The following is a 56,662-nucleotide window of genomic DNA, read 5'->3' on the forward strand; positions in this document are numbered from 1 at the left end:
CGCCGGGTACTGATCGGCCACGCGTGCAGGGAGGCCGACTTTATCCAGATAACGACGGGCACGGTCCTCGGCGTCCTTCTTGCTGCAACCCAGTACCCGGCGCGGGGCCATGGTGATGTTTTCCAGCACGCTCATGTGGCTCCACAGGTTGAAGTGCTGGAACACCATCGCCAGGCGCGTGCGCAGGCGCTGTAATTCGGCGTCATCGGCCACGCGCATGCCGTGGCGGTCACTGACCATGCGGATCGGCTGGCCGTCGAGGGTCATGGCGCCGTCGTTGGGTGTTTCCAGGAAGTTGATGCAGCGCAAAAAGGTGCTTTTGCCCGAGCCGCTGGCGCCGATCAAGCTGATCACGTCACCGGTCTTGGCCTTGAGCGAAACACCTTTGAGCACCTCATTGTCGCCATAGCTTTTATGCAGGCCTTCAACGGTCAATTTGTACATGGGGCGTGCATCCTCAAGGCGAAAGTAGATAGCCGCTGCGGTAGGCCTCGGTGCCGGCGACATGGGCGATGACCATCCCGGCAGTGGCCATGCGGCGCAGCGAACGGGCGTAAAGCAGGCCGGCATTGCGACAATGCACGGGCGTCACGCGGTCGGAAATGGGGTCGATGATTTCAGCGATCAGTTGTCCGGCGTCCAGGTATTCACCGGGCAAGGCGCGGAATACCAGCAGGCCGCCCATGGGCGTCGCCACCGGCTCAACGCCTGCCAGCGGTGTGGCCGGGTAGGGCAGGTCGGGCAGTGGTGCGGCTTCCCCGGCAATGGCGCCGAAGTGGATCAGGTAATCGATGATCGCCTGGCAGTCGAGGGCGGCCAGGCCGTGATTGACGTCGCCCTGGCCACGTAGTTCGACGGTCACCGAAAAGCTGCCCATGGGGATCGGGAAGCGCTCGCCGAAGCGTTGCTGCAACTGCCACCACACCAGGGTGAAACACTCATCGAAGGATTGCCCGCCGGAGTCGGTCGCCAGCAGATTGGCCTCCGAGCCGATGTAACGCGCCAATGGTTCCACCTGCGGCCAGGCCTCGGGTGTGGTGTACAGGTGCGCCACGGCTTCAAAGTCGCAATGCAGGTCCAGCACCATGTCGGCATCGCACGCCAGGCGTTGCAGCACCAGGCGCTGGGATTGCAGTTGGGTCTCAGCGCTTTGCGCAGCGAGGGCGGTAGACAGCGCGGCGCGGATCAACTCGACGTTGTGCTGGGGATCGTCCCCAAGCAGCTCCTCGATTTGATTACCCACCGCCTCACTGAGGTCGACAAACAGGCGATTGAAGTTCTGCCCGCTTTCCAGCTCGTAGCGGCCCAGCGGGATATCCATCAGCACCTGTTCCAGGCCCACCGGGTTGGCGATGGGCACCAGCACAATCTCGCTGCGCAGGCGACCGGCCGCCGCCAGTTCAGCCAGGCGTACTTTGAGGTGCCAAGCCACCAGCATGCCGGGCAGTTCATCGGCATGCAGCGACGACTGGATATAGATCTTGCCTTCGGCCTGTTCCGGGCCGAAGTGAAAACTGTGAATCTGCCGCGCCGTCCCTGGCACCGGCGCGATCAGTTCATGAACCTGATGACGCATAAAAACTCCTTAATGACTCGGCCCGAGGAAGGCCAGCCAACGACGCTCCGCCAAGCGGAACAGACCGACCAGGGCAAAGGTCACGGTCAGGTAGATCAGCGCAGCGATACCGAATGATTGAAAGGTCATGAAGGTGGCCGAGTTGGCATCCCGCGCCACTTTGAGGATGTCGGGGATCGTCGCGGTGAAGGCCACCGTGGTCGAGTGCAGCATCAGGATCACTTCATTGCTGTAGTAGGGCAGCGAACGACGCAACGCTGACGGCATGATCACATAGGCGTACAACTTCCAGCCGCTCAAGCCGTAGGCCTTGGCCGCTTCGACTTCGCCATGGGCCATGCTGCGGATCGCCCCGGCGAAAATCTCCGTGGTGTACGCGCAGGTGTTGAGGGCGAAGGCCAGGATGGTGCAGTTCATCGCGTCGCGAAAGAACGCATCCAGCAACGGTTGTTCGCGCACGGCGGCGAGGCTGTAGATGCCGGTGTAGCAGATCAGAAGCTGGATATAGAGCGGCGTGCCCCGGAACAGGTAGGTGTAGAACTGCACCGGCCAACGCACCAGGCGCTTGCGCGACACACGTGCGATGGACAACGGGATCGACACCAGAAAGCCGATGACCAGCGCGGCAGTGAGCAACCACATCGTCATGGCCAGGCCGGTGATGTGCTGGCCGTCGCTATAAAGGAAGGGGCGCCAGTATTCCTGCAAGAGTTCGATCATCGCACGGCCTCCCGGGCACCAGCGGAGTAGCGACGTTCAAGGCGGCGCAAGACGAAGTTGGACGCGCTGGTGATCAACAGGTAGATCAATGCCGCGAGTACCAAAAAGTAAAACAACTGATAGGTGCTCTTGCCGGCATCCTGGGCAGCCTTGACCAGGTCGGCCAGGCCGATGATCGACACCAGGGCCGTGGCCTTGAGCATCACCATCCAGTTATTGCCGATTCCCGGCAGGGCAAAGCGCATCATCTGCGGGAAGGTCACGTAGCGAAACCGCTGGCCGCGCTTGAGGCCATAGGCCGTGGCAGCTTCCAGTTGGCCACGGGGCACCGCGAGTATTGCGCCGCGAAAGGTCTCGGTGAAGTACGCACCGTAGATAAAACCGAGGGTGATCACCCCGGCGCTGAAGGGGTCGATCTCGATGTATTCCCACTCCATGAAGTCGGTCAAGCCGGTCAGCCAGGTTTGCAGGCTGTAGAAAATCAGCAGCATCAGTACCAGGTCGGGTACACCGCGAATCAACGTGGTGTAGAGCTGGGCGGGAATGCGCAGGAAGGGCAGGCTGGAGAGTTTGGCGCTGGCGCCGAGCAGGCCCAGCAACACGCTGACGGCCAGGGACAGCACCGACAACTTGATGGTCATCCAGGTGCCTTGCAGCAACAGCGGGCCGAAACCCTTCAAGCTGAGCGCGCTCAACCCGAGGGTTTGCAATAATTCTTCGAACATAAATCAGGACCTATGGCGATAAAAAAGCGCCCCTCCGGGGAAGGGCGCTCCAGGCATTATTTGCCGCTGTACAGGTTCAGATCGCCAAAGTGTTTCTTCTGGATGGTGGCGTAGGTGCCATCATCGTGTAACGCTTTGATACCTTTATCCAAAAGCGCCTTCAGTTCAGTGTTACCTTTTTTGATACCGACGGCGGTTTTCGACGGCAGCAACGGGTCGTCGATGGCCGCGCTGACTTCATAACCGGCACCGGCCGGCGACTTCAGGAAGCCCAATTCAGCCTGCAACATGTCCTGCACGGACGCGTCGAGACGGCCGGAGGTCAGGTCGGCGTACACCTGGTCCTGGTTGGCGTAGGCCTTGGTGGTCACACCGGCTTTATCCAATACGGCCTTGGCATAGGCTTCCTGGATAGTGCCTTGCTCGTAGCCCACGGACTTGCCCTTGAGGGACTCAGGTGTCGAGTAGCCTGCGCCTTTCTTGAATACCAGCGAGGTAGGGCCGGAGAACAGTTCACTGGAGAAGTCGATGGCCTTTTCACGCACCGGGGTCACGGTCATGGACGAAATCACGCCGTCGAACTTGTTGGCTTTGAGGCCCGGAATCATGCCGTCGAAGTCACTTTCAACCCACTTGCACTTCACTTTCAGCTCGGCGCAGATCGCATTGCCCAGGTCGATATCGAAGCCCACCAGGCTGCCGTCGGCGGCCTTGGATTCGAACGGCGCGTAGGACGGATCGACACCAAAACGCAGTTCCTTGTATTCCTTGGCCAGCGCGGTACCTGCGGCCATGCACAGAGCCAGTGCAGAAAGGGTCAGCAATGCTTTTTTCATTATGTAATCCCTGGAAACCAAGATAAGCGCTTGTGGCGCGTTTAGGACTGTTACTGAACGGTGTCAGACGGATCACAAGTAGCAATTTCTGCACCATAGTTCCGAATGAGCGTTTTAAAAGGTGGGACAAGGGAGAGCTGAGTGTAGGAGATGCCCGAAAATGGGCGCGCAAAAAACAGTGCACCAATTTGGTTCTGGCGCAGATCAATAATGTGGGAGCTGGCTTGCCTGCGATGGCGGTGGATCAGCGAATTCATTTTTCACTGACACGCCGCCATCGCAGGCAAGCCAGCTCCCACAAGGATTTGTGCCATTTTTAACCAAGGAATCAGGTCAGCAGGTCCTGCAGGGTGGCAAGGTTGTCAGCGTCTTCCACGGTTTTATCCTGCCGCCACCGCAACATCCGCGGAAATCGCACCGCAATCCCGCTCTTGTGCCGCTTGGACAGAGCAATCCCCTCAAACCCCAGTTCGAACACCATGCTCGGCGTGACACTGCTCACCGGGCCGAACTTTTCCACCGTGGTCTTGCGCACAATCGCATCGACCTTGCGCATTTCTTCGTCGGTCAGGCCGGAGTAGGCCTTGGCAAAGGGCACCAGCGTGCGTTCGCTGCCGGCCGGGCCGTCCCATACGGCGAAGGTGTAGTCGCTGTACAGGCTCGCGCGCCTGCCATGACCGCGTTGGGCGTAAATCAACACCGCGTCGACGCTGAACGGGTCGACCTTCCACTTCCACCACACGCCCATGTCCTTGGTGCGGCCGACGCCGTACAGGCCGTCGCGTGCTTTAAGCATCATGCCTTCCACACCGAGGCTGCGCGAGGCTTCGCGTTGTTCGGCCATGTCTTCCCAGGTTGCACCGGTCAACAGGGGAGACGCCAGTAATACCGGCTGGTTGCACTGGGCAATTACCTGCTCAAGTTGCGTGCGACGCTCAGCCTGGGTGTGGTTGCGCCAATCGTCGCCCTGATGTTCCAGCAGGTCGTAGGCCAGCACCGCAACCGGAGCGTCCTCCAGCACTTTTTTGCTCAGGGTCTTGCGCCCAATCCGTTGTTGGAGCAGCGCGAACGGTTGCACCGCGTCTTTCCACACCACGATTTCGCCATCGATCACCGTGCCGTCGGGCAAGCCGCTTACCAAGCTATGCAGTTCGGGGAAGCGCTCAGTCACCAATTCTTCGCCACGGGACCAGATCCACAGGCGGCCGTCACGTTTCACCAGCTGCGCGCGGATGCCATCCCACTTCCATTCCACTTGCCAGTCGGCGGGAGAGCCAAGCAAATCGTTGAATTGCTCCACTGGTTGCGCCAAACCATGGGCGAGAAAAAACGGATAAGGCTGCCCGCCGCGTTGCGCATGTTCGTCGGGCGATTCGGCGGCGATGAGCTTGAGATAACCCTCCGGCGTAGGACGGTTAGACAGATCGGTGTAGCCCACCAGGCGTTGCGCCACACGCTTGCTGTCCAGATCGGCCATTGCGGCGAGGGCGCGGGTGACCAGTAGCTTGGACACGCCCACGCGGAAGCTGCCGGTGATCAACTTGATGCAGACCATCAGGCTGGGTTGATCCAGTTGCGCCCATAACGCAGGTAGACGTTCGGCCAATTCCAATGGCGGCAAGCCACGCAGGGGCAGGAGTTTTTCCTCCAGCCACACCGCCAGGCCGTCCTCCGAGGTGTAGGTAGATTCCGGCAGCAGCAGGGAAATGGTTTCTGCCAGATCGCCCACTGATTGGTAGCTTTCTTCAAACAACCACGGCTCGATACCTGATGCTTCAGTGGCCATGTCCCGCAGCAGGCGCGTCGGTACCAGTTGCCGAGGGCGTCCGCCGGAAAGGAAATACACGGCCCAGGCCGCATCTTCCGGCGCAGCATCGCGGAAGTAGGCCTGCAGCGCGGCCAGCTTGGCGTTGCTGGAGGTGGTAGCGTCAAGGTTGGCGTACAGCTCGGCAAAGGCCTTCATGCGCTGGCCTCTTCTTCGTCGTCACCGTATTCAGTGGTGAAGCCCTGGGCATCCAGGCCTTTTTCCCGCAGATGGCGTACCAATACGCCGACAGACCCGTGGGTAACCATCACCCGCTCGGCGCCGGTTTGCTCAATGGCCCACAACAGGCCGGGCCAATCGGCGTGGTCCGATAGCACAAAACCTCGGTCCACGCCGCGCCTGCGTCGGGTGCCGCGTAGGCGCATCCAGCCGCTGGCGAAGGCGTCGCTGTAGTCGCCGAAGCGCTTGATCCAACTGCTGCCGCCGGCCGAGGGTGGGGCGATAATCAAGGCCTGGCGCAGCAGCGGGTCGGTTTTCTTGAAGTCACCGGCGTAGAGGGTTTCAGGAATATAGATACCGGCCTCGCGGTACACCCGGTTCAACGGCTCGACCGCGCCATGGCTGAGGATCGGGCCGATGCTGGCGTCGATGCCGTGCAGGATGCGCTGGGCCTTGCCGAAGGAATAACAGAACAACACGCTGGCTTTGCCGACGGCGATATTCGCCTGCCACCAATCGTTGATCCCGGCGAAGATCTGCGCCTGGGGCTGCCAGCGGTAGATCGGCAGGCCGAAGGTCGACTCGGTGATAAAGGTGTGGCAGCGCACCGGTTCGAAGGGCGCGCAGGTGCCGTCGGGCTCGACTTTGTAGTCACCGGACGCGACCCAGACTTCGCCCCGGTATTCCAGGCGCACCTGGGCCGACCCCAAGACATGCCCGGCGGGGTGAAAACTCAAGGTGACGCCGTGGTGAACCAGTGGCTCGCCGTAGGCCAGGGTCTGCAGGTTGATGTCCTGGCCCAGCCGTGAACGCAGGATGCCTTCGCCGGGGGCTGCCGCCAGGTAGTGCTGGTTGCCGGTGCGGGCGTGGTCGCCATGGGCGTGGGTGATGACCGAGCGCTCCACCGGGCGCCAGGGGTCGATGTAGAAATCTCCGGCGGGGCAGTAGAGGCCTTCGGGGCGGGCGATGACAAGGTCCATGGGCGTGCCGGGGGCGATGGGCTTATCAGGTAGGAGGCGGGCGGGCGATGAGAAGTTCGATTAACTATTGTAGTGAGCGGGCTTGTTGGGGCAAGCCCGCTCACCACAGTAAAAGCCCGCCCCACACTTGCCGGATTATTTGCCCGGTGTCAGGGTCAACCGAGCCTTCCCATACACCTTCTCGAAGTTCTGCGGCTGCATCGGGAAGCTCAGGTATTGCGCCTTGAGCGAGGGGTCGATGCCATTGGCATAGTTCGGGCTGGCCGGGTTGCCGGACTGGCCGATGCCGCCCTGGCCCATCATCGGCTCCACCTGGCCAAAGTCGACGATCATGCGCAGCGCCGGCACCTGGGTGGTGGTGAAGTCCTGGCCCCAGCTGTACGGCGCTGGGTTCAGGGTGTTGTGGTCGCCACCGGACGCCAGCGGACCGCGAATCACCTGGCCGTTGGTGTTTTTCCAGGTGGTGGTATGCAACTTGCCCCACTGCCAGGCCTTGTGATCGGCACCCAATTGACTCTCACCCGCGCTGATCGCGGCGGCCAGGCTGCGGGCGAGGATCGCCGGTTTGTCTTCTTTCTGCGGGGTGCGCACGTCATCCCAGAATGGGCTGTCTTCGCGACCCAGCAAGTGGTCGGCCTGGGCGGCGTAGGACAGGTTGGCATTGCTGACAAACGCCTTCCAGCTGGCACCGTTTTCCGGGCCGAGTTCGTCGAGGAAGATCTGTTTGGTGCTTTCCTGCAGGAACAGTTCATAGATCGCCGCGTCGGCGGAGGTGGATACCAAGCGGCCATCAAAGGCCATCAGGCGGCCCAGTGCTTCACGTGCCTTGAGCTGTTCGGCCGCCGGCAGCGCGTCAATCGCCTGTTTCAGCGGCTGGGCCATGCCCGGTGCCTGGAACAGGGTCTTGAGCTTGGCAGCGAAGGTGGTGGTCTGGTCGTACTGCATGGCAATCATGCTGCGGCTGTCATGCTTGCCGGCATTGGCCAGTTGCGCCAGGCGCTCGCTGCGCTCCGGGGCATCCCAGGAGTTGGACAGTTGCATGCCATAACCGCGCGGCGCGGTGCGCTGGTTGGCGGTGCCGATCCAGCCTTGAGCCGGGTCCTGGTCATACGGGTGCAGCATCGCATCGGCGTAACCGTCCCAGTCAAAACGCGTGTCCCAGCCCGGCGACGGCAGCAGGCCCTCACCTTCACGGCGGTTGGGGAAGCGCCCGGTGACTTGCCAGCCAATATTGCTGGCGTCGGCGAAGATCATGTTTAGCGCAATGGCGCGTATCTCGCGGGTGGCGTCCGAGGCCTTGCCCGCGTTTTGGGCGCGGGACAGGTCGAAGAACGCGTCCAGGCTCTTGTCGTCCTTGAAGTCGGCGGTTTGCAGCGCCAAACCCAGGCCGGTGGTCAGCGCCTGGCTGCTGTTGAGCAGGGCGCCGTGACGGGTTTCGTACACCACTTCGCGAATCGAGCGTTGGCCTTTGACGAAGAAGGTTTCGTTTCGCACACCGGCGGGTAGCCATTTGCCGTTGTTCTCGTAGTACAACGCGCTGCCCTGGCGTTTGACCTTTTCCAGGAACAGGTCCTGGGTGTCGCCCTTGACCGTGCTCATGCTCCACGCGACCTTGCCGTTAAAACCGGACAACAGCGTCGGCAAGCCAGCAATCGAGGCGCCCACGGCCTGGTATTTCGGCGCACGTATCTGCACATAGCTCCACGGCGACGGCGCTTGCGGCTGGGCGGCGAGGTCGCCTGCCAACAGGCTCTTACCGCTGCGGCTGCGTTGCGGGCCGATGGCCCAGTTGCTCGAGGTAGTGACTGCCAGTGAATTGAGGCTGCTCAGTTGCTGGCTGACCGTATCCAGGCCGGCGAGACCGGTGATCTGGCCCAGGTTCACGCCCTTGAGTTTCTCGGCCTCGGCCAGCGGGATCGCTTCGTCCGGTGCGCTGGGCGTGAGCCAGGCGAGTTTGTCGACGCCGACTTTCTGCGCCAGCACCAGGGAGGCAATTTCTTCCTGCAGGTTGGCCGATTCGCTGAAATTCAGCAGGCAGAACAACAGTGCCGAATCTTCCGGCTTCCAGTATTCGGGCTTGTAGCCGGTCTGGGCCAGGTCCGGCGGCAGCTTGTCGCGGTAGCGGAACAGGTAGGCATTGACGCCACGCGCATACACTTCGAAGAAGCGCTTGAGGCGCGGGCTCGACGCGTTATACAACTCGCCGGCGCTTTTTTTCAGGTTGACCGCGCGCATGAACCGGTCGACATCCAGCACCTCGGGCCCGGACATTTCCGCCAGGCGGCCCTGGGCCAGCAGGCGCAGGGTGACCATCTGCGTGATGCGGTCACTGGCGTGCACATAACCGAGGCTGAACAGCGCGTCATGGAAGGTGTTGCTTTCGATCAGCGGCATGCCCTGGGCATTGCGGCGCACGGACACATTCTGTGCCAGGCCTTTGATCGGCTGCACGCCGGCGACCGGGGGCAGGGTGTCCTGGGTGCTCTGGAGCTGGCAACCGGCCAGGCTTAACGCACTGGCCACTGCCGCGGCAACGCCGAACCGGGGAAGAAAATGTGAGAGGGCTGGCGAGGCCATGGCAAAGCTCCTGCGGGGGTAGCGTCAGTAAAGGCGCTACGTTAGTGAGCGCGGCGAAACGACGCAAGCAGGAGTTTGGGTTAACCGTTAGATCTTGAGTCTTATGCAAAACAATGTGGGAGCGGGCTTGCTCGCGAACGCGGAGTTTCAGTCACTGAATACGTCGACCGACACACCGACTTCGCGAGCAAGCCCGCTCCCACAGTTTGACCGCGTACGACTTAAACTCAGGATTTGGGCGGGTTCACTTTCTGTACCAGCTCATACGCGCGGACCGTCGCCGGCCGCTCCTTGATGCTGTTGAACCAGCGATGCAGATGTGGGAAATCTTCCAGGCGTTGGCTCTGCCACTTGTGGGAAACGATCCACGGGTAGATCGCCATGTCGGCAATGCTGTAGGCCTCACCCGCCACGAATGCACGATCTGCCAGACGACGGTCGAGCACGCCGTAAAGGCGGGCGGTTTCGTCCACATAACGCTTGATCGCGTAGGGGATTTTCTCCGGTGCGAACTGGCTGAAGTGATGATTCTGACCCGCCATTGGCCCCAGGCCGCCCATTTGCCAGAACAGCCATTGCAGCGCTTCCTGGCGACCGCGCAGGTCTTTTGGAAGGAACTGGCCGGTTTTTTCCGCGAGGTACAACAGGATGGCGCCGGATTCGAACAGCGAAATCGGCGCGCCACCGTCGGTCGGATCCTGATCGACGATGGCTGGAATGCGGTTGTTGGGAGCGATCTTCAGGAAGTCAGGCTTGAACTGTTCGCCCTGGCCGATATTGATCGGGTGCACCTTATAGGGCAGGCCGGCTTCTTCCAGGAACAGCGATACTTTGTGACCGTTGGGGGTAGTCCAGTAATACAGGTCGATCATGAAGCTCTCCAAAAGTGGTGATGCTTGAGCGAATGCCTGTAGGTATAGGTAATGTTGGGTGTGCGAAATTTCAATGAAACATTTGCGCATACCCTTAGAAGCAAATTAAAAGGCGCCGTCCACCAACACCTGCACGGTGTGCTGCGAACAGCGCTCGATGCGTGCCCGCACGCGATACACCTCGGCAAACAGCAGTGGGTTAAGCACGTCGTCCGCTGCACCGCTGGCATACAAGCGTCCTTGGCGCAGCACGGCAATATGGTCGGCGAAGCGTGCGGCGAGGTTGATGTCGTGCAGCACCACTACGGCAATCAGGTTGTGTTCGCGCACCAAATCACGCACGCAATCCATGACTTTCAGTTGGTAATTGAGGTCGAGGGCGCTGGTGGGTTCGTCCAGCAGCATCACCTGCGGGCGACGCGCGATGAGTTGGGCGAGGCTGACCAATTGGCGTTGGCCACCGGAGAGCGTGCTCAACAGTTGATCAGCCAAATGTGCGATGCCAATGCGTTGCAAGGCGTCGAAGGCTTCACGCAGGCAGGCGTCGCTGGACAGCGGGATGCCCTCGACATTCGCCACGCGCAGGGCGGCGATCACACTTTCCATCACGCTGAGGCTCAAGCCTGGCGGCAGGTTCTGCGGCATGTAGGTCACGCGCCGCGCGCGCTCGGCGACAGACATGGCCGACAGGTCAAGGTCACCCAATCGTACAACGCCTTGCATCTTTTCCAGCCCGGCCACGGCACGCAGCAGGGTGGACTTGCCCGCGCCGTTGGGGCCGATCAGAGCGGTCAGGCTGCCGTGGGGCAGGGTGGGCAGGCTAAGGTCGTGCACGATCTGCCGGCGCCCGTAACTCACCTGGGCGTTGTGTATGCTCAAACCTTCGCTCATAACTGCCTCCCCCGCTTGAACACCAGCACCACGAAAATCGGCACGCCCACCAACGCGGTGACGATGCCCACCGGCACAATCACGCCGGGCATGATCAACTTGCTGGCAATCGACGACAGCGACAGCAGCAACGCGCCGGTCAAGGCGCTGGCCGGCAACAGGAAACGTTGATCTTCGCCCACCAGGATCCGCGCGATATGCGGACCGACCAGGCCGATAAACCCGATTGTGCCCACAAAGGCCACGGCGGTGGCCGACAGCAGGCTGATGCGCAGCAGTGAGAAAAACCGCAGGCGCTTCACGTCCACGCCAAAGCTTTGCGCACGGTCCTCACCCATGCGCAACAGGGTCAGGCGCGGTGCGGCGGCAAAGGAAAACGGCAGCACTACCGCGACCACCAGCGCCAGGATGCCGAGCTTGTCCCAGTTGGCGCGGGTCACACTGCCCAACGTCCAGAACACCAGCTGTTGCAACACGTCTTCGGTGGCCACCAGTTGCAGCAGCGCCACTACCGCGTTGCAACTGAACACCAGGGCGATGCCGAACAGCACCAGGCTTTCCACCCCGGCGCCGCGCAAACGCGACATGGCTTGCAGCAAGAACACCGAAGCCGCGGCGAAGATGAAGGCTGAGAGGGAAATCGCCGTATTGGCCGACACCCACAGCGTCGTCACCGGAAACACAATCACCAGGGACGCGCCCAGCGCTGCGGCCGACGACACGCCCAGGGTGAACGGGCTGGCCAGCGGGTTGTTCAGGATCGCCTGCATCTCGGCCCCGGCCAATGACAGCGCGCAGCCCACCAGCACTGCCATGAGTGCATAGGGTAGGCGCACGTTCCAGATGATTACTTGGTCGGTGGCGCTCAGATGCGACGGGTGCAGGATACCGTCGAGCAAGGCCAGCAGGCCCATACCCGAGGGACCGCTGGCAAGGTCCACGAGGATGGCGCACACCAGCGCCGTACCGAGCAGGCCCAGCAGCCAGGCGCGCCGCGCCAACAGGCGACGGTAGCCGTGGGTGGCGCTGGCAAGGTCGAGGGCTTGGGTGGTCATTTAGAGGTGTCGATCCAATAGGCACCCTGCAACGGCATCCCCAGGAATTGCGCGTTGATCTGGTTCATGGTCGCCTGCGGATCCAGCTTGGCGAACAGTTCTGGATGCACCCATTTGGCCAACGATTCAATCGCCAGCAGGTTGTACGGTGAGTTATAGAAGTCATGCCACAGGCCGTGGGCATTGCCCTCGCGGATTGCACGAAGATTGGCGAATTCGGGACGCGCCAATACCCGGTCCAGCGCCTCGTGGGCTTCATCTGCGCCAACACCCGCGCCCAGGATCAAGCCGGGCTTGCGGTTGCCGGTGGCTATATACACATCCGGGTCGGCCTTGAGCGCGTACTCGACGCTGATATCGCCCAGCGCACCCGGCACCACGCCAGCGGCGATATTGCGCCCGCCGACCAGTGCGATCAGTTCGCCCATGCCACTCTTGCCGGTGGTATGCCCCGGCGCTTGCCAAACGCCGGCCAGCAGTTCGAGGAACACACTCGGGCGCGGCCCCGCCGGCAAGGTGGCGACCGCATCGGTGATCACCTTGATGTGCTGGTCATAGAAATCCAGGAACGCCTTGGCCTGGGCTTCACGCCCCAATGCCTGGCCCAGCGCAGTCATGCTGGTGTGAGTGCCCTGCACCGGGTTGATGCGGAAGTCGACGAACACCACCGGAATGCCCGCCTTGGCCAGCACATCGGCGACCGGACTGTGTTCGGTGGGGCCGTGACCGGAAATGCTGAACACTGCCAGGTCAGGTTTCAGCGAGAGGATTTCCTCGGCGCTGACGCTTTGTTCCGACGCTTGCCCGATCAGCGGGATGTCTTTCACTGTGGGAAATTTCGCCACGTAGGCGTTGTAGGTGTGTTGGTCGAGCAGGCGCAAATCGTTCTGCCAGCCGACGATGCGCTGGAAGGGCGCGTCCTTGTCCAGCAACGCAAACGCCGAAATCAGCCGGCCTTCACCTAGGACAACGCGCTTTACGGTGTCCGCCACTTCGACCTTGCGGCCCAGCACGTCGGTGACTTCATGGGCGGCAGCGGTTTCAGCGTGGCCAAGGACCAGCGCGGCAAACAGCACGCCGAGCGTGCGCGAGAGGATTGTGTGGAGTGTGTGGCGACGAAGGGTGGGCAATGGCATCGCGAACGACCTTAATGGCTAAATTACAATTACTCTCATTTAGGTTCGGTAGTCTAAAGAGCGATTCCGCCTGCCATACCCCGGGTTTGTATCGCTGATGCGTGATTATGGTTTCCTACAACATTCCATTACATTTGCCTGCACGGCTGGCTGAACTTTCGGCTATTTGCTGCGTTTCATTGTTTTTCGGATTGACTGCCCATGGCCAAGCAAGACCACCTGCTGATCGTTGATGACGATCCGCAAATCCGCCAGTTGCTCTGCGACTACTTGAGCGACGCTGGCTTCCAGGTCTCCACTGCGGCCGACGGCAAGGAAATGCGCCGCCGCCTGGCGCTGAATGTCATCGACCTGATCGTCCTCGACCTGATGCTGCCCGGTGAAGACGGCCTGAGCCTGTGCCGCGAACTGCGGGTGAACTCAAACACGCCGGTGGTGATGCTCACGGCAAAAGGCTCGTTGATCGACCGCATCGTCGGCCTGGAAATCGGCGCCGACGATTACCTGCCCAAACCGTTCGACCCGCGCGAATTGCTGGTGCGGATCAAGGTGGTGTTGCGTCGGGTGCAGAGCTTTCCCGACCGCGCGCGCCTGGATGAAGCGCCGAGCATCCGTTTCGCCGGCTGGCAGCTCGACACGCGGGCGCGGCAGTTACTGTCGCCGGAGGGTGTGGTGGTCAGCCTGGGCAACTCCGATTACCGCCTGTTGCGCCTGCTGTTGCAGCACCCCAATCGCCCGTTGAGCCGCGACTTCCTGCTCAATCACGTGTTCGACAAGGACAGCACGCCGTTCGACCGTTCCATCGATGTGTGTGTCAGCCGCCTGCGCTCCCAACTGCCGGCGGGGCTGATCAAGACCGTGCGCAACGAAGGCTACATGCTCACCGCCGACGACGTGGTGCTGGAATCGTGAGACTGCTGCCGCGTTCGCTGTTCGGGCGGTTGGTGCTGATTTTGGTCAGCGGCATGCTCGCGGCGCAGGCGCTGACCAGCAGCATCTGGTACGACCGGCGCCATGGGCAGGTGCTGGAAATCCCTGCGCGCTTGATCGCCACGCGCCTGGCGGACGTGGTGCGGCTGGTGCACAGCGACCCACAACAGGCGGACCTGCTGATCAAGATGCTCGACACGCCGACCTTCCGCCTGACCCTCAGCGACCAGGCCAGTAATATGCCCAGCACGCTTCACGACAGCGACCGGCCCACCGAACGGTTGATCAAGAAGGTATTGTCGGAAAAAACCGGTTACGCCCAGACGCTGATCCTGTTGCGCCTGTCGCTGGTGGATGGCGAAGGGCAAACCGCCGGGCTGTCGACCCTGCTGGGTTCCAAATCGGTGGTGGGGCAGTTTCTGATCGACCTGCGCCTGCCCGACGGCCGCTGGTTGCAGGTGGATGCCAGCGAAGAACAGGGCTGGACCAGCACCTCACCGCTGGACCTGTTGTTCGATTACGTCATGCGCATTTATTTGCTGCGGGTACTGGTATTGGTGCTGATCGCTCTGGTGGCGGTGCGCCTGGCGATCCGCCCGCTCAACGCGTTGGCCAAGGCGGCCGAGGCCCTGGGCCGGGATATCCAGCGTCCGCCGTTGTCGGTGGATGGCCCTACCGAAGTGCGCCGTGCCGCCCAGGCCTTCAATGCCATGCAACAGCGGCTGATCGCCAACATCGCCGAGCGCACGCGGTTTCTTGCGGCTATTTCCCACGACCTGCGTTCACCGATCACACGCCTGCGCCTGCGCACCGAGATGCTCGAGGACAACCGCACGAAGGAGCGTTTTCGCAGTGACCTGGAGGAAATGGAGCACATGGTCTCCAGCACCTTGGATTTTGTCAGCAGTGGCGAAATCAACGAGACACGGCAAAACATCGACATCAACGCCTTGCTGCAAAGCTTGCAGGCGGATGCGGAGGATGTGGGTGAACACGTACGGATCGAGGGTCGTGCGAAACAGCCATTGCCGGGGTATGTCCGCAGCCTCAAGCGCTGTGTGCAGAACCTGCTGGAAAATGCGCTGCGTTATGGCACCGACGTGGTGGTGCGAATCGAGGATCGGGCGGACAGCTTGAAGATTGTCATCAGCGACCGTGGCCCGGGGATTCCCCAGGAGCAACTCGACCAAGTGATGGAGCCGTTTTACCGCGTGGAGGGTTCACGCAATGCCGAGACCGGCGGGTATGGCTTGGGGTTGAGCATCGCTCACACCATCGCCAAGGCGCATGACGGGCGGTTGAGTTTGCGTAATCGGGAAGGTGGGGGGCTGGAAGTGGAGTTGCAGTTCCAACGCAGATCCTGAGGTTCGCGCAGGGGTGGTGTTATGTAGTGAGCGGGACAAGCCCGCTCACCACAACAAGCCCGCCACAGGTCAGGGCATCAAGCCCCGTGGCACTTCTTGAATTTCTTCTCGCTGCCGCACGGGCAAGGATCATTGCGACCCACGTCCTTCAAGGCATTGCGCACTGGCTCCTGGTGAGCGTGGCCGCAGTTCGGGCCGTGGACATGGCCGTGGTCGTGATCATGGTGATCGTGATCGTGGTTGCAGTCAGGACCATGGACATGGGGTTGCTGAGTCATCGATGTCGCTCCGGAATAAAATCGCCGGGGATTATCTCGCCATTGTGATTCACCTGCACGTCATAACCGATGAATAATCCGGTTTTCAGCTCGCCATCCAAGCGATACGGCACGGGCTGGTCGGGATTTTTCAGCATCTGCACCACATCACGGATCTGCGGCCAGAGGTTGGTGCGCACCGACACCCGGAAAAATTTATGACTGCGCGGCGGCACGGTGAGCCACTCATTGGACTCGCCCTCGGTCAGCACGAAGTCGCCCAGGGTGACCTTGTAGATCAAACCGCGCACAGTCAGGTCGGCGTCGTCGCGGTTATCCACGCGAAAGTACAGCTTGAATTTCTGCTCCAGCAGCTTGGCGCGCACCACTTCGACTTTCACCAGCGACACGTGGGGCGGTGGAGAGTCGTCTTCAAACCACGACGCGCAGCCGCTCAAACCGAGGGCTAACGCCAGCATCAAGCTGTACATCCGAAGCATGGCGTTAATCCTTAGAGTTGTTAGAGGTAGCTGGAACAGCACTTCTTGAATTTCTGCCCGCTGCCGCACAGGCAGGCATCGTTGCGTCCGGCCTTCACTTCCACGGTCGGGTCGATGAAGTACCAGCGCCCGTCATTCTGTACGAAAGAAGACTGCTCGCGGTGGCTATGTTCGCCGTTGCTGTCGTGCCAGCGTGCGGTGAAGGTCACGAAGGCGTGTTCCGGCTGGCCGCCGAACACCTCGGAGCTTTCTACCTCCAGGCCGAGCCAGGTGCTTTGGGCGCTCCAGGCACCCATGGCATTTCGGTCCAGACCAGTCTGTTGCGCGGGCAGGGTGGTAGCGACCAGGTAGTCCACCAGGCCCAGCACATAGGCGCTGTAGCGCGAGCGCATCAAAGCGGTGGCGCAAGGTGCCGGATGCCCGGCGTGATAATGACCGCAGCAGGCATCCAGCAGGTTGCCACTGCCGCAGGGGCAAATGGATGTACTCATCGGGTTACCACCAATACTTTCCGAAGTTTTCCGGGTTGGCCCAGAAGCGGGCGTTGAGCCAGTCCGGCACTTGTTTATAGTCAAGCAGATCGTAGGTAAACAGCGTCAGAACCTGTTCATCCCGCTGGAATCGCTCGCCGGCCTGCAGGGCCAGGGAGAAGAAGTCGGTGTCCTTCCAGTCGCAGGCGCCCAGGTCCACCAGCACCGCAATGCGGCTGGCATTCAGGTTACGGATGCCGCCAAGCAGGGTCAGGCCTTGCGGTTTTGACAGGTGCTCCAGGCAGTCCACCACCAGCGCCAGGTCAAACCGCTGTGCGGCAAGCTCTGTAGGCAACGCGCCCGGTGCCGCAACGGACACCTGGGTATCCGGGTGGGCTTTTTGAAAAGCCTCCAGCGCCGGGAACTGGCTGGCGCCCAACAGCAGCAGGCGTTTGGGCTGGTGCAGATCGAGCAAGGCGGCCAAGGCTTGCTGGGGGGTACGGGCAGAAATACCGGCGGTCATCAGAGATCCTCACATCAGGACCGTAGAGACTAGCGCGGCTGAGCGTGCGGGCCTAGAGCGGGCGGCTGTGAAAAGTCCTACGAATGCGGCGATCCTCAATGAATACAGGGGCGCGGCGTAGTGGCGCAGATGAAAAGAGCCGTCTTTACTCCACCCATCGGCCCCCGCCGATCCCCTCAGGAGAAATCAGATGAGCATCATGCGGACAGCTCTACCCTTGGTTCTGCTAACCGGAGTATTGACAGGTTGCGCAGGTTTGCAAAAAACCGACTGGCCCACCTGCGCCGCCCTTGGCGGTGTGACCGGTGCGGCGATCGGTGCCACTGAAAGCTCGGCCTATGCAGGCGCGGGTGCACTGCTGATCGGCGGCATGGCCGGCGCCTATTGCTGGGTGCACGGCGATGGCGACGAAGACGGCGATGGTGTGCCGGACAGCCGCGATAAGTGTCCAGGCACGCCAAAAGGTGTGCCGGTGGATGCCAATGGTTGCCCACCGACACCGCCAGCGGCCGTGGTTGAGGAAGTCGTCGTGGTCAAGGAAGAAACCATCGTAATCCGCGATGTGCACTTCCAGTTCGACTCGGCCAAGCTGACGGCGGCGGACAAAACCAAGCTCGATACCATCGCCACGCGCTTGAAACAGGAAGCCCCGAGCGCCCAGTTGCGGGTCAGTGGCCACACTGACAGTGTCGGCAAAGACGCCTACAACCAGAAACTCTCGGAAAAACGCGCCCATTCGGTCACGGACTACCTGATCGGTGCCGGCGTGCCGCGCAGCAATTTTGTCGCGGTAACCGGCGCAGGTGAAAGCCACCCGGTAGCCGACAACAAAACCGCTGATGGTCGCGCCTTGAACCGCCGCACGGAAATCCAGATCAACCGCTGACGGTCCTTGCCCCTGTGCGATCCACAGGGGCATTGCTGCCAATCCTCCCCCTTTATCAACTTTTTTGATCCTTCACTGGCAAAGCGCCTGTGGAAGTCGTTACTGTGAGTCCAAAGAAAAACTAGAAATATTTTTTGAAAATTTTCAGGGGAGCTCCACGATGCGTAAGGTTTTACTGCTGGCCCTGTTGGTCAGCCCCGTTGCCCTGGCTCAAAGCGTCAGTGTGGAAACCAACTCGTTGATGCGCCTGCCCAGCAGCACCAGCGTGTTGCAACTGGAGCGGTTGGAGGTGGCGGACTACGGCACCTTGCTGATCCCCGCCACCATCAGCCAGGTCACGGTGGATGAGCTGCACCTGGGCCGCGACGCCCGCATCGCCATTGTGCCCGGCAACACCGCGCTGCAATTGCAGGTGCGCCACGCGCAGTTGGACCACGGCAGCCAGATCACCTCGCGCGGCGCGCCCGGCACCCACGAAAAACCGGCCAAGGCCGGGCGTGACCTGACTTTGCGCATCAACTCATTGACCGCTGAAGAACTCTCGGTAGACGCCCGTGGCGGCGCTGGTGCACAGGGTTATTCCGGGTTGGACGGAGCCAATGGCGTGGATCCAGGCTGCACCTGGGGTTCGGCCGGTCGCGGCGCCAATGGTGATAACGGCGGTGATGGCTTGCCTGGCGCGTCCGGCGCGCAGGTGCGGGTCGAGTTGCCGCAGGACTTCCCGGCGCAGCAGATCAAGGTCTGGGTGGACGGTGGTCCCGGTGGTTTGGCCGGCACGGCGGGCAAGCCTGGCAAGGGTGGCCAGTCCAAAGGCTGCCTGGTGTACCGCGCCGATGGTGGCGAGAAGGGCCGCCCAGGGTTGGAAGGGCAGCCGGGGCCGGCTGGGCCTGCGGGCACTGTGACTATTCAGCGGCTGTGAGTCGTTTGGGCTGACGTCTTCGCGGGCAAGCCCGCTCCCACAGTTGACCGAGTTCCAACATGAGAATGCGGTCGAATGTGGGAGCGGGCTTGCCCGCGAAGAGGCCCTAAAGAACACCCTTAGAACATCGGTCGAGCCGAAGCAATCGCCACCACCACCAACCCCACGATCAAATTGATCCCCACCAACCGGCGGATCTGCCCCAGCACCGCAGCCCCCGCCGGCCAGTCCTCAGCCGCCACGGCCGTGCGCAATTCCGGGAATTTCAACGCCTGGATACGGATAAACAACGCCGTCATCACCAGATACAACCCCATCATCACCTGCACATAACGCGGCGCCGTCTCAAACCCGTTGAAGCGCAATTGCAGCAGGCCGATGCCGCTGATCGGCAAAATTGCCACCGCGATCCATACCCACACGAAAAAACGTTGAAACACATTCGCCCACAACCTGAGCCGGGCAGGGCCCTCAAGTGCCGCCACAGCGGCGGGGCGCAGGATCATCCAGGCGAAAAACATACCGCCCACCCATACCAGGGCGGCCAATACATGCAGGGTGTAAGCGAGGCTAAACGCGGTCATTGTGGTACTCCGTTCTGCGCGGGATTCATTAGCGGGGTATGATAGCCGCCGATCCGAACCACTGAAAATTTATCCAGCGTTTTTTGCGCCCGACTATCCATGATCAGCACTGAACTCAAAACCACGATCCAGGGCGCCTACTCGCGTTTTCTCGAAGCCAAGAGCTTGAAACCGCGCTATGGCCAACGCCTGATGATCGCCGAAGTGGCCAAGGTCCTCGGGGATATCGACACCGACGACGAAGGTCGCCGCGAGGGTGAGCCCGCGGTCGTGGCCGTCGAGGCCGGCACCGGTACCGGCAAAACCGTGGCCTACAGCCTGGCCGCGATCCCCACCGCCAAGGCCGCCGGCAAGCGCCTGGTGATCGCCACCGCCACCGTCGCCCTGCAAGAGCAGATCGTCTACAAAGACCTGCCCGACCTGATGCGCAACAGCGGCTTGAACTTCACCTTCGCTCTGGCCAAGGGCCGTGGCCGCTACATGTGCCTGTCCAAGCTCGACGTGCTGTTGCAGGAAGGCCACGCGCAAACCGCAACGGCGTCGCTGTTCGAAGAAGAAGGCTTCAAGATCGAGGTGGATGAAGTCAGCCAGAAGCTGTTTACCAGCATGATCGAGAAACTGGCCGGTAATAAATGGGACGGCGACCGCGACAGCTGGCCCACCGCCTTGGAGGATTCCGACTGGGCGCGCCTGACCACCGACCACAGCCAGTGCACCAACCGTCATTGCCCGAACTTCGGCCAGTGCGCCTTCTACAAGGCCCGCGAAGGTATGGGCAAGGTCGACGTGATCGTCACCAACCACGACATGGTCCTGGCCGACCTGGCCCTGGGCGGCGGCGCCGTGCTGCCGGACCCGCGTGACACCCTCTACGTTTTCGACGAAGGCCATCACCTTCCCGACAAGGCCATCGGCCACTTTGCCCACTACACGCGCCTGCGTTCCACTGCCGACTGGCTGGAAACCACCGCGAAGAACCTCACCAAGTTGCTGGCCCAGCACCCGCTGCCCGGCGACCTGGGCAAGCTGATCGAACAGGTGCCGGAGCTCGCGCGGGAGATCAAGACCCAGCAGCAATTCATGTTCAGCGCCTGCGAGCAGGTGGCGGATTTCAAACCCGGTGAAGACGTCGAGGGCCGCGAGCGGCCGCGTCATCGGTTCGTCGGCGGTTTGATTCCCGAGCACATGCGCGAAATGGGCATCGAGCTGAAGAAGGGCTTTTCACGCCTGACTGACCTGTTCACCCGCCTCACCGACCTGCTTAAGGAAGGCATGGATGGCGAGGTCAATATCGGTATCGCCAGCAACCAGGCCGAGGAATGGTACCCGCTGTTCGGCAGCCTGCTGTCGCGCTCCCAGGGCAATTGGGAGTTGTGGACCGCCTTCACCGTTGAAGACCCGGAAGACAACCCGCCCATGGCGCGTTGGCTGACCCTGTCGGAAAGCGGTGCGCTGTTCGACATCGAGGTCAACGCCAGTCCGATCCTGGCGGCGGAAATGCTGCGCCGCAACCTTTGGAACGTGGCCTACGGCTGCCTGGTTACCTCGGCCACACTGACCGCCCTGGGCACCTTCGACCGCTTCCGCATGCGTGCCGGGCTGCCGAAAAAGGCCGTCACTGCGGTGGTGCCGAGCCCGTTCCATCACGCCGACGCGGGTGTGTTGCGGGTGCCGGACCTCAAGGCTGACCCACGGGATGCGGCGGCTCACACCGCCGCAATCATCCGTGACCTGCCGGAACTGGTAGAAGGTTCACGCGGTACGCTGGTGCTGTTCTCGTCGCGCAAACAGATGCAGGACGTGTTCGACGGCCTCGACCGTGACTGGCGCAAACAAGTGTTTATCCAGGGCAACCTGTCCAAGCAGGAAACCCTGAACAAGCACAAGGCGCGGGTGGATGGCGGGGATTCCAGCGTGCTGTTCGGCCTGGCGAGCTTTGCCGAAGGGGTGGACTTGCCCGGCGCCTACTGTGAACACGTGGTGATCGCCAAGATCCCGTTCTCGGTGCCGGATGATCCGGTCGAGGCGGCGTTGGCCGAATGGATCGAAGCACGGGGCGGTAACCCGTTCATGGAGATCTCGGTGCCGGACGCTTCCTTGAAGCTGGTCCAGGCTTGCGGTCGCTTGCTGCGTACCGAAGAGGACCGAGGCACCATCACCTTGCTCGACCGCCGTTTGGTCACCCAACGCTATGGCAAGGCTATCCTTAATGCCTTGCCGCCGTTCAGGCGCGAAATTTCTTAAGCCACAGTGGGCGGATTCGCCCACTTCGTGGTCTATCTCACTGTATTTCATCAGGCCATTCATCGGCCGTCTGGGAGAACCTTGCTCGTATGATTCGCACGCTGCCCGCCCTTTTTGCCCTGCTGTTCGCCGCGCCCTTGATGGCCGCGCCTGCCGGGCAACAGACCTTGTTCAACTTCGTCCGGCCCGCTGATGTGGTCAAGGTGGCGACCCAGGACGCCAGCCTGCCGCAGTACAACGCCGAGCAGACCCCCGAAGGCGAAGTGTTGCGCCGCATCACGTTCAACCCGGCTGCTGAACCCAGCCTGGTGCTTAGCCCGCAGACGGGCGCCTGGGACTGGTCTCAGTCGGGGGCCATGAGCCTGCGCATCCAGAGTGCAATGGATTGGGCGCTGACGCTCTACGTCAAGGTGCAGAGCAGCGACGGCCGTACCCTGGTCAGTCGCATCGACCTGCCGGCGGGCCCGGCGCAAACCTTGTTGGTCCCGTTGCAGGCCAACTCGCCGTTGAGCCAGGGCATGAAGGCCGGCCCGCCGATGCCGATCACCCTAGACGGCCAGCGCGTCTTGCTGGCCAGCAGCGCGGGTGAAATCGACCGTAGCCAAGTGGTTTCGGTGACGTTGTCGATGATCAAGCCCAACGCCGCCCAAAGCATCCTACTGGAGCGCTTTGGCGTGCAGGACAGCGAGCCGGTGTTGAAGGCTGCCTACAGCGAATTGGTGGATGCCTATGGTCAATCCACCCGTGCGTGCTGGCCGGAAAAAGTCAGCAGCGACGAACAACTCAAGGCCGCCGCTGCCAAGGAGCAACAGCAGCTCCAGGGCTGGCTGGCCACGCGGGAAAAATCCTCGTTGGATAAGTACGGTGGCTGGAACAAAGGTCCGGCGTTCGACGCCAGCGGGTTTTTCCGCACCGAGAAACGCGATGGGCGCTGGTACCTGGTGACGCCGGAGGGGCATCCGTTCTATTCGCTGGGCGTCAATACCGTGGCCCCGGACAACAACCAGACCTACGTGTCCGGCCGTGAATGGATGTTCGCGGCGCTGCCCAAGGCCGGCGAACCGTTCGACAAGTATTACGGCAGCGGCGACAACCGCACCGGCAACGGCGCGGGTGAAGGCCGCAGCTTTGGCGCCGGGCGCTGGTACGATTTCTACGGCGCCAACCTGCAACGCACTTATGGCGGTGACGGGTTTGACCAGAAGCGCTGGACCACTCACACCCTCGACCGCCTGCAAGCCTGGGGTTTCAACACTGTGGGCAACTGGAGCGACGACGATCTCGCCCGTGCCGATCGCGTGCCCTACACCTTGCCGCTGTCGATCGTCGGCGACTACACCAGCATCAGCACCGGCACCGACTGGTGGGGCGGCATGCCCGATCCGTTCGACCCGCGCTTCGCCATGGCCACTGAGCGCGCCGTGGCCATCGCTGCCCGCGATCACCGTGATGATCCGTGGTTGATCGGTTTCTTTGCCGACAACGAGTTGGCCTGGGCCGGCCCAGGTGATGATCCTAAGTCCCGCTACGCCTTGGCCTACGGCACCTTGCGCATGACCACCGATGTCCCGGCCAAGCGCGCGTTCCTCAAGCAACTGCGCGACAAGTACCGTAACGAAGAAGGGCTGTCGAAAGCCTGGGGCATCGAATTGAAGGGCTGGGAGCTGATGGAAGACCCGGGCTTTGAACCGCCGGTGCCCAACCCCGAGCACCCGGAAATCGAAGCGGACTTCAAGTATTTCCAGAAGACCTTTGCCGATGCCTACTTCAAGACCATTTCCGACTCGCTGAAGTGGCATGCACCCAACCAACTGCTGTTGGGTGGTCGTTTTGCGGTGAGCACGCCGGAAGCCGTGGCGTCCTGTGCCCAGTATTGCGATGTGCTGAGCTTCAACATGTACACCCTCAAGCCGCAGGACGGTTATGACTTCGCCGCCCTGCGTGCGCTGGATAAGCCAGTGCTGATCACCGAATTCAACTTTGGCTCGGCTGACCGTGGGCCGTTCTGGGGGGGAGTGACCCAACTGGCCAAGGAAGAGGACCGTGGTGTGGCGTACGGCAACTTCCTCAAGCAGGCCATGGCCGAGCCGTCGATTGTCGGCGTGCATTGGTTCCAGTACCTGGATCAGCCGGCAACCGGGCGTTTGCTGGACGGTGAAAACGGCCATTTTGGCCTGGTGGGTATCACCGATGTGCCGTTCCAGGGCTTTGTCGACAGCGTGCGCAAAAGCAACCTGGCGGCGGTCGATCAACTGGGCAAGGAAGCAGAAAAGGCCAAGGCGGCGGGCGCCGTGCGTGAAAGCGAAGGCGGCAGGGCCGGGCACGAAGGCAAAGGCCCTGGGCAGGGCGCCGGGCATGCGGGCGGGCACTCAGGGAATGGTCATTGATTGAGGGCTGACGGGTTCACAAAACCCACCAGTACTGGAACAATGTCGGCCACTTTTTGCTGTGTTGTCCGAGGGTGTTCAGGTGCAGATCCAGGGTCATTACGAACTCCAGTTCGAAGCGGTACGTGAAGCCTTTGCCGCGTTGTTCGATGACCCGCAGGAGCGCGGTGCCGGGCTGTGTATCCAGATAGGCGGCGAAACCGTCGTCGACCTGTGGGCCGGCACCGCCGACAAGGACGGTGCCGAGGCTTGGCACAGTGACACCATCGTCAACCTGTTCTCCTGTACCAAGACCTTTACCGCCGTCACGGCCTTGCAGTTGGTGGCCGAAGGCAAGTTGCAACTGGACGTACCCGTTGCCAACTACTGGCCGGAATTTGCGGCGGCGGGGAAAGAGTCCATCACCCTGCGCCAGTTGCTCTGCCACCAGGCCGGGTTGCCGGCGATCCGCGAGATGCTGCCGACCGAGGCGCTGTACGACTGGCAACTGATGGTCGACACCCTGGCGGCCGAAGCCCCGTGGTGGACGCCCGGCCAAGGTCATGGCTACGAGGCGATCACCTACGGCTGGCTGGTGGGTGAATTGCTGCGTCGCGCCGATGGGCGTGGGCCGGGAGAATCCATCGTGGCGCGGGTTGCGCGGCCATTGGGGCTGGACTTCCATGTGGGCCTGGCAGATGAAGAGTTTTATCGCGTGGCACATATAGCGCGTAGCAAAGGCAACATGGGCGATGAAGCGGCACAGCGTTTACTGCAAGTAATGATGCGTGAACCTGCGGCCATGACGACGCGTGCTTTTGCTAATCCACCGTCTATTCTGACCAGCACTAACAAACCTGAATGGCGCCGTATGCAGCAGCCAGCGGCAAATGGTCACGGTAATGCACGCAGCCTGGCGGGCTTTTATAGCGGCTTATTGGACGGTAGTTTGCTCGAAGCCGACATGCTTGAACAATTGACCCGCGAACACAGTATCGGGCCGGATAAAACATTATTGACACAAACCCGTTTTGGCCTGGGTTGCATGTTGGACCAACCGCAGCTGCCCAATGCCACCTTCGGCCTTGGCCCGCGTGCATTCGGGCATCCCGGCGCAGGCGGCTCGGTAGGCTTTGCCGACCCAGAGCATGATGTAGCGTTTGGTTTCGTCACTAATACATTGGGCCCTTATGTACTTATGGACCCACGGGCACAGAAGTTGGTCGGAATATTGGCCGGTTGTCTGTAAACCCCTTGCTGTTTCACGTTTTTTTGTTACAAAGGCAACTATAAGAAGGCGCTGAACGAAATGATGTAACTTTAATGTTCTGTAAGCGTCTGTTTAACGGGTCATCCAGACCCCCGTTTCTTTTCTCATTTTGTGGATATCTCATGTTATCGAACAAGTCCTTGGCACTGGCGCTATGCCTCACTATTACCGGCTGCGCACAAACTCCACAAAATGATGCCGAGGGCGGGCATTGGTGGTCATTTGGATCTGATAAGGCCGCGACCAAGGACGCAGTGACCCAAACCGATGCCAAGCCGGAGGCTAAACCGGACGCCAAGCCCGCTGCCGGCGCCAAGCCTGCCGCCCCGGTAGCCGCCGCTGCCGCACCAGCCGCCAAGGCTGACACCGGCTCCAGCTGGTGGCCGTTCTCTTCCAAGACTGCCGACGAAAAGGCCGCCGATGCCAAGGCCGACCTGAAAGCCGACCTCAAGGCCGCCGAGCCCGCACCTGCCACCACTCCAGCCGTCGCCAAGAACGACACCGAAACCAAATGGTGGTGGCCGTTCGAAAGCAAACCCAAGCCACTGGCCAAGGTCGACGTGACCAACGTGCCGATGCCTGACCCGAAAATCACTCAGGCCTGGCTGGATGACTATGAGCCACGCCTGCGCGCCGCCATCAAGGACAGCAACCTGCAACTGGAACGTCGTGACAACGTGCTCGTCGTGATCGCGCCGGTAGACGGTTCCTACAACCCGAAACGCCCAGCCATGTTGCTGCCGGTCACCCTGGGTCCATTCACTCGCGTCGCCAAGGCCGTTGAAGCCGATCCGAAGACCGCCGTACTGGTACTGGGCCACGTCGACGCAACGGGCACCGCCCCAGCCAGCCAGGCGCTGACCAAGGAACGTGCACAATCCATCGCGTCGATCTTCAGCCTCAGCGGCCTGAAGCAGGACCGTCTGATGCTGCGTGGCATGGGCGACCTGATGCCACGTGCCGCCAACGACAGCAACCAGGGCCGTGCCCTGAACCGTCGTATGGAAATCATGTTCACTCAGCGCACCACCATGCTGGCGCTGTTGAGCAAATATCAGTCGGGCAAAACCCCGCCTGTCGCCGAGATGGTTGCAGTGCAGGACGTTCCGGCACCGGCCCCAGCGGCCAAAGCCGCCGCTAAAAAGGCGCCCGCCGCCAAGAAAGCCGCCGCCAAGCCAGCCGCCAAAAAAGCCCCGGCCAAGCCTGCTGCCAAAAAGCCAGCGCCGGCCAAAGCCAAGGCTGCAGCACCGGCCAACGACCAGGCGAAAAACTGATTCGCTGAACCAGAAGGATAAAGCCGCATGACCCAGGCACTGGCCGATATGCGCCGTGACTACACACGGGATGGTTTGAGCGAGGCCCAGGCCCCGAGCGAGCCGTTTGCCTTGTTCCATCAGTGGTTTGCTGACGCGGTGAAAACCGAGCAGCCACCGGTGGAAGCCAATGCCATGACCTTGGCCACCGTCGACCAGGAGGGTCGTCCGCACTGCCGCATCCTGTTGCTCAAGGGGTTGGATGCGCAGGGCTTTACCTTCTTCACCAACTATCAGAGTGCCAAGGGCCAGCAGCTCGCGGCGCGGCCCTTTGCGGCCATGACCTTCTTCTGGCCGACCTTGGAGCGCCAAGTGCGTATCGAAGGGCGGGTGGTGAAGGTCACGGCTGAAGAGTCGGACGCTTATTATCAGGTCCGCCCGCTGGGCAGCCGCCTGGGCGCCTGGGCGTCTCCGCAGAGCCGGGTCATCCGCGACCGCGAAGAGCTGCAGGACCTGCTCAAGGCCACCGAACAGCGTTTCAGCGACACCCAGCCCGACTGCCCCGAGCATTGGGGTGGCTATCGCTTGCTGCCGGAGCGCATCGAGTTCTGGCAAGGTCGTGCCAGCCGCTTGCACGACCGCCTGAACTATCGCCTGCAAGGGGCCGATTGGGTGCGCGAGCGCTTGGCACCCTGAGCTGCACCTTTCGTCACTTCACCTGAATGTTGCCCGTCACCCTGAAGTCTCTATACCAGAGGCTTCGGGCGTGTACTGCTGCGCGGCATTCTTCAGCCAATGCGGTAGGTCGGACCGTTTGATTTTCAAATTGCGGGCGTTTTCCAGCTGCCTGAGCATGAAGGCGCGCTTGTGCGCATCATTGCCCGCCAGGGAAAGCGCCAGATCGCGATCTACCCAGCGCCTGATGCGCAGGTACAGCCAGCCATGGAAATACAGGCCGGCAAGGGTTGTGACTACAATGATGAAGTAATCCATGAAGATCCTGGTTGGACGTTAAGTGCTACCGTTCGTCGATTTTTCTGGTGCGGGCAGTCTGTACTGAGGCTGAATGAAAGCAATTTTCTGCGGTGCTTGCCGTGACAGGCGTCAAGCTGCAGCGTTTAATGACCACCTGTCCTTTGGAGTTAATGCTATGCGTAAGTCCGTTTTACTGGTTGCCTGCTTTACCACCCTGTCGTTGCTGCTGGGTGGCTGCGCCTCGAGTCTGACCGGCGACTCGTACTCCCGTGACGAAGCGCGTCGTGTACAGACCGTGCGCATGGGGACCATCGAATCCCTGCGTCCGGTGAAAATCGAAGGCACCAAGACCCCAATTGGTGGCGCTGCTGGCGCAGTCATTGGCGGCGTTGGCGGCAGTGCCATCGGCGGCGGCCGTGGCAGCATCGTGACCGCCGTGATCGGTGCTGTAGCTGGCGGCCTGTTGGGTTCGGCCACCGAAGAAGGCCTGACCCGCACCCAGGGTGTGGAAATCACCGTTCGCGAAGACGACGGCAGCATGCGCGCCTACGTGCAGGCCGTGCAGGAGAATGAAATCTTCCGCATTGGTGACCGCGTGCGCATCATGACCGTTGATGGTACCAGTCGCGTTACTCGCTAAGCGCGGGTTGTAGAAACACAAAACCCCAACCGGGTGACTGGTTGGGGTTTTTCGTTTTATGGGCGGCGGCCAAGTTAAAAGCAAAAAACGCAGGCAATAAAAAACCGCCTTAGTAGGGCGGTTTTTTATTGCATACCCAGCTATCCGCTGGGGATGCGCCTCAAAGATGCATTGACCTGCAGCCGGATGTTACCCCCTGGTCATACGTTCATGCAAGGTTGGGAGATAGTCCACGAGGGCGACTCCTGCAGCTTTTCTGTTTTTGATTTCACTGCAAAAAATTGCAATAGATCTCGCAAGCAATACTGGATATTTGATCACTGTTCGTCACACCTTCATTCGGGATATTCGTTAGGCTCTTCCCTGTTCTACGTTTGTTGCTTTTAGGTGTGCCGGGTACGCGCGCGAATTTTTGGACTGACCGCCACGGGCTAGTAATCCGTGCCGGATTCACGCGGAAGGCCCATCAACCCGGCCGCCTCAAAGATGCATTGACCTGCATCCAAAGACCACGTGTTCCGGTAAGTGTGCTGGAGGTAGGCCCAATGTAATGGGGCCGAGTATGTCGAAGTTTGCACGACCTATGTGGAACCTCGTAGTGAACTGCCTGCGTGCTTATCACGTATGGAAGTTCCTGCGAGACAGCTTCGATGACCTGCAAGGTCTGAGGAGTGGAGCCGCCTCGGTCAATCCGAGGCGGCTTTTTGGTTTTCGGTCTGTCAGTTCAACCCTGAAGCGTGGCCTTCTTACGACTCGCCATCGCCGTCACCGCATAACCGATGAGCGCCGCCAGAATCGATCCCGTCAAAATCCCCATCCGGTCCTCACCTGCAAACTCACTGGCACCCGGCACAAATGCCAGCGAACCGACAAACAGGCTCATGGTAAAGCCGATGCCACACAGGATCGCGACACCAAACACCTGGCCCCAGTTCGCGCCGCTGGGCAGGGCGGCAAGGCCGGTCTTGATCGCCAACCAGGTGAGGCCAAACACACCCACGGTCTTGCCGATCAGCAGGCCAGCGGCGATGCCCATGGGCACGTGATGGGTGAAGCTTTCCAGGCTGACGCCAGTCAAGGATACGCCGGCGTTGGCGAAGGCAAACAGCGGCAAGATGCCGTAGGCCACCCACGGGTGCAGGGCATGTTCCAGTGTGAGCAGTGGCGAGGGTTCGGCGTTTTTGGTGCGCATCGGGATGCAGAAGGCCAACGTCACACCGGCCAGCGTCGCGTGAACACCACTCTTGAGTACGCACACCCACAGGATCAGTCCAATGATCAGGTACGGCCCGAGCTTGATTACGCCCAGGCGGTTCATGGCAATCAAGGCAATCAAGCAGGCACCCGCGCCCGCCAGGGCAGCGCCGGACAGGTCGGCGGAGTAGAACACCGCGATGACGATGATCGCGCCCAGGTCGTCAATGATTGCCAGGGTCATCAGGAACAGTTTCAACGACACCGGCACACGCTTGCCCAGCAAGGCCAGCACGCCCAATGCGAAGGCGATGTCGGTGGCCATGGGGATCGCCCAGCCGGAGAGTGCGGCGGGGTAATCCTTGTTGATCGCCCAATAGATCAGCGCCGGCACGACCATGCCGCCGATAGCCGCCGCGCCTGGCAGCACCACTTGCGAGGGCTTGGACAGGTGGCCGTCGAGCAATTCACGCTTGACCTCCAGGCCGATCAGCAGGAAGAACAGGGCCATCAGGCCATCGTTGATCCACAGCAAGGCTGGCTTGGCGATTTTCAACGCGCCGATCTGCGCCACCACCGGTACGTCGAGAAACGCAGCGTACAAGTGCGACAAAGGTGAATTGTTGATGATCAACGCCAGGGCGGCAGCCGCGATCAACAACAGACCGCTGGCGGCTTCCAGCTGGAAGAAACGGGTAAAAGTGCTACGCAGAGGCAAGGGATGCTCTCCAATCCAGATTCAATAGGTGGGTACCCTAACCCGTACGGTTAGTTGTTAAAACAAAAGTTATATTCTTATTTGTTATAAGCAGCTGTTTGGCATGACGTTGCGCCTTAGCCTAGCAATTGTATGTCCGATTGAGTCGGTACTGTATCTGTGTGAGGCGTAGGAAACCCCCTAAAATCAGGGCTTACACCTTTAGAGAAACTCTCCATGAGCGATCAACGACCCTGGGCACGCGAAGCCATTCGTATCATTGAAGCAGACTTCCAGCGCAGCGCCGACACGCACCTGATTCCCTTGCCCCTACCGGGGTTGCCGGGTATCGAGTTGTACTTCAAGGACGAGTCCAGCCACCCCACCGGTAGCCTGAAACATCGGTTGGCGCGTTCGCTGTTTTTGTACGCGTTGTGCAATGGCTGGCTCAAGCCGGGCGCGCCGGTGATCGAGGCCTCCAGTGGTTCGACAGCGATTTCCGAAGCCTACTTCGCGCGCTTGCTCGGTTTGCCGTTTATCGCGGTGATGCCGGCCACCACCTCCCAGGAAAAGATCGCGCAGATTGCCTTCTACGGCGGCAAGAGCCATCTGGTACAAGATCCCACGCAGATCTACGCCGAATCCGAACGTCTGGCGCGGGAAAGTGGCGGTCACTTCATGGACCAGTTCACCTATGCCGAGCGCGCCACCGACTGGCGGGCAAACAACAACATCGCTGAGTCGATCTTCCAGCAGATGCGCTTCGAGCAGCATCCGGAACCGAGCTGGTTGATCTCCAGCCCCGGCACTGGCGGCACGACCGCGACTCTAGGTCGTTATGTGCGCTATCGCCAGCACTGCACCCGCGTGTTGTGTGCCGATGCCGAGCGTTCAGTGTTCTTTGATTTCTATCAGAGCGGCGACGCCAGCTTGCGCCTGGACTGCGGTTCACGCATCGAAGGCATTGGTCGGCCACGGGTTGAGGCATCGTTTCTGCCCAAGGTGATCGATGCGATGGTCAAGGTGCCGGATGCGCTGTCGCTGGCGGCCATGCACTACCTGGCCGAGCGCTTGGGCCGGCGAGTCGGTGGTTCCAGTGGGACCAACCTGGTTGGCGCTTTGGTGGCAGCGCAGCAGATGAAAGCGGCGGGGGAATCGGGTTCGATCGTGGCGATCTTGTGTGATGGCGGTGAACGCTATGCCACGACTTACTATGATCAGGCCTGGCTGGCAGGGCAAGGGTATGCGCTGGAGGACTTGATTGCGGCCGTTGCGGCCAGTGTCGAGCGGGGCGAGCCGTTGCCGGACAGCATCCTGCGCGCGAATATCTGACACCCGGCAAAAACCAGTGGGGGAGCTGGCTTGCCTGCGATAGCGTCCTCAAGATCGCCATCGCCGGCAAGCCGGGCTCCTACAAGGGAAGGTGTCAGGCCTCGATGCCCAACATATCCCGTGCCAACGCCTCGGCAATCCGAATCCCATCCACGCCTGCCGACAGAATCCCTCCGGCATAACCGGCACCTTCACCGGCCGGGAACAGGCCTTTCACGTTCAGGCTCTGCATCGATTCGTTACGGGTAATTCGTAGCGGCGACGAGGTGCGCGTTTCAATACCGGTCAACACGGCGTCGTGCAGCGAGTAGCCCTTGATCTGCTTCTCGAATGCCGGCAAGGCTTCACGGATTGCTTCGATGGCGAAGTCGGGCAAAGCCAGCGCCAAGTCACCCAGGGATACGCCAGGCTTATAAGACGGTTCCACACTGCCGATCGCCGTGGACGGCTTGCCGGCGATGAAGTCACCCACCAGTTGCGCCGGCGCCTCGTAGTTGCTGCCGCCGAGGACATAGGCGTGGGATTCCAGGCGTTCCTGCAGCTCGATACCCGCCAACGGACCACCCGGGTAATCCACCTCAGGCGTGATACCGACCACGATGCCGGAGTTGGCATTGCGCTCGTTACGCGAGTACTGGCTCATGCCGTTGGTGACGACACGGCCCGGCTCGGAAGTCGCCGCGACCACGGTGCCGCCTGGGCACATGCAGAAGCTGTAGACCGAGCGGCCGTTCTTGGCGTGGTGCACCAGCTTGTAGTCGGCGGCGCCAAGTTTTGGGTGGCCGGCGTATTTGCCCAGTCGCGCCGCATCGATCAAGGATTGTGGGTGCTCGATACGGAAACCCACCGAAAACGGCTTGGCTTCCATGTACACACCACGGCCGTGGAGCATACGGAAGGTGTCGCGGGCGCTGTGGCCCAGGGCCAGGATCACATGCTTGGACAGGATCTGCTCGCCGCCATCGACGACAACGCCGTTCAACTGGCCGTCTTCGATCAGCACGTCGGTTACGCGCTGCTCGAAGCGAACTTCACCGCCGAGGGCGATGATTTGCTCGCGCATGTTCTCTACCACGCCGGTCAGGCGGAACGTACCGATGTGCGGCTTGCTGACGTAGAGGATTTCTTCCGGCGCACCGGCCTTGACGAATTCGTGCAGGACTTTGCGACCGTGGAATTTCGGGTCCTTGATCTGGCTGTACAGCTTGCCGTCGGAAAAGGTCCCGGCGCCCCCTTCACCGAACTGCACGTTGGACTCGGGGTTGAGCACGCTTTTGCGCCACAGGCCCCAGGTGTCCTTGGTACGCTGGCGCACTTCCTTGCCGCGTTCGAGAATGATCGGCTTGAAGCCCATCTGCGCCAACAACAAGCCGGCGAAGATTCCGCACGGGCCGAAACCCACTACGATTGGACGCTGCGTCAGGCCTTCCGGCGCCTGGCCCACGACTTTGTAGCTGACATCCGGCGCCGGGTTGACGTTGCGGTCATCGGCAAACTTGAGCAGCAGGGCGGCTTCACCCTTCACGTTCAAGTCGATGGTGTAGATGAAGCACAGCTCCGAGGATTTCTTGCGGGCGTCGTAGCTACGCTTGAACAGGGTGAAATCGAGCAAGTCATCACTGGCGATGCCCAAGCGCTGCACGATGGCGGGCCGCAGGTCTTCTTCGGGATGGTCGATGGGCAGCTTGAGTTCGGTGATTCGTAACATGACAGGATCCGGTAGGCGGCGGGCTCGGAGGCCGGCTGTTTTGCAAACCGGCGATTATAAGCCCCAATGGTGGTTTCCCGTCATGTTAAAACAGCACGGCGTGGCGTCAGTCGTCGCGCGAGCCGCCGAACGACGCACAACCGCGCTGCACCTGGCCGTTGACGCGCAGCTCGGCCGTCATGTGTTGCAGGCTGCCGCTGACCGGGTCAACGCAACGCTGCGGGGCGACCCACAATTCCACGTGTTGATTATTGGCCTCGGTCATCAAGTTGAAGCGGCCATCGCCGATTTGCTCTTCCACATAGGGTACCGCCAATGGCGGCTGGCCTTCGCGTTCCAGCACCAGGCCCTTGGCGGTGACGTTCATCACCCAGGTCGGTTTGTGGCCGTTGGCGCGCAGGATCATGCGTTTGAAGTCCGGGTCGTTGCAGGCCGAAGTCGAGCGCTCGACGCGGTAAAGTTGTTGCAGGTCGACGCTGCCCTGGGTGCCGCTGGCAACCCCGGAGAACTGGCCACGCAGGTCGGCAAACAAGGCGCCTTGCTCGCCGGCCAGCGAAGCCGCTTCCTGCAGGATGCTGGTGCCGCCGGTGTCGTTGACTACATAGTTGCGTTTGTCGCCACACGGTTGGAACAGCAGTTTGCCGCCGACCGCCGTGAGTTCGCCCTGCATGCGGGTCAGCCCGGCAGTAGAAGGTTTGGCCGGATCGTTATCGAACATCTGGCAGGCGCCAAACAGGGGAAACAAGGCAAGTAGAGCAAGGGTATGGGCGGCACGCATCATCGAGTCTCCAGACAAGTGCCGCCACGTTACGCAGGCCTGCGCCGCACCACAACCCCGCCCGCGAGGTTCAGGCAATTCTGACAGGCAGCCTGATCACCCCACGATAAAGGTCTGACCGGTTTGCAGGCCCTCCACGCTTTTTGCGTAGGCCAACGCCACGTCGGCGCCTGGCGCCGGTTTGTAGCCACGGAAGTACGGCGCGTAGCTGTCCATGGCTTCCAACAGGACCGTCGGGCTCACCGAGTTGATACGCAGGCCACGTGGCAACTCGATTGCCGCCGCTTTGACGAAGGCATCCAGCGCGCCATTGACCAGTGCCGCCGAGGCGCCGGTGCGGATCGGGTCGCGGTTCAGAATGCCACTGGTGAAGGTGAACGAGGCGCCATCGTTGGCGTATTCGCGGCCGACCAGCAGCAGGTTGACCTGGCCCATCAGCTTGTCACGCAGGCCCAGTTCGAAGTCGCTTTCGCTCATGTCGCCCAACGGTACGAAGTTCACGCTACCTGCTGCGCAGACCAGGGCATCGAACTTGCCTGTCTGCTCGAACAGTGTGCGGATCGACGCGCTGTCGCTGATATCCACCTGGAAGTCACCGCTGTTGCGGCCGATGCTGATCACGTCGTGACGCTGAGCCAGTTCTGCCTTGACCGCCGAGCCGACTGTGCCGCTGGCGCCAATCAATAGGATTTTCATGGTGCTGTTCCTCCAAGGGGGTAAGTGAGGGTTCAGTCTAGAGTGGCTTTTCCTGCGGATAAACGCGCTAATAGGCAACCTTTGGTTTTCAAATGGAAACAATCCATGAGTGAGATGGATGACCTGGCGGCGTTTGCCGTGCTGATCGAGGCCGGCAGTTTCACCGTGGCTGCTGAGCAACTGGGCTGCAGCAAAGGGCAGTTGTCCAAGCGGATCAGCCAGTTGGAAGCGCGGTTTTCCGTGGTGTTGCTGCACCGCACCACGCGCAAACTCAGCCTGACTGCCGCGGGTGCGGCGTTGCTGCCCCAGGCCCAGGCATTGGTGGTGCAGGTGGATCGCGCCCGACAAGCATTGGCGCGGCTCAAGGACGACCTGGCCGGGCCGGTGCGCATGACGGTGCCGGTGTCGTTGGGCGAGACCTTCTTCGACGGGTTGTTGCTGGAGTTTTCCAAGCAGTACCCGCAGGTGCAGATCGAGTTGGAGCTCAACAACAGTTATCGCGATCTGGCGCGGGATGGTTTTGATTTGGGGGTACGCTCAGGCGCGATTGAAAACGAGCGCCTGGTGGCCAAGCCGCTGCTGGCCTGGCATGAGATGACATGCGCCAGCCCGGCGTACCTTGAACAACATGGCGAGCCACAGACCCCGGCCGACCTGGCCACGCACACTTGCCTGCTCAACAGCCATTACAGCGGGCGTGAAGAGTGGCTGTACCACCAGCAGCACGAGTTGCTGCGGGTGAGGGTCAGCGGCACGTTTGCCTCAAACCACTACAACCTGTTGAAAAAGGCCGCGCTGGTGGGCGCCGGTATCGCGCGGCTGCCGTCCTATGTGCTTCCTGCAGAATTGGCTGACGGCCGCTTGCGCTGGCTCCTGCGCGATTATCAGACACGGAGCATGCCGATGTACCTGGTGCATCCCTATCAGGGTGGTTTGCCGCGCCGCACCCAGGTGTTGGCCGATTACCTGGTGGATTGGTTCAAGCGCAGCGGCGAGGCGCTGGATCGGCTTTAAGCGCAGCGACGGGCGATCAGGTGATCGATGGACAGACGTCCCGGCCCTTTGGCCACGAGCAGCAATAGCAACGCGATCCAGGTGCCGTGAGTCGGGTAGGCGTCCGGGTAGACGAACAACTGGATCACCAGGGTCATACCGATCAGGGCCAAGGCTGAGAAGCGTGTAGCGAAGCCCACCAGAATCAACACCGGGAAAAAATGCTCGGCAAATGCCGCCATGTGCGCCGCGATTTCCGGTGACAGCAACGGCACGTGGTATTCGCTGCGAAACAACGGCAATGTCGAGGCCGCCAATTTGGGTTCGCCGAATTGGAAGGTGCCGCTGATCAAATCAATCGCGAAGCCTTCGACTTTGGTTTGCCCGGATTTCCAGAACACCGCGGCGATGGAAAAGCGCGCGAGAAAAGCGATCAGGCTGTAAGGGATCTGTTCGAAAAGCGCGATGACCCGGTTGATCAGGCACGACGGACGAGTATTCATGGCGACACCTTTTGTTCTGGATGCAAATGAGTGATGGCGCTGTGGTTGATCAGCAGCGTCAGGCATTGGTGCAGGTCAAACTCGGCGGACGTTTCAAGCGCCTGCTCCACGGCTTTTTCCAAAGGCGTGCCCTGGGCCAGGCCGTCGATAAACGTGACTGAGCCGTGGTCGATCGCTAAGACCTGAACCTCCAGGCCCCGACGCATGACCAGCGCACCCTGGGCGTGCCAGGGATTCAGAGTGGCCAAGCCGCCCTCGGCCTGGTGCGCGGCCCAGATGGATACCACCGCATAGGCTGAAGTCAAAGTGGCGAGGGAGGGATGCAGTTGCAGGCGCAATGTCCCCAGGTCTGTCTGGCCTTGCAGCGTTTGGAGAACCGTCTGCTGGTCCAGCGGCGAGGTATCCGCTGCGTGATAGGCCCGTACGCGCAAGCGTTCCAGGCGCGCGACATCGGCCAGGTAGGGCACGCTGGCGGCAGGCTCGAAATCCTGGATAAACGCCGCGAACGCACTGCCGTACTCGCTGATCAACGGGTTGGTGGGGGGGCAAACCTGTACAAAAAGGCCGGCCATCGCTCGGAAGAACGCTTCGCCCACCAGTTGCAATGTCACCGGATAAGCCGTTGCCAGCGCGTTGATCAACGAGCTGTGCACATTGTTGCGATACACCACGAAGCGGCTGGCGGGGTCGGCACCATTGCTGCTGAACAGGCCATCGGGACAGGCCAGGTCCGGCGCCAATAATGCCTCGGCGAAATCGTCATGCAGGCTCATGGGTTCACCTGCGACAGATGCCAGTCAGCCTGTTGAGCCTCGGCCAGCAGTACGCCAAACGCCGGCACCTGGTTGTCCCGCTCGATCAGGGTTGCTACCGAGCCGACCTGCGCCAGTACTTTTTCGTACAACTGCCACACGGCGTTATCGATAGGTGCGCCGTGATCATCGATCAGCAAGCGATCACCGAGGCTGTCAGTGTCTTCGGCAAAACCGGCCAGATGAATCTCGCCCACCGCGTGCAATGGCAACGCGTCGATGTAGGCAAGTGGATCGCGTTGGTGGTTGATGCACGACACGTAAACGTTGTTTACATCCAGCAGCAAACCACAGCCAGTGCGGCGAATGATTTCGCTGATGAAGTCAGTCTCGTCCTGGGTTGAGCGCTGGAATTGCAGATAAGTCGACGGATTTTCCAGCAGCATGGGGCGCTTGAGGGTGCTCTGCACCTGGTCAACGTGTTCGCATACCCGTTGCAGGGTCGCGCTGTCGTAGGCCAGGGGCAGCAGGTCATTGAGGAACACCGGGCCGTGGCTTGACCAGGCCAGGTGTTCGGAAAAAGAGTGGGGTTGATAGCGGTCGATCAGCGCGGCCAGTCGTGCCAGGTGCGCACGGTCCAGCGGGCCATCGCCGCCGATGGACAGGCCCACGCCGTGCAAGGACAGCGGGTACTGCTCTCGGATCAACCCCAGGTAATGATGAAACGGGCCGCCGGCCACCATGTAGTTTTCGGCGTGCACTTCAAAAAAACCGATGTCGGGCGAGGTCTCCAGCACGTCCATGAAATGCTCATGCTTGAGCCCCAGCCCGGCCCGACGGGGGAGGCCGGGCGCCTGAGCCTGGGAGACGGCTCGCAGGGATGAAAGGGTCATCATCAGTACTCAGGTTTTGCGAGGTTTCAGGACTTGGCGGTGAAGGCTGCTTCCTGGCCGAAACCGGTCGGCGAGGTGGAGCTTGGGGTTTTGAGGCAGGTGCCGGCCGGGACCAGTTTCCAGGCGTTGGCTTGATCCTTGGTTTTTGAGGTGCCGGCGCAGGAAGTGCCTGCACCCGCGGCGCAATCGTTCTTGCCGGCCTCAGCGACGCCGAAACATTTCTGCATGTCGTCGGCAGCGTGGGCGGTGGTGGCCAAGGTGGACAGGCTCAGGGCGGAACCGAGGGCCAGGACGAGGGTGGCGGCGGACAGTTTGGTAGTCATGGTGTATCTCCAGCAGTGGGTTGAGTTGGCGGGCTTGAATGCCTGCTTGTACCACTAGAGAGGGCGGGGGGGAATTTGTTACACGTCAGCCGGAAAGTGAGTGAAATTATAAATACCCTGTAGGAGCCGGCTTGCCGGCGATGGCGTTTTCAAGGACGCAATCGCCGGCAAGCCGGCTCGTACGAGGGGTGTTTCTTAACCGCCGAGGTACGCCTCGCGCACCTTCGGATCGGTCAGCAACTGCTCGCCAGTGCCTTGCATCACCACCCGGCCATTTTCCAGCACATAGGCACGGTCAGCGATTTTTAGCGCCTGGTTGGCGTTCTGTTCCACCAGGAACACCGTCACACCGTCCTTGCGCAGCTGTTCGATGATGTCGAAGATCTGCTGGATGATGATCGGTGCCAGGCCCAGTGAAGGTTCATCCAGCAGCAATAGCTTGGGTTTGCTCATCAGCGCCCGGCCGATGGCGAGCATTTGCTGCTCGCCGCCGGACATGGTGCCGCCGCGCTGGCTGAAGCGCTCCTTGAGCCGAGGGAACAGGTGCAGCACCTTGTCCATCTGCTCCTGGTAATCGCCCTTGTCGGTGAAGAACCCACCCATGGCCAGGTTCTCCTCCACCGTCAGGCGTGAGAACACACGACGGCCTTCCGGCACCACCGCGATGCTCTTGCGCATGATGTGTGAGGATTGCTGGCCCACCAGTTCTTCACCCATGTAGCGGATGCTGCCGCTGTGGGCCTGGGGCGAACCGCAGAGGGTCATCAACAGGGTCGATTTGCCGGCACCGTTGGCGCCGATCAGCGTGACGATCTCACCCTGGCGCACTTCGACGTTGACGCTGTGCAGGGCCTGGATCTTGCCGTAAAAAGTGGAAACGTTTTCGAATTGCAGCATTTTACGCTTCCCCCAAATAGGCTTTGATCACTTCAGGATTGTCGCGGATCTGCTCCGGCGTCCCGTTGGCCAACGGCGTGCCCTGGTTGATCACCACGATGTGGTCGGAAATGCTCATGACCAGTTTCATGTCGTGTTCGATCAACAGCACGGTGGCGTTGTTTTCTTCACGCAACACGCTGATCAGCGCCTTGAGGTCTTCGGTTTCCTTGGGGTTCAGGCCGGCGGCTGGTTCGTCGAGCATGAGGATCCGCGGACGGGTCATCATGCAGCGGGCGATTTCCAGCCGACGTTGCTGACCGTAGGCCAAGGTGCCGGCCGGGCGGTTGGCAAACTCGGTCAGGTTGACCTTGTCCAGCCAGTACTCGGCGTACTCCATGGCCTCGCGCTCGCTCTTGCGGAACGCCGGGGTCTTGAACAGGCCTGCGAAGAAGTTGGTGTTCAGGTGACGGTGTTGGGCGATCAGCAGGTTCTCGACCGCCGTCATGTCCTTGAACAACCGTACGTTCTGGAAGGTCCGCACCACGCCCTTGCGGGCGATTTCGTGACCGGCCAGGCCCTGGATCGGCTGGCCGTCCAGCAGGATGCTGCCACCGCTCGGCTTGTAGAAACCGGTGAGGCAGTTGAACACCGTGGTCTTGCCGGCGCCGTTCGGGCCGATCAGTGCCACAACCTGTTTTTCTTTCACGGTCAGGGCCACGCCGTTGACCGCCAGCAAGCCGCCGAAGCGCATGCTCAGATTTTCGACTTTCAGGATCTCGCGGCTCATTTGCGCAGCTCCATGTGTGGACGTTGCATGGGCAGCAGGCCTTGAGGACGCCAGATCATCATCAGCACCATCATGGCCCCGAACATCAACATGCGGTATTCGCTGAACTCACGCATCAATTCCGGCAGCAGGATCATCACGATTGCTGCCAGGATCACGCCCAATTGCGAGCCCATGCCACCCAGTACCACGATGGCGAGGATAATCGCCGACTCGATGAAGGTGAACGACTCCGGCGTTACCAGGCCTTGGCGAGCGGCGAAGAAACTGCCGGCGAAACCGGCAAAGGTTGCCCCGAGGGTGAAGGCCGAAAGCTTGATGACTGTCGGGTTCATGCCGAGTGCACGGCAGGCGATTTCATCTTCACGCAGCGCTTCCCATGCACGGCCGATCGGCATGCGCAGCAGGCGGTTGATCACGAACAGGGCAGCCAGTGCCAGCAGCAGTGCCACCAGGTACAGGAACACCACTTTGCTCACCGGGTTGTAGTCGATCCCGAAGTACTCGTGGAAGGTCTGCATGCCTTCTGCGGCGCTACGGTCGAACGTCAGCCCGAAGAACGTCGGCTTGGGGATGCTGCTGATACCGTTGGGGCCGCCGGTGATATCCGTGAGGTTACGCAGGAACAGTCGGATGATTTCACCGAAGCCCAGGGTCACGATCGCCAGGTAGTCACCGCGCAGGCGCAGTACCGGGAAGCCCAGCAGGAAGCCGAACGTAGCCGCCGCCATGCCCGCCAAGGGCAGGCAGATCCAGAAGCCCCAGCCCAGATAGTGCGAGAGCAGCGCGTAGGTGTAGGCACCTACGGCGTAGAAACCCACGTAACCCAGGTCGAGCAAGCCGGCCAGGCCGACCACGATGTTAAGGCCGAGGCCCAGCAACACGTAGATCAGGATCAGGGTGGCAATATCGACCGCGCCGCGCGAGCCGAAGAACGGCCAGATCAACGCGGCCACGATCAGGCCGATGATGATGTAGCGCTGGGTACGCGGCAGGGTCAGGAATTGGCTGACCTTAGGCGATACCAGTGGGCCACGGTTGCCCTTGAACAAGGCACCGACCTGCTGGGTGAACAGCACGCGCAGGAACATCAGCACCGAGCACAGGGCGATGATGGTCAGGGTCACGGGACCGGTGCCATGCACTTCCAGGTTGATGCCGACAATGCTCAGCTTGAGGCCGAGTACGGGGAACGCAACCGCCCAAACCAACAGCGCGCTGAAGAACGCCGATTTAAGATATCTGCTCATACTTTCTCAACCTCCGGACGGCCCAGGATGCCGGTCGGACGGAACAACAGCACCAGAACCAACAGGCCGAACGCCACGACGTCCTTGTACTGGTCGCCGAAGATATCGGCGCCAAAGGCTTCGGCCACACCCAGCACCAGGCCACCGAGCATCGCGCCCGGGATACTGCCGATGCCGCCCAAAACCGCCGCAGTAAAGGCCTTGAGGCCTACCAGGAAACCGGCGTTGGGGTTGATCACGCCGTACTGCATGCTCAGCAGCACCGCCGCAACGGCTGCCAATGCGGCGCCGATCACGAAGGTCAGGGCGATAATGTTGTTGGTGTTGATGCCCAGCAGGTTGGCCATCTTGATGTCTTCGGCACAAGCCCGGCAGGCGCGCCCCAGACGGGAGCGGGAGATGAACAGGGTCAGGCCGAGCATCGCCACCAGGGTGACGACAAAGACCAGGATCTGCATGTACGAAATCAGCACTTCTTGTGCGCCACCTGGGCCGAAGGAGATGCTCCCCGGGATCAGGTTGGGAATGGACTTATCCTTGGAGTCCTGGGACAGCAATACGGTGTTCTGCAGGAAAATCGACATGCCGATGGCGGAAATCAGCGGGATCAAACGGTTGCTGCCACGCAAGGGACGATACGCAACGCGCTCGATACTGTAGCCATAGGCACTGGTCACGACGATCGACGCCAGGAACGCGGCGGTCATCAACAGCGGCAGGGAGTGGATACCCATCATGGCCAACCCGGCAAGGGCGATAAAGGCCACGTAGGAACCAATCATGTACACCTCGCCATGGGCGAAGTTGATCATTCCAATGATGCCGTAAACCATTGTGTAGCCAATGGCTATCAAGGCATAGGTGCTGCCAATGGTCAGGCCATTAACCAGCTGTTGGAAAAAATGATAGATCTCAGGCATTACAGCGCTCCTAAAAACCCGATACGCATTTCACTGGTGGAGTCATTTCCGGCCTGTGCCCTGTTCTGTGACCAGGTTGCACAAAGCGTTTGCCAGCGAACCGCTGGTGACGGTTTTAAGATTTTCAGGTGAGCCAGCGCCCGGATCGCGGGTGACAGGCCCATAAACCTCGTAAAACAAAGCCCACTGCTCTCACAGTGGGCTTGTTGGACCAGTAACGCCCGGCTTACTGAGGGGAAACTTCGGTTTTTGGTTTACCGAAGTGCCATTCGTAGACCACGAATTTGAAGTCCTTCAGGTCGCCCTTGGCGTCGAAGCTCAGGTCGCCGGTAGGGGTCTTGAAGGTACCAGCGTGGATAGCCGCAGCTACTTTGGCGGTGTCTTCGCTCTTCGCTGCGGCGATACCGCCAGCGATCACTTCAACTGCCGAGTAAGCCGGGAACACGAACGGGCCGCTTGGGTCTTTCTTGTCTGCTACGAGAGCATCAACGATGGCTTTGTTTGCTGGGTCTGCGTCGAAGGATTTCGGCAGGGTCACCAGCAGGCCTTCGGAAGCGTTCTGGGCGATCTGCGAAATGGAGTCGTTGCCGACGCCTTCTGGGCCCATGAACTTGGCGTTCAGGCCTTTTTCTTTCGACTGACGCAGGATCAGGCCCAGCTCTGGGTGGTAGCCACCGTAGTAGACGAAGTCGACGTTGTTTTGCTTGAGTTTCTGGATGATCGAGGAGAAGTCCTTGTCACCAGCGTTCAGGCCTTCGAAGACGGCTACTTTCACGCCTTTCTTTTCAAGAGTCTGTTTAACGGCGGTGGCGATGCCTTCACCGTACTGCTGTTTGTCGTGCAGTACGGCAACGACTTTAGGCTTGACGTGGTCGGCGATGTAGTTGCCGGCCGCTGGGCCTTGAGCGCTGTCCAGACCGATGGTACGGAAGACCAGCTTGTAGCCACGCGCGGTGATTTCCGGGCTGGTGGCCGCTGGGGTGATCATGATCACGCCTTCGTCTTCGTAGATGTCGGTAGCGGGTTGAGTGGAGCTGGAGCAGAGGTGACCGACCACGAACTTGACGCCGTCGTTGACCACTTTGTTGGCGACGGCAACGGCTTGTTTAGGATCGCAAGCGTCGTCGTATTCCTTGGCCTCAAGCATCTTGCCGTCGACGCCGCCCTTGGCGTTGATGTCTTTGATGGCTTGCTTGGCACCCATGAATTGCATGTCGCCGTATTGCGTCACTGGACCGGTTTTAGGACCTGCGATACCGATCTTGATGGTGTCGGCTGCGAACGAATGGCCGGCAACCCCAGCCAGGACCATAGCGGCAAACAGTTTGGAAATCTGCTTAGTAGCCTTATTCATAGTGCTCCACTCTTACTGTTGTATTTTTTATAGTTCTAGCGGCCTTGTGAGCTGCAGAACCGGATCAGATATCTCGGATATCCCCCCGGCAGTGCCCTGGCAACTGTACCGGTACAGTGTAGAGCGCCGGTTGATCGCTTGAAAAGCTGGCTGCTGGGGGCAAAACCCGGGTATGTCGCTTAAATGAAAGAAAAAGACAGAATGGCGGCGGGGTGATGCCAGAGTTTCGGGCAATCCTTGGCTTTCCTGACACTTTCTCTCGGTAACTCATTTGCAACTGGGTTTTTCTACAAGAGCCACGACGTTATGATTGCGCCGTTTTTTACTCAGGTGAATTCCCATGACGCAAGAACCTAGCACCCTCTATGCCAAGCTGCTCGGTGAAACCGCCGAAATATCCTGGAAGGAGCTTGAGCCGTTCTTTGCCAAGGGTGCCCTATTGTGGGTCGACGCCGGCCTGGATTTGATCGAAGCCGCCAAGGGAATGGCCGAGGACAACCGTGACAAAGTCGCTGCCTGGCTGGCCGCGGGCAGCCTTGGCGAAGTGTCTGCGACGCGGGCATTGGACCTGGTGGCGCGTGATCCGAGCCTGTGGGCGGTAGTGGTCTCGCCGTGGATTCTGATCCAGGAAAGGGCAGAGTAAGAATAGCGCGCACAAAAAAGGTGCGTGCTTTTTGCTGTGGCAAGTGTGTAGCGGAGTAACTGCTGACGCCGTGATGGCATGTTGCCGTGGAGAAAGGTCACAGGTGAGGGTGACGTGCACGTCATGGGAACAGTTTGGCGTGGCGCGGAATGCCTGTTGAATTGTTTCCGCGTGTGGCAAAGCCTAAGAATCTTATTGACTGATATACCGCTATCGCAGGCAAGCCAGCTCCCACATTTGAAATGCATTACAAGTGTGGGAGCTGGCTTGCCTGCGATGGGGTCAACGCGGTTTATGCCGTCTTGCCAGTATGGTTATTCAACGAAATAACCTTGGTCTTGCCAATCCGGTGACGGTAAATCTCACGCAAATACTTGATCGCCTTCTTCACGCAATCCCGTGACAGGCGAATGTCATTGATCGACACGAACTTGTCTTTGTCGTTGATCAGCTCCCGGTACTTCTTCTCATACATCGGCTTGATCGCGTACCAGTTGGTGTCGAGGATCTTCGCCGGGTTTTCGAACTCGTTGAGCAGTTCGTCGATACGGTCTTCGTCGAAGTCCTCGTGGATGATGAAGTCCAGGATCGAGTTGTCCAGCGTGTCATCGAAGCGGTACGGGTTGCGCGCAAAGCAGCGCTTGATGAAGGCGACGATCAGCGTGAGGAAATCATCCGACAGGCACGGGCTCTTGGCGATCAAGGTGGTCAGCGACAAGTTGGCCGATGCGCCAATCACCAAGGCATAGCGCTTGAGGGTGGTGTTGGGGAACAGGCTGTTGAGGTGGGTCTTGAGCCGGTTCAGGTCCATGTAGGACAGCTTGTAGTCCTTGGGTAACGAAACAATCGACACCACCGACGAGCAGTTCTTGAAGAAGTGCAGGTCGTGCAATGCGGCCGCGTCGTAGCCGGAATTCTTGTACTGCTCCAGCGACGCCTTGTAGCGCTTGGACTCGATCGGCAGCAGGCTGATGCCTTCGATGGCCTGGGTGACCTTGTTGAAGTGCGGCAGGTCGATGGAGCGGAAGAACAGGTCGTCGATGTTCAGGCGTTGCGGTTCTTTCTCGAACACCTTGAACTTGTCACTCGACGGCGCCGGGGTTTCCGGGACGACGGACTCGGCATAGGCAATTGCCACAGGGCCGGCCAGGCTCATGAACAGGTCGTTGGCATCCAGGCGAATGGTTTCACCAATGTCGATCCCGGCGCGACGGAAGTAGTTCTGGTCGTAGTCGGTGGTCACGGCCTGGGCCGTGAGGATGTTGAAGATCTGCTGGGAAATGTACTGGTTGGCGTGTTTTTCCATGGCATTGACGTCAATGTTCTGGATATTGCCGTCATCGCTTTCTTCGGCATAACGCATGATGTCGTTGGAGATCAACATCATTGCGTTCCACGGCCGGATACGCCCCTTCACGCTGGCTTCGCTGCTGTCTTCATTGGCGAAGTTGTACGAGAAGTCCCATTCTTCCGACAGGTATTTGCACAGCAGGCGCCCGGCGTTGATGTGCAGCGCCTCGGACATTTCGCTGCGGTGGTCGGAGATGTTCGGCAGCACGCAAATACCGCTGGTGAAGATCGGTTCGAACACAAAGGCATGGCCGCTTTTGCTGTCGTGCTCGTCGGCGGGTTTGGTGTCGAACGTCTTGTTCATGTACGAGTGCTGCTGGGCCAGGCCGAACTCCGAAGCCATGCCTGAACCGGTGCCGCCACCGGCGCTGAAGATCGAGAAGTACAGGCGCGACTGGTTGGCCTTGATGCCGCAGGAGTCGATGAGGTACGAGTGGATCATCTTCCAGTCAGGGCTGGAAAAACGCTGGGTGTCTTTATTGAGGATGATCTTGGCCAGGTACTGACCGAGGATCGGCGCGTTACCGGCGCCACCGGCATGGACTTCCGACAGGTCCATGATTTTCATCTTGCTGTAGTCGCGCAGGAAGCCGCTTTTTTCGCCCTTGCGCGAGAAACGGATGCGCCCGGCGATGTCCTTGTCCAGGTCGCCGAGCATCACCAGTGGTTCCACCAGGAACACCGGCTTGGTGGCCTTGCCGCCGCCCAGGCGCAGGTTGTTGCGGATCCACTGGGCCGGGCTGTAGCCCTTGTCCTGCGATTTATCTTCGTTGCTGAATTCGTTCAGGTAGAACTTGCGTGCGTTGTAAACCAGCTCCGCGACGTCGAGTGCGATGTTCGAACCACAACGGCCCAGGCCGATCAGGCACACCGAGGGAAATTCCTGCTCGTTGCGCGGATCGTTGTCGCCTTCCAAGTGGGGCGGGCGCGGGAACACCATGTCGCGCAGACCGTCGAGGTTGTCGAGGATGCGGTCGGTATTGGTTTCGGTGAAGTAAAGGTATTGCTGGGTGGCCAGCGGGCGGGCGGTGCTCAATGACTTTGAACCTGAGGGCTTGTCCGCAGGAGCTGGGAGCAACACGTCAGATACCACGGTGGCAGAGTTATTTTTAGAAGTCATTGTGCGCCATGTGCCTGGGCGGATGGCTGGAAAGTATCAAATGGCCATCACGGAATGAGAGTTCGCGACTTTACAGTGCGTCCTTGTCCTCGGCGAGTGGGCTAAACCCTAGTGTTTTCAGGGAAAACCTGGCCGGACTCTGATGAATCGGCCGTTCGTCGGCGTTCTTTAGGCAGATGATGGCGAAATGCCAAAGATTCGGCGTCAGCGAATTGGCCTGACGATGGACGTGGAGTTGCCACGGTTTGGGGAGGCGTCTTGCGGCGAACCGCCGTCCTTGGTGCCAGCCCCTCTAGGCGGGGGGAGTGGGTTGCGCTGGTTGATGCCCTGCATCACGCCGATGATGTCACTGGCCGGCACCGCCGGACTAAGCAGATAACCCTGCACGAAATCGCAGCCATGCTTGTGCAGCAGCTCGAGTTGGGCCTGGGTTTCCACGCCCTCGGTCACCACCTGCAAGTGCAGGGTGTGGGCCATGCCAATCACCGCCTGGACGATCTCGATATCGGCGGTGGACTTGGGAATATCCTGGATAAACGAGCGGTCGATCTTCAGCGTGTTGAGTGGCAAGCGCTTGAGGTAAGCAAGGGACGAGTAGCCGGTGCCGAAGTCGTCGATGGCCAACGACACGCCCAACGCGCGGATCTGCCGCAGCAACGCCAAGGTGCTGCTGATATTGCCCATCAGGGCGTTTTCGGTGACTTCCAGCTCCAGGCGGTTGGCGCCGATCCCGCTGAAGCGCAACGCGTCTTCGATTTCATCCGCCAGCTCATCACGGGCCAGGTTCAGGGCCGAGCAGTTCACCGCCATGGTCAGGTCGGTATAACCCCGTTCAGACAGCAGGCTCAGGTCGTGACAGGCTTGGCGCAGTACCCAGTGGTCCAGTTCGGCAATCAGGCCGTTGCTTTCGGCGATGCCGATAAAGCGGTCCGGGGCCAGTAAGCCATGCTGTGGATGTTGCCAGCGCACCAAGGCTTCCAACCGCGTGACCTTGCCCAGTTTCATGTCGAAGATCGGTTGATAGAACAGCACCAGTTGGTTACGGGTGCGCAGGGCGCCGCGCAGTTCTTCTTCCAGTTGCAGTTCGAGGAAGGCGCGGGTTTTCAGGTTGGAGCTGAAGAAGTTCAGGCTGTTGCGCCCGGCATCCTTGGACTGATACAGCGCCAGGTCGGCGGTTTTCAACAACTCTTCGCAAGTCAGGCCGTCGTCGGGGAATAGGCTGATGCCGATGCTGGTGGTCATCACCATGCGCCGGCCGGCCAGTTCGATGGGCTCTTTCATCTGTTGCATGATGCGCTGGGCCAGGTGCCGGGCTTCGTCGCGGTGGTGGATGCTGATCAGGATGCAGAACTCATCGCCGCCAAACCGCGCGACCACATCGGCGTGGCTGCGCACCGAGCTCTTGATGTGTCCGGCCAGCACGGTGAGCAATTGGTCGCCGGCGTCATGCCCGAGGCTGTCGTTGATGCGTTTGAAGTGGTCGATATCGAGGAAAATCACCGCCATCATGCCGTGGGAGGCGGTTTTTTCGGCGAGCTTTTCCGCAAAGATCTGGTTGAAACCCCGGCGGTTGAGCAGGCTGGTCAAGGCGTCGTAGTGGGCCACCTGTTGCAGTGAAGCGCGGGCCTGGTCCAGTTCACTGAGCAAGGCGTTGACCCGGCGCAGGTCACGTTCCTTGTGCTGCAGCTTCTTGTCGGCCAGGGCGGCGCTGATGCTGCTACCGATCACCAGCAGGGTGATGACGGCGACCGACAGGCCCAGTTGAATCGGGTTGTTGTCCAGCGGCAGCGACAGGTCCGCCCCGGTCGGCACCATCAGGCGCATGGCGGCCATGCCGGTGAAGTGCATGCTGAGAATGCCGGCGCCGAGCACCAGGCTGGCGGCATATTTAAGCAACTGGTGGAACACTCCGGCACCGTTGCGCAGGTAACTCGACAGCAGCAAGGCTGCCAGGCTGGCGCCGATGGCAATGCCGATCGAGGCCAAGAATAGCCGCGTTTCGAAATACACCTGGGCCTGGGAACGCATGGCGGACATGCCGACGTAATGCATCAGGGCGATGCCGATGCCCATCCAGACCGACGCCAGTAAGTACTGGTGGAAGCGCAGGTTGGAGTGACTGAGGGTTTGCATGGCGATCAACGACGCGATCAGTGCGATCAGCAAGGAGGCGAACGTCATGAACAGTTCGTAATGGATCGCAATCGGGGCCTGGAAGGCCAACATGCTGATGAAGTGGGTGGACCAGATGCCGCCTGCCAGGCAACCGGCGCCGAGCCAGCGCCAGTTGCGCCGCGCGGTAGGGTCTTCGACGTGGCCGACGCGTTCGGCCATGTCCAGCGTGCCGAAACCCGCCGCGCACGCGACCAGATAGGCGAGCAGTACCAGGAAGGGGTTATGACTGCAATTGAGTAATAAGTGCCCGCTCTCTGGAAGCTCGGTAAAAAAATGCAGACCCAGCCATTCCATAGCATGTCCCGTCATAGAGTCACGTCACTGCCTACGGCGATGACCTATGGGGACGAGTGTAGACGTGTAGGAGAATTCGCCAAGGAGTAATGGCACTTTGCTTGTCTACGATTTTGTCATGCCACCCATAGCGTTTGATGCTAAGCGCTGATGGGCAGATCCAGTTCGAACGGTGCTTCCAGCGGCGCCAGGCCAAACGCGGCGCGGGCTGCATCGCAATCGGCGTTGTGCACGCCCTCATACCAGGAGGACTCGAACTCGCGGCACACACTGGAGCGTTGCTCGTAAATCGTGCATCGGGTGCCTTGGCCTACGTCGCCTTCAAGGCTGCAGCAGCGCGCCGGTTTCTGGTCGGTGCCGATCATCGCCACGCGGGTGGGGTTGATCTGTACCACCAGGTCATCGGGCACCGTGCCCCCCGACGAGGCGCACTCTCCCCAGAAGAAAGACACACGGAAGTGTGAACAGCAGGCACCGCAATTCAGACACGGACTGGCTTCGGACATGGGCGTCATCGATAAGAAAAGTAGGAGTGGGGTGTTACGGAAGGCTCGCCATTCTATCCGGGCCATGGCCGTTGGGAAGGGGGGCAAGAACTTATATTTTTGTAGGCGAAGTCCCGTGCTGCCGGGCGAAATCATGCCCTATCAGCTTTACGAATCATTACAGACAACCGGGTGCCGTCTGACTATGTTGCAGGTACCGGGCAGGATGCATCGGGCATCGCAGCTCTCATAACAATAAAAGAGACGGACCCATGCAGAACTCGACCCAAGCGGCGAATGCCTGGCGCATTCTGTTCCTGCTGTTCCTGGCCAACCTGTTCAACTTCTTCGATCGCACGATTCCGGCGATCATCATCGAGCCAATCCGCATGGAATGGCACCTGAGCGACTTCCAGCTCGGCATCATCGGTACCGCCTTCACCATCGTCTACGCCATTGCCGGCTTGCCCCTCGGGCGCCTGGCCGATACCGGCTCGCGCAGTAAACTGATGGGCTGGGGCCTGTTTGCCTGGAGCGGGCTGACGGCGGTTAACGGCATGGTCGGCAGTTTCTGGACGTTTTTGCTGGTGCGCATGGGCATTGGCATTGGCGAAGCCAGTTATGCGCCGGCGGCCAACTCGCTGATTGGCGACCTGTTCCCGGCGCACCGTCGCGCGCGGGCCATGGGCATTTTCATGCTGGGCCTGCCGTTGGGGCTGTTGCTGGCGTTCTTCACCATCGGCTGGATGGTCAAGGCGTTCGACAGCTGGCGCGCGCCGTTCTTTATCGCGGCGGTACCGGGGATGATCCTGGCGGTGTTCATGTTCTATATCAAGGAGCCCAAGCGCGGCGCCGCCGAAACCGTGCAAGTCTCCCAGGAGCGCGTCGACCGCCCGATCCGCCGCGTGCTGGCGGTGCCGACCTTCCTGTGGCTGGTGCTGGCCGGGTTGTGCTTCAACTTTGCGACCTATGCCTGCAACTCGTTCCTGGTGCCGATGCTGCAGCGTTACTTCCTGATGCCGTTGCAGGAAGCCGCCGTTGCCACGGGTGTGATCGTCGGTCTGACCGGCCTGGTGGGCCTGACCCTCGGCGGCTGGGTCGCTGACAAGATCCACCAGCGTGTTGCCAATGGTCGCCTGTTGTTCGCCGCGTTCAGCCTGATCATCTCAACCGTGACCACCGCTTGGGCGTTGCACGCCGGGCGCATCGAGATTGGCGTGTTCGTGGCGCTGTTCAGCGTGGGTTGGTTGTTTGCCTATAACTTCTACACCTGCGTTTACACGGCGATTCAGGACGTGGTCGAGCCACGCCTGCGGGCCACGGCCATGGCGCTGTTTTTTGCCGGGCTGTATTTGCTGGGCGGTGGGATGGGGCCGATCGTGGTGGGCGGGCTTTCCGATCATTTCGCCCACTCGGCGATGTATGCGGCGGGGGCGGAGCAGATGACCGAAGCTTATAAAGCGGTGGGGTTGCATGACGCCATGTACCTGATTCCGGTGGCGCTGTTCTTGACCATGCTGTTTCTGTTCCAGGCGTCGCGCAGCTTTGTGCGCGATGCCAAGAAGATGAAGGAGGGGTTGAGCGGGGTGGAGGTGCCAGCTGCTAGCGTCCCTGCCTGATTGTAGTGAGCGGGCTTGCCCCGCGCTGGGCGGCGAAGCCGCCCCCATAAAAAACGCCGCATTCTCTCTGAAAGAATGCGGCGTCTGGTTTTGGGGCGGCTTCGCCGCCCAGCGCTACAGTAAATTAACCGGCTACGAGGACTCGAATCGCTTCCAGTCGCAGCGCCGCCTTATCCAGCATGGCCAAACCTTGCTCACGCTGGGCACGCAGGGCCACCAACTCACTGTCACGTACGGTCGGGTTGACCGCTTGCAACGCGGTCAGGCGCGCCAGTTCTTCGTCGGTGTCCGCCGCCAGGCGACGCTTGGCCTCGGCCACGCGCTCGGCATGTTGCGGGGTGATCTTCTCTTCACCGGCGTTGATCCGTGGCGTCAGCTGGTCGCGCTGGGCCTGGATGAACTTGTTGGCGCTGGCTCGTGGCACGCTTTCCAACTGGTCGTTGAGGGTCACGAATGACACACGGCTCGACAGGTCGTTGCCATTGGCATCCAGCAAGCAGCGCAGGGCGGCCGGCGGCAGGTAGCGGCCCAGTTGCAGCGAGCGTGGGGCAACCACTTCGCTGACATAGAGCAGTTCCAGCAACACGGTGCCCGGCTTCAGCGCCTTGTTCTTGATCAGCGCCACGGCGGTGTTGCCCATGGAGCCGGACAGCACCAGGTCCATGCCGCCCTGCACCATCGGGTGTTCCCAGGTGATGAACTGCATGTCTTCGCGCGACAGCGCCTGGTTGCGGTCGTAGGTGATGGTCACGCCTTCGTCGTCGCCCAGGGGGAAGCTGGCGTCGAGCATCTTTTCGCTGGGCTTGAGGATCAGCGCGTTTTCCGAATGGTCTTCGCTGTCGATGCCGAACGCGTCGAACAGGGTTTCCATGTAGATCGGCAGGGCGAACTGGTCATCTTGCTCCAGGATGTCCTCGACCAGCGCATCACCTTCACCCGCGCCGCCGGAGTTGAGTTCCAGCAGGCGGTCGCGACCAGTGTGTAGCTCTTCTTCAAGACGCTCGCGCTCGGCACGGGCCTCGTCGATCAGGGCTTGCCACTCGCCGTCGTCGGCGTTCTCCAGCAGCGGCAGCAGGCGTGGGCCGAACTGATGCTGCAAGGCGTTGCCGGTCGGGCAGGTGTTGAGGAAGGCGTTCAGCGCTTCGTGGTACCACTGGAACAGACGCTCTTGCGGGCTGGTTTCCAGGTACGGCACGTGCAGTTCGATCACGTGTTTCTGGCCGATCCGGTCCAGACGGCCGATCCGCTGTTCCAGCAGGTCGGGGTGAGACGGCAGGTCGAACAGCACCAAGTGGTGGGAGAACTGGAAGTTGCGGCCTTCACTGCCGATTTCCGAGCAGATCAGCACCTGGGCGCCAAACTCCTCATCAGCGAAGTAGGCGGCGGCGCGGTCACGTTCAAGGATGTTCATACCCTCGTGGAACACCGTGGCCGGAATACCGGAGCGCACGCGCAGCGCGTCTTCCAGGTCCATCGCGGTTTCGGCGTGGGCGCAGATCACCAAAACCTTGGTGCGCTTGAGCATTTTCAGCTGGTCGATCAGCCACTCGACGCGCGGGTCGAAGCGCCACCAGCGGTTTTCTTCTTCAATGTCCGGCTGCGACTGGAAGCTGACTTCCGGGTACAGCTCGGCGTGCTCGCCCAGCGGCAACTCGAGGTATTCGTCCGGGTTTGGCAACGGGTAGGCGTGCAACTTGCGCTCCGGGAAACCCTGCACGGCGGCGCGGGTGTTGCGGAACAGCACGCGGCCAGTGCCGTGACGGTCGAGCAGCTCGCGCACCAGGCGTGCGCTGGCTTCGGTGTCGCCATCGTTGACGGCGGTGAGCAGGGCTTCACCTTCGTTGCCGAGGAAACCCTGGATGGTCTTATGTGCGGCAGGGGAGAGACGCCCCTTGTCCAGCAGCTCCTGCACGGCTTCAGCCACCGGGCGATAGTTCTCGCTTTCGGAGCGGAAGGCCGCAAGGTCGTGGAAGCGGTTCGGGTCGAGCAGGCGCAGGCGTGCGAAGTGGCTGTCCTGGCCCAATTGCTCCGGGGTGGCGGTGAGCAGCAGTACGCCAGGAATCACTTCGGCCAGTTGTTCGACCAGTGCGTATTCAGGGCTGGCCTTTTCTTCGTGCCATACCAGGTGGTGGGCTTCGTCGACCACGAGCAAGTCCCAGCCGGCGGCGAACAGTGCGTCCTGGGCCTTCTCGTCGTCCACCAGCCACTCCAGTGCTACCAGCGCAAGCTGTGTGTCTTCGAACGGGTTGGTGGCATCACTTTCGATGAAGCGTTCTTCGTCAAACAGGGCAACTTGCAGGTTGAAGCGGCGGCGCATTTCCACCAGCCACTGGTGTTGAAGGTTTTCCGGGACCAGGATCAGCACGCGGTTGGCGCGACCCGACAGCAATTGGCGATGGATCACCAGGCCGGCTTCGATGGTCTTGCCCAGGCCCACTTCGTCAGCCAGCAGTACCCGAGGCGCGATACGGTCAGCGACTTCGCGGGCGATATGCAGTTGGTGAGCAATAGGTTGCGCACGCACGCCACCCAGGCCCCACAGCGAGGACTGCAACTGGCGGCTGGTGTGTTCCAGCGTGTGGTAACGCAGCGAGAACCAGGCCAGCGGGTCGATCTGCCCGGCGAACAGACGGTCGCTGGCCAGGCGGAACTGGATGAAGTTGGAGAGCTGGGTTTCCGGCAGGGTGACCTGCTCGTTCTGCCCATTGAGGCCGTGATACACCAGCAGGCCGTCGACGTCGTCGACTTCCTGTACGGTCATTTTCCAGCCTTCGAAGTGGGTGATGCTGTCACCCGGCGAAAACCTCACGCGAGTGAGGGGCGCATTCCGTAGCGCATACTGGCGGGTGTCGCCAGTGGCCGGATAGAGCACGGTCAACAAGCGGCCGTCCTGTGCCAGAACGGTGCCTAACCCCAGCTCTGCTTCGCTGTCACTAATCCAGCGTTGCCCCGGTTGATACTGCTGCGCCATGCTGCCTGACTCCCGCCGTGAAAAAGCCGACTATCTTAACGGAACAAGCCCCCACGCCCAAGGACTCTGACAAAAACTACTCCGTTTGCGTGGGGGGCCGGAAGCCGAATCGACGGGTGGCGGGCACTTGGGAGTGTCGACTGGGTCACAGGTTGGCAACCCTGTGCTCAAGTCGCCCTGCAACCCGCCGACAGCCTGTTGATCAGGAGAATAATCACTATGCTGCCACCCATGCTGCCCGTCAGCGTTGTGCCGGTGACGTCACAACTCGATCCGGTGCGACAGAAGCCGGATATCCCGCCCGTGGTGCCAGTTCAACCGGGCTCCAACGAGAGCACCATCGACCTGAAAAAGGGCGACGCCGAGACGTCGGCCTTTTTGCTGCGCGAAGAACAACGCCGTCAGCAGGAACAACAGAAACGCCGGCGTGAAGCCGATGAAGACCCGGAGCAGCACCTGGCCATTCCGGGGGATGTGCTCAACGCCGACAACACCGTGCCGGTGGTGCCGCTGATCGAAGATGCCCCGCGCCAGGGCTTGTGGGTGGACGTCGAGGTTTAGTCGCGCAACTCGCGCAGCGCGGCCATCAGCAACTCGATATCGTGCTCGGTGTTGAGCGGGCTGACCGAGATCCGCGCCACGCTTTCCAGGCCCCGTGCCTGCATATCCAATGGCGTGTAGGCCACGCCGTTGGCGCCGATATTGATGCGCTTCAGACCCAGGCGCCGCTTCAGTTCGAATGCATCCCAGCCGGCCAGGTTGAAGGCGATCAAGCCTGATTGCTGCGTGCCCAGGTCATGCAGGGTAATGCCTGCAATCCCACGCAATTCGTCGCGGATTCGCTCAGCGGTTTGCGACACCCTTTCCCAGACGCGCTCGATGCCCAGGCGATTCATCTCCTGTAGCGCATTGCCTAGGCCTGCGAGCAAGGCGAAGGAGGCCTCGCTGGTCTCAAAGCGCCGGGCGTCATGGCGCAGATCGAAACCCTGGGCGGTCCATGGCGCTGAAAACACGTCGCGCTGGGCCGGGCTCAAGCGTTCAAGAAAGTCCGGTCGCACATACAACAGCGCGGTGCCCCGTGGGCCACGCAGGTGTTTGCGTCCGGCCGACTTGAGCACGTCGCACTGCAACGCTTGAACATCCACGGGCACCTGGCCGACGGCTTGCCCTGCGTCGATGAAGTAGGGGATAGCGTGACGCCTGGCCACTTCACCGATGGCCTGGGCCGGGTTGATCAGGCCGCCATTGGCTGGGAGCCAGGTGAGGTCGATCAGCTTGACGTGTGCATCGATCATCGATTCCAGCGCCAGCGGGCAGACCGCGCCGGTCTCATCGCAAGGGATGGTTTCTACTCGGGCACCGGCCTGCACTGCCAGCTCCATGCTGGCCAGGTTGCCACCCCATTCATGGCGGCCCACCAGAATGCGATCGCCCGGCTGCCAAGGCCCCAATGCCTGGAACGCCAGGCTCCAGGCAGTCGAGCCGCTGCTGGCAAAGGCGATCGAGGCGGCGGGTGCATTGAGCAGTTGCGCGGCGGCGCGGCGGGCTTTTTCCACCAGCACCGCGCCATGTTCGCCGGCTTCCATCGGGCCGTCGCGAGCTTCGCGTTGCAGTTGCTCGATGATTGCATCGAGGGTCGCCTGGCTGGGCAGGGATGCGCCGGCAGGGTTGAAGTGCACGATGCCGGATTGGCAGCCCGGCGTGTCGTCCCGCAGCTGCTGGACTTCGAGCGGGCTCAAGGGCGTAACTCGAAAATGGCATCCACCTCCACGGCCACGCCGGCCGGCAGGCTGGAGACGCCCACGGCGGTGCGCACATGTCGGCCTTGTTCGCCAAGGGCGTTGACCAGCAGGTTGGAGGCACCGTTGGCGACCACGCTCTGTTGTTTGAAATCAGCGCTGCTGGCGATGAATACACCCAGGCGCACGGTGCGCACCAGGCGCGATAGGTCATCATTCAAGGCATTGCTCAATTGCCCCAGCAGGCCCAAAGCCGCCAATTCCGCCGCTTGTGCGCCTTCTTCATCGCTGAGGGATTCGCCCAAGCGACCGACGTAGGCGGGTTTGCCATCGACCAGGGGAATTTGCCCGGAAACGAACAGTTGGTTTTGGCTGATGACGTGGTTGATGTAGTTGGCAATTGGCTGGCTGGGGGTAGGCAGCGTGAGGCCAAGGGCTTGCACGCGTTCGCGGATGGAGTCGCTCATGATGAATCCTCTGGGTTCAGGAGGTTTCAGCATGTTGGCTGCATCGAGGGGCGACAAACGGATAGATCTCACGCGATGTATCGAAATAGCTCACGCGTCGGCGCAGGCTTCCTTCAGCCACTGGCTGAAACACGCGGTGGCTTCAGTGGCGGGGCCTTCGGGCGCGATGAGCCAGTAGCCGATGTCGCTGTGATAGGGCGGCCAGTC

Annotated in this window: 53 protein-coding genes (2 of these 53 cut by a window edge); 15 read left to right on the forward strand and 38 right to left on the reverse strand. The window is 60.9% G+C overall.

Annotated features, from left to right (window positions below):
* The 12 genes from EJ576_RS07355 to EJ576_RS07410 all read right to left on the reverse strand — a co-directional run.
* On the reverse strand, positions 1-444 hold the 5' portion of the coding sequence (locus EJ576_RS07355) for an ABC transporter ATP-binding protein (protein ID WP_123476519.1). It extends 321 nt beyond the left edge of the window; 444 of the gene's 765 nt are visible here — the first part of the coding sequence; it begins with the start codon at positions 442-444; the stop codon falls past the left edge of the window.
* A 13-nt stretch (positions 445-457) separates the two neighbouring features.
* Positions 458-1,576: a succinylglutamate desuccinylase/aspartoacylase family protein gene (locus EJ576_RS07360; RefSeq protein ID WP_126569963.1), complete on the reverse strand. Its 1,119-nt coding sequence runs from the start codon at positions 1,574-1,576 to the stop codon at positions 458-460.
* A 9-nt stretch (positions 1,577-1,585) separates the two neighbouring features.
* Complete coding sequence (locus EJ576_RS07365; RefSeq protein ID WP_028619222.1) at positions 1,586-2,296, reverse strand: ABC transporter permease; 711 nt, start codon at positions 2,294-2,296, stop codon at positions 1,586-1,588.
* The gene (locus EJ576_RS07370; RefSeq protein ID WP_010212412.1) at positions 2,293-3,021 is read right to left on the reverse strand and encodes an ABC transporter permease; all 729 of its coding nucleotides are present in this window, start codon (positions 3,019-3,021) and stop codon (positions 2,293-2,295) included. Before EJ576_RS07370 ends, EJ576_RS07365 begins: the two co-directional genes overlap by 4 nt.
* A 56-nt stretch (positions 3,022-3,077) precedes the next feature.
* Positions 3,078-3,857 carry a transporter substrate-binding domain-containing protein gene (locus EJ576_RS07375; protein ID WP_016975034.1) on the reverse strand — a complete coding sequence of 260 codons (780 nt, stop codon included), beginning with the start codon at positions 3,855-3,857 and terminating at the stop codon, positions 3,078-3,080.
* A gap of 328 nt (positions 3,858-4,185) precedes the next feature.
* On the reverse strand, positions 4,186-5,820 hold the full coding sequence (locus EJ576_RS07380) for an ATP-dependent DNA ligase (protein ID WP_126569964.1): 1,635 nt from the start codon (positions 5,818-5,820) through the stop codon (positions 4,186-4,188).
* Entirely contained in the window at positions 5,817-6,821 is a 1,005-nt protein-coding gene (locus EJ576_RS07385) for a ligase-associated DNA damage response exonuclease (protein WP_122724686.1), read from the reverse strand. The genes EJ576_RS07380 and EJ576_RS07385 overlap by 4 nt, the downstream gene beginning before the upstream one ends.
* A gap of 135 nt (positions 6,822-6,956) precedes the next feature.
* Positions 6,957-9,398, reverse strand: a complete 2,442-nt coding sequence (locus EJ576_RS07390; protein ID WP_126569965.1) for a penicillin acylase family protein — start codon at positions 9,396-9,398, stop codon at positions 6,957-6,959.
* A 227-nt stretch (positions 9,399-9,625) separates the two neighbouring features.
* On the reverse strand, positions 9,626-10,270 hold the full coding sequence (locus tag EJ576_RS07395) for a glutathione S-transferase N-terminal domain-containing protein (protein ID WP_126569966.1): 645 nt from the start codon (positions 10,268-10,270) through the stop codon (positions 9,626-9,628).
* 105 nt (positions 10,271-10,375) lie between these two features.
* Positions 10,376-11,161 carry an ABC transporter ATP-binding protein gene (locus tag EJ576_RS07400; protein ID WP_122724692.1) on the reverse strand — a complete coding sequence of 262 codons (786 nt, stop codon included), beginning with the start codon at positions 11,159-11,161 and terminating at the stop codon, positions 10,376-10,378.
* Positions 11,158-12,216 (reverse strand): iron ABC transporter permease, encoded by a 1,059-nt coding sequence (locus tag EJ576_RS07405; protein ID WP_122724695.1) that lies wholly within the window; start codon positions 12,214-12,216, stop codon positions 11,158-11,160. Before EJ576_RS07405 ends, EJ576_RS07400 begins: the two co-directional genes overlap by 4 nt.
* The gene (locus tag EJ576_RS07410) at positions 12,213-13,352 is read right to left on the reverse strand and encodes an ABC transporter substrate-binding protein (protein ID WP_122724698.1); all 1,140 of its coding nucleotides are present in this window, start codon (positions 13,350-13,352) and stop codon (positions 12,213-12,215) included. Before EJ576_RS07410 ends, EJ576_RS07405 begins: the two co-directional genes overlap by 4 nt.
* Positions 13,353-13,553: 201 nt before the next feature.
* Here EJ576_RS07410 and EJ576_RS07415 point away from each other — a divergent pair, with 201 nt between their 5' ends.
* Entirely contained in the window at positions 13,554-14,264 is a 711-nt protein-coding gene (locus EJ576_RS07415; protein ID WP_126569967.1) for a response regulator, read from the forward strand.
* Complete coding sequence (locus EJ576_RS07420; RefSeq protein ID WP_126569968.1) at positions 14,261-15,646, forward strand: ATP-binding protein; 1,386 nt, start codon at positions 14,261-14,263, stop codon at positions 15,644-15,646. The genes EJ576_RS07415 and EJ576_RS07420 overlap by 4 nt, the downstream gene beginning before the upstream one ends.
* Positions 15,647-15,723: 77 nt before the next feature.
* On the opposite strand, the gene EJ576_RS07425 is transcribed toward EJ576_RS07420, so the two are convergent.
* The 4 genes from EJ576_RS07425 to EJ576_RS07440 are packed head-to-tail and all read right to left on the reverse strand — an operon-like array spanning position 15,724 to position 17,396.
* On the reverse strand, positions 15,724-15,924 hold the full coding sequence (locus tag EJ576_RS07425) for an SEC-C metal-binding domain-containing protein (RefSeq protein ID WP_003189235.1): 201 nt from the start codon (positions 15,922-15,924) through the stop codon (positions 15,724-15,726).
* Positions 15,921-16,403: an LEA type 2 family protein gene (locus EJ576_RS07430; protein WP_028619235.1), complete on the reverse strand. Its 483-nt coding sequence runs from the start codon at positions 16,401-16,403 to the stop codon at positions 15,921-15,923. Before EJ576_RS07430 ends, EJ576_RS07425 begins: the two co-directional genes overlap by 4 nt.
* 20 nt (positions 16,404-16,423) lie before the next feature.
* A complete protein-coding gene (locus EJ576_RS07435; protein ID WP_122724705.1) occupies positions 16,424-16,894 on the reverse strand; it encodes a YchJ family protein in 471 nt (156 codons plus the stop codon).
* A 4-nt stretch (positions 16,895-16,898) separates the two neighbouring features.
* Positions 16,899-17,396 (reverse strand): DUF6231 family protein, encoded by a 498-nt coding sequence (locus EJ576_RS07440; protein WP_010212387.1) that lies wholly within the window; start codon positions 17,394-17,396, stop codon positions 16,899-16,901.
* Between the two features lie 190 nt (positions 17,397-17,586).
* Between EJ576_RS07440 and EJ576_RS07445 the strand changes: the two genes are divergently transcribed.
* Both EJ576_RS07445 and EJ576_RS07450 read left to right on the forward strand, forming a co-directional pair.
* A complete protein-coding gene (locus EJ576_RS07445) occupies positions 17,587-18,282 on the forward strand; it encodes an OmpA family protein (protein ID WP_122724707.1) in 696 nt (231 codons plus the stop codon).
* A 160-nt stretch (positions 18,283-18,442) separates the two neighbouring features.
* Positions 18,443-19,201, forward strand: coding sequence for a hypothetical protein (locus EJ576_RS07450; protein WP_028619239.1), 759 nt, complete (start codon positions 18,443-18,445; stop codon positions 19,199-19,201).
* 119 nt (positions 19,202-19,320) lie between these two features.
* On the opposite strand, the gene EJ576_RS07455 is transcribed toward EJ576_RS07450, so the two are convergent.
* Positions 19,321-19,785: a CopD family protein gene (locus tag EJ576_RS07455; RefSeq protein WP_122724709.1), complete on the reverse strand. Its 465-nt coding sequence runs from the start codon at positions 19,783-19,785 to the stop codon at positions 19,321-19,323.
* 99 nt (positions 19,786-19,884) lie between these two features.
* Here EJ576_RS07455 and dinG point away from each other — a divergent pair, with 99 nt between their 5' ends.
* The 5 genes from dinG (at position 19,885) to pdxH (ending at position 27,614) form a co-directional block, all read left to right on the forward strand.
* On the forward strand, positions 19,885-22,029 hold the full coding sequence (dinG, locus tag EJ576_RS07460) for an ATP-dependent DNA helicase DinG (RefSeq protein ID WP_016975052.1): 2,145 nt from the start codon (positions 19,885-19,887) through the stop codon (positions 22,027-22,029).
* Between the two features lie 89 nt (positions 22,030-22,118).
* Positions 22,119-24,416, forward strand: coding sequence for a beta-galactosidase (locus EJ576_RS07465; RefSeq protein ID WP_126569969.1), 2,298 nt, complete (start codon positions 22,119-22,121; stop codon positions 24,414-24,416).
* An 82-nt stretch (positions 24,417-24,498) separates the two neighbouring features.
* Complete coding sequence (locus tag EJ576_RS07470) at positions 24,499-25,644, forward strand: EstA family serine hydrolase (protein ID WP_028619243.1); 1,146 nt, start codon at positions 24,499-24,501, stop codon at positions 25,642-25,644.
* Positions 25,645-25,787: 143 nt separating this feature from the next.
* Complete coding sequence (locus tag EJ576_RS07475) at positions 25,788-26,939, forward strand: OmpA family protein (RefSeq protein ID WP_123476495.1); 1,152 nt, start codon at positions 25,788-25,790, stop codon at positions 26,937-26,939.
* Positions 26,940-26,966: 27 nt separating this feature from the next.
* The gene (gene pdxH / locus EJ576_RS07480; protein ID WP_122724716.1) at positions 26,967-27,614 is read left to right on the forward strand and encodes a pyridoxamine 5'-phosphate oxidase; all 648 of its coding nucleotides are present in this window, start codon (positions 26,967-26,969) and stop codon (positions 27,612-27,614) included.
* Positions 27,615-27,650: 36 nt separating this feature from the next.
* Here pdxH and EJ576_RS07485 read toward each other — a convergent pair whose 3' ends face one another.
* The gene (locus EJ576_RS07485; RefSeq protein ID WP_122724718.1) at positions 27,651-27,911 is read right to left on the reverse strand and encodes a hypothetical protein; all 261 of its coding nucleotides are present in this window, start codon (positions 27,909-27,911) and stop codon (positions 27,651-27,653) included.
* A gap of 157 nt (positions 27,912-28,068) precedes the next feature.
* Between EJ576_RS07485 and EJ576_RS07490 the strand changes: the two genes are divergently transcribed.
* Positions 28,069-28,533, forward strand: a complete 465-nt coding sequence (locus tag EJ576_RS07490; RefSeq protein WP_003189251.1) for a glycine zipper 2TM domain-containing protein — start codon at positions 28,069-28,071, stop codon at positions 28,531-28,533.
* A gap of 724 nt (positions 28,534-29,257) precedes the next feature.
* Here the strand turns inward: EJ576_RS07490 and nhaA are convergent.
* Positions 29,258-30,445: a Na+/H+ antiporter NhaA gene (gene nhaA / locus EJ576_RS07495; RefSeq protein ID WP_122724720.1), complete on the reverse strand. Its 1,188-nt coding sequence runs from the start codon at positions 30,443-30,445 to the stop codon at positions 29,258-29,260.
* Positions 30,446-30,661: 216 nt separating this feature from the next.
* Here nhaA and EJ576_RS07500 point away from each other — a divergent pair, with 216 nt between their 5' ends.
* On the forward strand, positions 30,662-31,756 hold the full coding sequence (locus EJ576_RS07500; RefSeq protein ID WP_126569970.1) for a PLP-dependent cysteine synthase family protein: 1,095 nt from the start codon (positions 30,662-30,664) through the stop codon (positions 31,754-31,756).
* Between the two features lie 94 nt (positions 31,757-31,850).
* Here the strand turns inward: EJ576_RS07500 and EJ576_RS07505 are convergent, their stop codons facing one another.
* The 3 genes from EJ576_RS07505 to EJ576_RS07515 form a co-directional block, all read right to left on the reverse strand.
* Positions 31,851-33,464, reverse strand: coding sequence for an NAD(P)/FAD-dependent oxidoreductase (locus EJ576_RS07505; RefSeq protein ID WP_028619249.1), 1,614 nt, complete (start codon positions 33,462-33,464; stop codon positions 31,851-31,853).
* 106 nt (positions 33,465-33,570) lie between these two features.
* A complete protein-coding gene (locus EJ576_RS07510; RefSeq protein ID WP_126569971.1) occupies positions 33,571-34,242 on the reverse strand; it encodes a COG3650 family protein in 672 nt (223 codons plus the stop codon).
* Positions 34,243-34,338: 96 nt separating this feature from the next.
* The gene (locus EJ576_RS07515) at positions 34,339-34,938 is read right to left on the reverse strand and encodes a short chain dehydrogenase (RefSeq protein WP_122724726.1); all 600 of its coding nucleotides are present in this window, start codon (positions 34,936-34,938) and stop codon (positions 34,339-34,341) included.
* 105 nt (positions 34,939-35,043) lie between these two features.
* Between EJ576_RS07515 and EJ576_RS07520 the strand changes: the two genes are divergently transcribed.
* On the forward strand, positions 35,044-35,952 hold the full coding sequence (locus EJ576_RS07520) for a LysR family transcriptional regulator (protein WP_028619252.1): 909 nt from the start codon (positions 35,044-35,046) through the stop codon (positions 35,950-35,952).
* Here the strand turns inward: EJ576_RS07520 and EJ576_RS07525 are convergent.
* The 9 genes from EJ576_RS07525 to EJ576_RS07565 form a co-directional block, all read right to left on the reverse strand.
* A complete protein-coding gene (locus tag EJ576_RS07525) occupies positions 35,949-36,434 on the reverse strand; it encodes a DoxX family protein (RefSeq protein ID WP_028619253.1) in 486 nt (161 codons plus the stop codon). The genes EJ576_RS07520 and EJ576_RS07525 overlap by 4 nt on opposite strands.
* A complete protein-coding gene (locus EJ576_RS07530) occupies positions 36,431-37,207 on the reverse strand; it encodes a DUF2063 domain-containing protein (RefSeq protein ID WP_122724728.1) in 777 nt (258 codons plus the stop codon). Before EJ576_RS07530 ends, EJ576_RS07525 begins: the two co-directional genes overlap by 4 nt.
* Positions 37,204-38,082: a DUF692 domain-containing protein gene (locus tag EJ576_RS07535; RefSeq protein WP_126569972.1), complete on the reverse strand. Its 879-nt coding sequence runs from the start codon at positions 38,080-38,082 to the stop codon at positions 37,204-37,206. Before EJ576_RS07535 ends, EJ576_RS07530 begins: the two co-directional genes overlap by 4 nt.
* A 23-nt stretch (positions 38,083-38,105) precedes the next feature.
* Positions 38,106-38,402 (reverse strand): DUF2282 domain-containing protein, encoded by a 297-nt coding sequence (locus EJ576_RS07540; RefSeq protein ID WP_010212367.1) that lies wholly within the window; start codon positions 38,400-38,402, stop codon positions 38,106-38,108.
* Positions 38,403-38,597: 195 nt separating this feature from the next.
* Positions 38,598-39,299, reverse strand: coding sequence for an ABC transporter ATP-binding protein (locus EJ576_RS07545; protein WP_017844798.1), 702 nt, complete (start codon positions 39,297-39,299; stop codon positions 38,598-38,600).
* 1 nt (position 39,300) lies between these two features.
* The gene (gene livG, locus EJ576_RS07550) at positions 39,301-40,068 is read right to left on the reverse strand and encodes a high-affinity branched-chain amino acid ABC transporter ATP-binding protein LivG (RefSeq protein WP_010212365.1); all 768 of its coding nucleotides are present in this window, start codon (positions 40,066-40,068) and stop codon (positions 39,301-39,303) included.
* A complete protein-coding gene (locus EJ576_RS07555; protein ID WP_028619256.1) occupies positions 40,065-41,318 on the reverse strand; it encodes a high-affinity branched-chain amino acid ABC transporter permease LivM in 1,254 nt (417 codons plus the stop codon). Before EJ576_RS07555 ends, livG begins: the two co-directional genes overlap by 4 nt.
* The gene (livH, locus tag EJ576_RS07560) at positions 41,315-42,238 is read right to left on the reverse strand and encodes a high-affinity branched-chain amino acid ABC transporter permease LivH (protein ID WP_028619257.1); all 924 of its coding nucleotides are present in this window, start codon (positions 42,236-42,238) and stop codon (positions 41,315-41,317) included. The genes EJ576_RS07555 and livH overlap by 4 nt, the downstream gene beginning before the upstream one ends.
* Positions 42,239-42,464: 226 nt before the next feature.
* A complete protein-coding gene (locus EJ576_RS07565) occupies positions 42,465-43,592 on the reverse strand; it encodes a branched-chain amino acid ABC transporter substrate-binding protein (RefSeq protein ID WP_122724731.1) in 1,128 nt (375 codons plus the stop codon).
* A gap of 340 nt (positions 43,593-43,932) precedes the next feature.
* Here EJ576_RS07565 and EJ576_RS07570 point away from each other — a divergent pair, with 340 nt between their 5' ends.
* Positions 43,933-44,235, forward strand: a complete 303-nt coding sequence (locus tag EJ576_RS07570) for a DUF2288 domain-containing protein (RefSeq protein WP_126569973.1) — start codon at positions 43,933-43,935, stop codon at positions 44,233-44,235.
* A 292-nt stretch (positions 44,236-44,527) separates the two neighbouring features.
* On the opposite strand, the gene EJ576_RS07575 is transcribed toward EJ576_RS07570, so the two are convergent.
* The 3 genes from EJ576_RS07575 to EJ576_RS07585 form a co-directional block, all read right to left on the reverse strand.
* Positions 44,528-46,705, reverse strand: a complete 2,178-nt coding sequence (locus EJ576_RS07575) for a hypothetical protein (RefSeq protein ID WP_068935521.1) — start codon at positions 46,703-46,705, stop codon at positions 44,528-44,530.
* 204 nt (positions 46,706-46,909) lie between these two features.
* Positions 46,910-49,174, reverse strand: a complete 2,265-nt coding sequence (locus tag EJ576_RS07580; RefSeq protein WP_122724735.1) for a bifunctional diguanylate cyclase/phosphodiesterase — start codon at positions 49,172-49,174, stop codon at positions 46,910-46,912.
* A 140-nt stretch (positions 49,175-49,314) separates the two neighbouring features.
* On the reverse strand, positions 49,315-49,680 hold the full coding sequence (locus tag EJ576_RS07585; RefSeq protein WP_122724737.1) for a YkgJ family cysteine cluster protein: 366 nt from the start codon (positions 49,678-49,680) through the stop codon (positions 49,315-49,317).
* Between the two features lie 251 nt (positions 49,681-49,931).
* Here EJ576_RS07585 and EJ576_RS07595 point away from each other — a divergent pair, with 251 nt between their 5' ends.
* The gene (locus EJ576_RS07595; RefSeq protein ID WP_122724742.1) at positions 49,932-51,278 is read left to right on the forward strand and encodes an MFS transporter; all 1,347 of its coding nucleotides are present in this window, start codon (positions 49,932-49,934) and stop codon (positions 51,276-51,278) included.
* Positions 51,279-51,402: 124 nt separating this feature from the next.
* Here EJ576_RS07595 and rapA read toward each other — a convergent pair whose 3' ends face one another.
* Positions 51,403-54,249, reverse strand: coding sequence for an RNA polymerase-associated protein RapA (gene rapA / locus EJ576_RS07600; RefSeq protein ID WP_123476479.1), 2,847 nt, complete (start codon positions 54,247-54,249; stop codon positions 51,403-51,405).
* A gap of 219 nt (positions 54,250-54,468) precedes the next feature.
* On the opposite strand from rapA, the gene EJ576_RS07605 reads away from it, so the two are divergent.
* The gene (locus EJ576_RS07605; protein WP_016975077.1) at positions 54,469-54,810 is read left to right on the forward strand and encodes a hypothetical protein; all 342 of its coding nucleotides are present in this window, start codon (positions 54,469-54,471) and stop codon (positions 54,808-54,810) included.
* Here EJ576_RS07605 and EJ576_RS07610 read toward each other — a convergent pair.
* From EJ576_RS07610 to EJ576_RS07620, 3 genes are all read right to left on the reverse strand, one after another.
* Positions 54,807-55,988 (reverse strand): aminotransferase class V-fold PLP-dependent enzyme, encoded by a 1,182-nt coding sequence (locus EJ576_RS07610; RefSeq protein WP_126569974.1) that lies wholly within the window; start codon positions 55,986-55,988, stop codon positions 54,807-54,809. The two genes, EJ576_RS07605 and EJ576_RS07610, sit on opposite strands and share 4 nt — an antisense overlap.
* Positions 55,985-56,455 (reverse strand): RidA family protein, encoded by a 471-nt coding sequence (locus tag EJ576_RS07615; protein WP_126569975.1) that lies wholly within the window; start codon positions 56,453-56,455, stop codon positions 55,985-55,987. Before EJ576_RS07615 ends, EJ576_RS07610 begins: the two co-directional genes overlap by 4 nt.
* Before the next feature lie 90 nt (positions 56,456-56,545).
* Positions 56,546-56,662, reverse strand: the 3' portion of a protein-coding gene (locus EJ576_RS07620; protein WP_126569976.1) for a LysR substrate-binding domain-containing protein. 750 nt of this gene lie beyond the right edge of the window; 117 of the gene's 867 nt are visible here — the last part of the coding sequence; its start codon lies off the right edge, out of view; its stop codon occupies positions 56,546-56,548.

This window comes from Pseudomonas sp. C 49-2, from assembly GCF_003970195.1.
GTDB classification, from domain to species: Bacteria; Pseudomonadota; Gammaproteobacteria; order Pseudomonadales; family Pseudomonadaceae; genus Aquipseudomonas; species Aquipseudomonas canadensis.

Coding starts and splice junctions, on each gene's coding strand:
- EJ576_RS07360 (WP_126569963.1), bottom strand. CDS start 1,576: ATGCGTCATCAGGTTCATGAACTGATCGCGCCGGTGCCAGGGACGGCG.
- EJ576_RS07365 (WP_028619222.1), bottom strand. CDS start 2,296: ATGATCGAACTCTTGCAGGAATACTGGCGCCCCTTCCTTTATAGCGAC.
- EJ576_RS07370 (WP_010212412.1), bottom strand. CDS start 3,021: ATGTTCGAAGAATTATTGCAAACCCTCGGGTTGAGCGCGCTCAGCTTG.
- EJ576_RS07375 (WP_016975034.1), bottom strand. CDS start 3,857: ATGAAAAAAGCATTGCTGACCCTTTCTGCACTGGCTCTGTGCATGGCC.
- EJ576_RS07380 (WP_126569964.1), bottom strand. CDS start 5,820: ATGAAGGCCTTTGCCGAGCTGTACGCCAACCTTGACGCTACCACCTCC.
- EJ576_RS07385 (WP_122724686.1), bottom strand. CDS start 6,821: ATGGACCTTGTCATCGCCCGCCCCGAAGGCCTCTACTGCCCCGCCGGA.
- EJ576_RS07390 (WP_126569965.1), bottom strand. CDS start 9,398: ATGGCCTCGCCAGCCCTCTCACATTTTCTTCCCCGGTTCGGCGTTGCC.
- EJ576_RS07395 (WP_126569966.1), bottom strand. CDS start 10,270: ATGATCGACCTGTATTACTGGACTACCCCCAACGGTCACAAAGTATCG.
- EJ576_RS07400 (WP_122724692.1), bottom strand. CDS start 11,161: ATGAGCGAAGGTTTGAGCATACACAACGCCCAGGTGAGTTACGGGCGC.
- EJ576_RS07405 (WP_122724695.1), bottom strand. CDS start 12,216: ATGACCACCCAAGCCCTCGACCTTGCCAGCGCCACCCACGGCTACCGT.
- EJ576_RS07410 (WP_122724698.1), bottom strand. CDS start 13,352: ATGCCATTGCCCACCCTTCGTCGCCACACACTCCACACAATCCTCTCG.
- EJ576_RS07415 (WP_126569967.1), top strand. CDS start 13,554: ATGGCCAAGCAAGACCACCTGCTGATCGTTGATGACGATCCGCAAATC.
- EJ576_RS07425 (WP_003189235.1), bottom strand. CDS start 15,924: ATGACTCAGCAACCCCATGTCCATGGTCCTGACTGCAACCACGATCAC.
- EJ576_RS07430 (WP_028619235.1), bottom strand. CDS start 16,403: ATGCTTCGGATGTACAGCTTGATGCTGGCGTTAGCCCTCGGTTTGAGC.
- EJ576_RS07435 (WP_122724705.1), bottom strand. CDS start 16,894: ATGAGTACATCCATTTGCCCCTGCGGCAGTGGCAACCTGCTGGATGCC.
- EJ576_RS07440 (WP_010212387.1), bottom strand. CDS start 17,396: ATGACCGCCGGTATTTCTGCCCGTACCCCCCAGCAAGCCTTGGCCGCC.
- EJ576_RS07445 (WP_122724707.1), top strand. CDS start 17,587: ATGAGCATCATGCGGACAGCTCTACCCTTGGTTCTGCTAACCGGAGTA.
- EJ576_RS07450 (WP_028619239.1), top strand. CDS start 18,443: ATGCGTAAGGTTTTACTGCTGGCCCTGTTGGTCAGCCCCGTTGCCCTG.
- EJ576_RS07455 (WP_122724709.1), bottom strand. CDS start 19,785: ATGACCGCGTTTAGCCTCGCTTACACCCTGCATGTATTGGCCGCCCTG.
- dinG (WP_016975052.1), top strand. CDS start 19,885: ATGATCAGCACTGAACTCAAAACCACGATCCAGGGCGCCTACTCGCGT.
- EJ576_RS07465 (WP_126569969.1), top strand. CDS start 22,119: ATGATTCGCACGCTGCCCGCCCTTTTTGCCCTGCTGTTCGCCGCGCCC.
- EJ576_RS07475 (WP_123476495.1), top strand. CDS start 25,788: ATGTTATCGAACAAGTCCTTGGCACTGGCGCTATGCCTCACTATTACC.
- pdxH (WP_122724716.1), top strand. CDS start 26,967: ATGACCCAGGCACTGGCCGATATGCGCCGTGACTACACACGGGATGGT.
- EJ576_RS07485 (WP_122724718.1), bottom strand. CDS start 27,911: ATGGATTACTTCATCATTGTAGTCACAACCCTTGCCGGCCTGTATTTC.
- EJ576_RS07490 (WP_003189251.1), top strand. CDS start 28,069: ATGCGTAAGTCCGTTTTACTGGTTGCCTGCTTTACCACCCTGTCGTTG.
- EJ576_RS07500 (WP_126569970.1), top strand. CDS start 30,662: ATGAGCGATCAACGACCCTGGGCACGCGAAGCCATTCGTATCATTGAA.
- EJ576_RS07505 (WP_028619249.1), bottom strand. CDS start 33,464: ATGTTACGAATCACCGAACTCAAGCTGCCCATCGACCATCCCGAAGAA.
- EJ576_RS07510 (WP_126569971.1), bottom strand. CDS start 34,242: ATGCGTGCCGCCCATACCCTTGCTCTACTTGCCTTGTTTCCCCTGTTT.
- EJ576_RS07515 (WP_122724726.1), bottom strand. CDS start 34,938: ATGAAAATCCTATTGATTGGCGCCAGCGGCACAGTCGGCTCGGCGGTC.
- EJ576_RS07520 (WP_028619252.1), top strand. CDS start 35,044: ATGAGTGAGATGGATGACCTGGCGGCGTTTGCCGTGCTGATCGAGGCC.
- EJ576_RS07525 (WP_028619253.1), bottom strand. CDS start 36,434: ATGAATACTCGTCCGTCGTGCCTGATCAACCGGGTCATCGCGCTTTTC.
- EJ576_RS07530 (WP_122724728.1), bottom strand. CDS start 37,207: ATGAGCCTGCATGACGATTTCGCCGAGGCATTATTGGCGCCGGACCTG.
- EJ576_RS07535 (WP_126569972.1), bottom strand. CDS start 38,082: ATGATGACCCTTTCATCCCTGCGAGCCGTCTCCCAGGCTCAGGCGCCC.
- EJ576_RS07540 (WP_010212367.1), bottom strand. CDS start 38,402: ATGACTACCAAACTGTCCGCCGCCACCCTCGTCCTGGCCCTCGGTTCC.
- EJ576_RS07545 (WP_017844798.1), bottom strand. CDS start 39,299: ATGCTGCAATTCGAAAACGTTTCCACTTTTTACGGCAAGATCCAGGCC.
- livG (WP_010212365.1), bottom strand. CDS start 40,068: ATGAGCCGCGAGATCCTGAAAGTCGAAAATCTGAGCATGCGCTTCGGC.
- EJ576_RS07555 (WP_028619256.1), bottom strand. CDS start 41,318: ATGAGCAGATATCTTAAATCGGCGTTCTTCAGCGCGCTGTTGGTTTGG.
- livH (WP_028619257.1), bottom strand. CDS start 42,238: ATGCCTGAGATCTATCATTTTTTCCAACAGCTGGTTAATGGCCTGACC.
- EJ576_RS07565 (WP_122724731.1), bottom strand. CDS start 43,592: ATGAATAAGGCTACTAAGCAGATTTCCAAACTGTTTGCCGCTATGGTC.
- EJ576_RS07570 (WP_126569973.1), top strand. CDS start 43,933: ATGACGCAAGAACCTAGCACCCTCTATGCCAAGCTGCTCGGTGAAACC.
- EJ576_RS07575 (WP_068935521.1), bottom strand. CDS start 46,705: ATGACTTCTAAAAATAACTCTGCCACCGTGGTATCTGACGTGTTGCTC.
- EJ576_RS07580 (WP_122724735.1), bottom strand. CDS start 49,174: ATGGAATGGCTGGGTCTGCATTTTTTTACCGAGCTTCCAGAGAGCGGG.
- EJ576_RS07585 (WP_122724737.1), bottom strand. CDS start 49,680: ATGTCCGAAGCCAGTCCGTGTCTGAATTGCGGTGCCTGCTGTTCACAC.
- EJ576_RS07595 (WP_122724742.1), top strand. CDS start 49,932: ATGCAGAACTCGACCCAAGCGGCGAATGCCTGGCGCATTCTGTTCCTG.
- rapA (WP_123476479.1), bottom strand. CDS start 54,249: ATGGCGCAGCAGTATCAACCGGGGCAACGCTGGATTAGTGACAGCGAA.
- EJ576_RS07605 (WP_016975077.1), top strand. CDS start 54,469: ATGCTGCCACCCATGCTGCCCGTCAGCGTTGTGCCGGTGACGTCACAA.
- EJ576_RS07615 (WP_126569975.1), bottom strand. CDS start 56,455: ATGAGCGACTCCATCCGCGAACGCGTGCAAGCCCTTGGCCTCACGCTG.